This window comes from Geodermatophilus sp. URMC 61, from assembly GCF_052931555.1.
The window spans coordinates 3,881,984-3,937,594 of record NZ_JBRFHZ010000002.1 but is presented as its reverse complement, the minus strand read 5'-3'; the positions used below and the strand labels follow the sequence as shown (position 1 = coordinate 3,937,594).

The 55,611-nt window shown below is 73.5% G+C and carries 58 protein-coding genes and 1 pseudogene (1 of these 59 running past the window's edge); 28 read left to right on the top strand and 31 right to left on the bottom strand.

The features are described 5' to 3' along the window. On the bottom strand, positions 1-496 hold the 5' portion of the coding sequence (locus ACU610_RS18415; protein ID WP_446769143.1) for a hypothetical protein. 38 nt of this gene lie to the left of the window's left edge; the window shows 496 of its 534 coding nt (coding positions 1-496); the start codon lies at positions 494-496; the stop codon falls past the left edge of the window. A gap of 83 nt (positions 497-579) precedes the next feature. Here ACU610_RS18415 and ACU610_RS18410 point away from each other — a divergent pair, with 83 nt between their 5' ends. Both ACU610_RS18410 and ACU610_RS18405 read left to right on the top strand, forming a co-directional pair. Next, positions 580-915 (top strand): DUF3817 domain-containing protein, encoded by a 336-nt coding sequence (locus ACU610_RS18410; RefSeq protein ID WP_446769142.1) that lies wholly within the window; start codon positions 580-582, stop codon positions 913-915. 26 nt (positions 916-941) lie between these two features. Then, positions 942-2,267: a serine hydrolase domain-containing protein gene (locus ACU610_RS18405; RefSeq protein WP_446769141.1), complete on the top strand. Its 1,326-nt coding sequence runs from the start codon at positions 942-944 to the stop codon at positions 2,265-2,267. Between the two features lie 99 nt (positions 2,268-2,366). On the opposite strand, the gene ACU610_RS18400 is transcribed toward ACU610_RS18405, so the two are convergent. From ACU610_RS18400 to ACU610_RS18390, 3 genes are read right to left on the bottom strand one after another with little or no spacing between them, the layout of a single operon-like run. Continuing rightward, positions 2,367-2,885 carry a hypothetical protein gene (locus ACU610_RS18400; RefSeq protein WP_446769140.1) on the bottom strand — a complete coding sequence of 173 codons (519 nt, stop codon included), beginning with the start codon at positions 2,883-2,885 and terminating at the stop codon, positions 2,367-2,369. A 41-nt stretch (positions 2,886-2,926) separates the two neighbouring features. After that, positions 2,927-3,997 (bottom strand): M42 family metallopeptidase, encoded by a 1,071-nt coding sequence (locus ACU610_RS18395; protein WP_446769139.1) that lies wholly within the window; start codon positions 3,995-3,997, stop codon positions 2,927-2,929. A gap of 32 nt (positions 3,998-4,029) precedes the next feature. Beyond that, complete coding sequence (locus ACU610_RS18390) at positions 4,030-4,572, bottom strand: hypothetical protein (RefSeq protein ID WP_446769138.1); 543 nt, start codon at positions 4,570-4,572, stop codon at positions 4,030-4,032. Between the two features lie 189 nt (positions 4,573-4,761). On the opposite strand from ACU610_RS18390, the gene ACU610_RS18385 reads away from it, so the two are divergent. Then, complete coding sequence (locus ACU610_RS18385; RefSeq protein ID WP_446769137.1) at positions 4,762-5,058, top strand: DUF3253 domain-containing protein; 297 nt, start codon at positions 4,762-4,764, stop codon at positions 5,056-5,058. Here the strand turns inward: ACU610_RS18385 and ACU610_RS18380 are convergent. Further along, complete coding sequence (locus ACU610_RS18380; RefSeq protein ID WP_446769136.1) at positions 5,049-5,522, bottom strand: Lrp/AsnC family transcriptional regulator; 474 nt, start codon at positions 5,520-5,522, stop codon at positions 5,049-5,051. The two genes, ACU610_RS18385 and ACU610_RS18380, sit on opposite strands and share 10 nt — an antisense overlap. Before the next feature lie 218 nt (positions 5,523-5,740). On the opposite strand from ACU610_RS18380, the gene pdhA reads away from it, so the two are divergent. The 3 genes from pdhA to ACU610_RS18365 are packed head-to-tail and all read left to right on the top strand — an operon-like array spanning position 5,741 to position 9,323. Beyond that, positions 5,741-6,877: a pyruvate dehydrogenase (acetyl-transferring) E1 component subunit alpha gene (gene pdhA / locus ACU610_RS18375; RefSeq protein WP_446769135.1), complete on the top strand. Its 1,137-nt coding sequence runs from the start codon at positions 5,741-5,743 to the stop codon at positions 6,875-6,877. Next, on the top strand, positions 6,877-7,854 hold the full coding sequence (locus ACU610_RS18370) for an alpha-ketoacid dehydrogenase subunit beta (RefSeq protein ID WP_446769134.1): 978 nt from the start codon (positions 6,877-6,879) through the stop codon (positions 7,852-7,854). Before pdhA ends, ACU610_RS18370 begins: the two co-directional genes overlap by 1 nt. A 2-nt stretch (positions 7,855-7,856) precedes the next feature. Continuing rightward, positions 7,857-9,323, top strand: a complete 1,467-nt coding sequence (locus ACU610_RS18365) for a dihydrolipoamide acetyltransferase family protein (RefSeq protein WP_446769133.1) — start codon at positions 7,857-7,859, stop codon at positions 9,321-9,323. A 53-nt stretch (positions 9,324-9,376) separates the two neighbouring features. On the opposite strand, the gene ACU610_RS18360 is transcribed toward ACU610_RS18365, so the two are convergent. Further along, positions 9,377-9,925, bottom strand: coding sequence for a hypothetical protein (locus ACU610_RS18360; RefSeq protein ID WP_446769132.1), 549 nt, complete (start codon positions 9,923-9,925; stop codon positions 9,377-9,379). 716 nt (positions 9,926-10,641) lie between these two features. Between ACU610_RS18360 and ACU610_RS18355 the strand changes: the two genes are divergently transcribed. The 4 genes from ACU610_RS18355 (at position 10,642) to ACU610_RS18340 (ending at position 13,631) form a co-directional block, all read left to right on the top strand. Then, positions 10,642-11,346: a sensor histidine kinase gene (locus ACU610_RS18355; RefSeq protein ID WP_446769131.1), complete on the top strand. Its 705-nt coding sequence runs from the start codon at positions 10,642-10,644 to the stop codon at positions 11,344-11,346. Continuing rightward, positions 11,343-12,014, top strand: coding sequence for a response regulator (locus tag ACU610_RS18350; RefSeq protein WP_446769130.1), 672 nt, complete (start codon positions 11,343-11,345; stop codon positions 12,012-12,014). Before ACU610_RS18355 ends, ACU610_RS18350 begins: the two co-directional genes overlap by 4 nt. Positions 12,015-12,162: 148 nt before the next feature. After that, positions 12,163-12,999, top strand: a complete 837-nt coding sequence (locus tag ACU610_RS18345) for an alpha/beta hydrolase (RefSeq protein ID WP_446769129.1) — start codon at positions 12,163-12,165, stop codon at positions 12,997-12,999. Positions 13,000-13,163: 164 nt separating this feature from the next. Next, positions 13,164-13,631, top strand: a complete 468-nt coding sequence (locus tag ACU610_RS18340) for an SRPBCC family protein (RefSeq protein ID WP_446769128.1) — start codon at positions 13,164-13,166, stop codon at positions 13,629-13,631. Between the two features lie 226 nt (positions 13,632-13,857). Here the strand turns inward: ACU610_RS18340 and ACU610_RS18335 are convergent, their stop codons facing one another. Genes ACU610_RS18335 through ACU610_RS18320 form a run of 4 tightly spaced genes read right to left on the bottom strand, consistent with a single transcriptional unit; the run spans position 13,858 to position 18,121 of the window. After that, on the bottom strand, positions 13,858-14,118 hold the full coding sequence (locus tag ACU610_RS18335) for an HPr family phosphocarrier protein (RefSeq protein WP_446769127.1): 261 nt from the start codon (positions 14,116-14,118) through the stop codon (positions 13,858-13,860). Between the two features lie 50 nt (positions 14,119-14,168). Beyond that, the gene (locus tag ACU610_RS18330) at positions 14,169-16,304 is read right to left on the bottom strand and encodes a PTS fructose transporter subunit IIABC (protein ID WP_446769126.1); all 2,136 of its coding nucleotides are present in this window, start codon (positions 16,302-16,304) and stop codon (positions 14,169-14,171) included. A 21-nt stretch (positions 16,305-16,325) separates the two neighbouring features. After that, complete coding sequence (locus ACU610_RS18325) at positions 16,326-17,357, bottom strand: 1-phosphofructokinase family hexose kinase (RefSeq protein ID WP_446769125.1); 1,032 nt, start codon at positions 17,355-17,357, stop codon at positions 16,326-16,328. After that, positions 17,354-18,121 carry a DeoR/GlpR family DNA-binding transcription regulator gene (locus ACU610_RS18320; protein WP_446769124.1) on the bottom strand — a complete coding sequence of 256 codons (768 nt, stop codon included), beginning with the start codon at positions 18,119-18,121 and terminating at the stop codon, positions 17,354-17,356. Before ACU610_RS18320 ends, ACU610_RS18325 begins: the two co-directional genes overlap by 4 nt. Positions 18,122-18,283: 162 nt before the next feature. Here ACU610_RS18320 and ACU610_RS18315 point away from each other — a divergent pair, with 162 nt between their 5' ends. The 3 genes from ACU610_RS18315 (at position 18,284) to ACU610_RS18305 (ending at position 22,778) form a co-directional block, all read left to right on the top strand. Then, a complete protein-coding gene (locus ACU610_RS18315; protein ID WP_446769123.1) occupies positions 18,284-19,993 on the top strand; it encodes a phosphoenolpyruvate--protein phosphotransferase in 1,710 nt (569 codons plus the stop codon). 230 nt (positions 19,994-20,223) lie between these two features. Further along, positions 20,224-20,373, top strand: coding sequence for a hypothetical protein (locus ACU610_RS18310; RefSeq protein WP_446769122.1), 150 nt, complete (start codon positions 20,224-20,226; stop codon positions 20,371-20,373). A gap of 341 nt (positions 20,374-20,714) precedes the next feature. Continuing rightward, entirely contained in the window at positions 20,715-22,778 is a 2,064-nt protein-coding gene (locus ACU610_RS18305) for a diguanylate cyclase domain-containing protein (RefSeq protein ID WP_446769121.1), read from the top strand. A 151-nt stretch (positions 22,779-22,929) separates the two neighbouring features. Here ACU610_RS18305 and ACU610_RS18300 read toward each other — a convergent pair whose 3' ends face one another. After that, the gene (locus ACU610_RS18300) at positions 22,930-23,787 is read right to left on the bottom strand and encodes a tyrosine-protein phosphatase (RefSeq protein ID WP_446769120.1); all 858 of its coding nucleotides are present in this window, start codon (positions 23,785-23,787) and stop codon (positions 22,930-22,932) included. Positions 23,788-24,000: 213 nt separating this feature from the next. Between ACU610_RS18300 and ACU610_RS18295 the strand changes: the two genes are divergently transcribed. From ACU610_RS18295 to ACU610_RS18275, 5 genes are read left to right on the top strand one after another with little or no spacing between them, the layout of a single operon-like run. After that, positions 24,001-25,227, top strand: a complete 1,227-nt coding sequence (locus tag ACU610_RS18295) for a substrate-binding domain-containing protein (RefSeq protein ID WP_446769119.1) — start codon at positions 24,001-24,003, stop codon at positions 25,225-25,227. Positions 25,228-25,252: 25 nt separating this feature from the next. Beyond that, complete coding sequence (locus ACU610_RS18290) at positions 25,253-26,050, top strand: ABC transporter ATP-binding protein (protein WP_446769118.1); 798 nt, start codon at positions 25,253-25,255, stop codon at positions 26,048-26,050. Further along, positions 26,047-26,865, top strand: coding sequence for an ABC transporter ATP-binding protein (locus ACU610_RS18285; protein ID WP_446769117.1), 819 nt, complete (start codon positions 26,047-26,049; stop codon positions 26,863-26,865). Before ACU610_RS18290 ends, ACU610_RS18285 begins: the two co-directional genes overlap by 4 nt. Then, positions 26,862-27,746: a branched-chain amino acid ABC transporter permease gene (locus ACU610_RS18280; protein ID WP_446769116.1), complete on the top strand. Its 885-nt coding sequence runs from the start codon at positions 26,862-26,864 to the stop codon at positions 27,744-27,746. Before ACU610_RS18285 ends, ACU610_RS18280 begins: the two co-directional genes overlap by 4 nt. Positions 27,747-27,756: 10 nt before the next feature. Beyond that, a complete protein-coding gene (locus ACU610_RS18275) occupies positions 27,757-28,908 on the top strand; it encodes a branched-chain amino acid ABC transporter permease (RefSeq protein ID WP_446769115.1) in 1,152 nt (383 codons plus the stop codon). On the opposite strand, the gene ACU610_RS18270 is transcribed toward ACU610_RS18275, so the two are convergent. Further along, complete coding sequence (locus tag ACU610_RS18270; RefSeq protein ID WP_446769114.1) at positions 28,887-29,255, bottom strand: hypothetical protein; 369 nt, start codon at positions 29,253-29,255, stop codon at positions 28,887-28,889. The two genes, ACU610_RS18275 and ACU610_RS18270, sit on opposite strands and share 22 nt — an antisense overlap. 86 nt (positions 29,256-29,341) lie before the next feature. Between ACU610_RS18270 and ACU610_RS18265 the strand changes: the two genes are divergently transcribed. The 3 genes from ACU610_RS18265 to ACU610_RS18255 all read left to right on the top strand — a co-directional run bounded on the left by ACU610_RS18265 (position 29,342) and on the right by ACU610_RS18255 (position 32,871). After that, a complete protein-coding gene (locus ACU610_RS18265; protein WP_446769113.1) occupies positions 29,342-30,766 on the top strand; it encodes a recombinase family protein in 1,425 nt (474 codons plus the stop codon). 1,190 nt (positions 30,767-31,956) lie between these two features. Next, complete coding sequence (locus tag ACU610_RS18260) at positions 31,957-32,484, top strand: hypothetical protein (RefSeq protein WP_446769112.1); 528 nt, start codon at positions 31,957-31,959, stop codon at positions 32,482-32,484. Between the two features lie 192 nt (positions 32,485-32,676). Further along, complete coding sequence (locus ACU610_RS18255; RefSeq protein ID WP_446769111.1) at positions 32,677-32,871, top strand: hypothetical protein; 195 nt, start codon at positions 32,677-32,679, stop codon at positions 32,869-32,871. 1,296 nt (positions 32,872-34,167) lie between these two features. Here the strand turns inward: ACU610_RS18255 and ACU610_RS18250 are convergent. The 5 genes from ACU610_RS18250 to ACU610_RS18230 form a co-directional block, all read right to left on the bottom strand. Beyond that, entirely contained in the window at positions 34,168-36,081 is a 1,914-nt protein-coding gene (locus tag ACU610_RS18250; RefSeq protein WP_446769110.1) for a hypothetical protein, read from the bottom strand. Positions 36,082-36,212: 131 nt separating this feature from the next. After that, positions 36,213-37,079: a 3-methyladenine DNA glycosylase gene (locus ACU610_RS18245; protein WP_446769109.1), complete on the bottom strand. Its 867-nt coding sequence runs from the start codon at positions 37,077-37,079 to the stop codon at positions 36,213-36,215. After that, the gene (locus ACU610_RS18240) at positions 37,076-37,723 is read right to left on the bottom strand and encodes a 3-methyladenine DNA glycosylase (protein ID WP_446769108.1); all 648 of its coding nucleotides are present in this window, start codon (positions 37,721-37,723) and stop codon (positions 37,076-37,078) included. The genes ACU610_RS18245 and ACU610_RS18240 overlap by 4 nt, the downstream gene beginning before the upstream one ends. A gap of 201 nt (positions 37,724-37,924) precedes the next feature. Further along, entirely contained in the window at positions 37,925-39,862 is a 1,938-nt protein-coding gene (locus ACU610_RS18235) for a helix-turn-helix domain-containing protein (protein ID WP_446769107.1), read from the bottom strand. A 185-nt stretch (positions 39,863-40,047) separates the two neighbouring features. Then, a complete protein-coding gene (locus tag ACU610_RS18230; protein WP_446769106.1) occupies positions 40,048-40,803 on the bottom strand; it encodes a 3-hydroxybutyrate dehydrogenase in 756 nt (251 codons plus the stop codon). Between the two features lie 263 nt (positions 40,804-41,066). On the opposite strand from ACU610_RS18230, the gene ACU610_RS18225 reads away from it, so the two are divergent. Next, on the top strand, positions 41,067-42,431 hold the full coding sequence (locus tag ACU610_RS18225; RefSeq protein WP_446769105.1) for an MFS transporter: 1,365 nt from the start codon (positions 41,067-41,069) through the stop codon (positions 42,429-42,431). A gap of 143 nt (positions 42,432-42,574) precedes the next feature. Continuing rightward, the gene (locus tag ACU610_RS18220; RefSeq protein WP_446769104.1) at positions 42,575-43,093 is read left to right on the top strand and encodes an ATP-binding cassette domain-containing protein; all 519 of its coding nucleotides are present in this window, start codon (positions 42,575-42,577) and stop codon (positions 43,091-43,093) included. Here the strand turns inward: ACU610_RS18220 and ACU610_RS18215 are convergent. The 10 genes and pseudogenes from ACU610_RS18215 to ACU610_RS18170 form a co-directional block, all read right to left on the bottom strand. Next, positions 43,029-43,223: a hypothetical protein gene (locus ACU610_RS18215; protein ID WP_446769103.1), complete on the bottom strand. Its 195-nt coding sequence runs from the start codon at positions 43,221-43,223 to the stop codon at positions 43,029-43,031. The genes ACU610_RS18220 and ACU610_RS18215 overlap by 65 nt on opposite strands. Continuing rightward, entirely contained in the window at positions 43,223-43,474 is a 252-nt protein-coding gene (locus tag ACU610_RS18210; protein WP_446769102.1) for a hypothetical protein, read from the bottom strand. The genes ACU610_RS18215 and ACU610_RS18210 overlap by 1 nt, the downstream gene beginning before the upstream one ends. Before the next feature lie 409 nt (positions 43,475-43,883). Then, positions 43,884-43,937, bottom strand: a pseudogene (locus ACU610_RS18205) (hypothetical protein); the annotation flags it as partial. Positions 43,938-44,013: 76 nt separating this feature from the next. Continuing rightward, positions 44,014-44,373 (bottom strand): LapA family protein, encoded by a 360-nt coding sequence (locus ACU610_RS18200; RefSeq protein WP_446769101.1) that lies wholly within the window; start codon positions 44,371-44,373, stop codon positions 44,014-44,016. Positions 44,374-44,410: 37 nt separating this feature from the next. Then, on the bottom strand, positions 44,411-44,575 hold the full coding sequence (locus tag ACU610_RS18195; protein WP_446769100.1) for a hypothetical protein: 165 nt from the start codon (positions 44,573-44,575) through the stop codon (positions 44,411-44,413). A 316-nt stretch (positions 44,576-44,891) separates the two neighbouring features. After that, positions 44,892-45,317 carry a hypothetical protein gene (locus ACU610_RS18190; RefSeq protein WP_446769099.1) on the bottom strand — a complete coding sequence of 142 codons (426 nt, stop codon included), beginning with the start codon at positions 45,315-45,317 and terminating at the stop codon, positions 44,892-44,894. Between the two features lie 37 nt (positions 45,318-45,354). Beyond that, positions 45,355-45,984 carry a TetR/AcrR family transcriptional regulator gene (locus tag ACU610_RS18185; RefSeq protein WP_446769098.1) on the bottom strand — a complete coding sequence of 210 codons (630 nt, stop codon included), beginning with the start codon at positions 45,982-45,984 and terminating at the stop codon, positions 45,355-45,357. Positions 45,985-46,241: 257 nt separating this feature from the next. Continuing rightward, positions 46,242-46,382: a hypothetical protein gene (locus ACU610_RS18180; protein WP_446769097.1), complete on the bottom strand. Its 141-nt coding sequence runs from the start codon at positions 46,380-46,382 to the stop codon at positions 46,242-46,244. 139 nt (positions 46,383-46,521) lie between these two features. Then, complete coding sequence (locus ACU610_RS18175) at positions 46,522-47,655, bottom strand: ribokinase (RefSeq protein ID WP_446769096.1); 1,134 nt, start codon at positions 47,653-47,655, stop codon at positions 46,522-46,524. Between the two features lie 22 nt (positions 47,656-47,677). Beyond that, the gene (locus ACU610_RS18170; protein WP_446769095.1) at positions 47,678-48,175 is read right to left on the bottom strand and encodes a DUF6328 family protein; all 498 of its coding nucleotides are present in this window, start codon (positions 48,173-48,175) and stop codon (positions 47,678-47,680) included. Positions 48,176-48,245: 70 nt separating this feature from the next. Here ACU610_RS18170 and ACU610_RS18165 point away from each other — a divergent pair, with 70 nt between their 5' ends. The 4 genes from ACU610_RS18165 to ACU610_RS18150 all read left to right on the top strand — a co-directional run bounded on the left by ACU610_RS18165 (position 48,246) and on the right by ACU610_RS18150 (position 51,144). After that, positions 48,246-48,599: a DUF3140 domain-containing protein gene (locus ACU610_RS18165; protein ID WP_446769094.1), complete on the top strand. Its 354-nt coding sequence runs from the start codon at positions 48,246-48,248 to the stop codon at positions 48,597-48,599. A gap of 3 nt (positions 48,600-48,602) precedes the next feature. Continuing rightward, entirely contained in the window at positions 48,603-49,358 is a 756-nt protein-coding gene (locus ACU610_RS18160; protein ID WP_446769093.1) for a methyltransferase domain-containing protein, read from the top strand. Positions 49,359-49,377: 19 nt separating this feature from the next. Continuing rightward, positions 49,378-50,412 carry a type III polyketide synthase gene (locus ACU610_RS18155; RefSeq protein WP_446769092.1) on the top strand — a complete coding sequence of 345 codons (1,035 nt, stop codon included), beginning with the start codon at positions 49,378-49,380 and terminating at the stop codon, positions 50,410-50,412. A gap of 75 nt (positions 50,413-50,487) precedes the next feature. After that, a complete protein-coding gene (locus ACU610_RS18150) occupies positions 50,488-51,144 on the top strand; it encodes a response regulator (protein WP_446769091.1) in 657 nt (218 codons plus the stop codon). Between the two features lie 128 nt (positions 51,145-51,272). Here the strand turns inward: ACU610_RS18150 and ACU610_RS18145 are convergent, their stop codons facing one another. From ACU610_RS18145 to ACU610_RS18135, 3 genes are all read right to left on the bottom strand, one after another. Then, on the bottom strand, positions 51,273-52,925 hold the full coding sequence (locus ACU610_RS18145; protein WP_446769090.1) for a GAF domain-containing protein: 1,653 nt from the start codon (positions 52,923-52,925) through the stop codon (positions 51,273-51,275). Positions 52,926-52,984: 59 nt separating this feature from the next. After that, positions 52,985-53,515 (bottom strand): universal stress protein, encoded by a 531-nt coding sequence (locus ACU610_RS18140; RefSeq protein ID WP_446769089.1) that lies wholly within the window; start codon positions 53,513-53,515, stop codon positions 52,985-52,987. A gap of 74 nt (positions 53,516-53,589) precedes the next feature. After that, entirely contained in the window at positions 53,590-54,459 is an 870-nt protein-coding gene (locus tag ACU610_RS18135) for a putative protein N(5)-glutamine methyltransferase (RefSeq protein ID WP_446769088.1), read from the bottom strand. Between the two features lie 133 nt (positions 54,460-54,592). Here ACU610_RS18135 and ACU610_RS18130 point away from each other — a divergent pair, with 133 nt between their 5' ends. After that, a complete protein-coding gene (locus tag ACU610_RS18130) occupies positions 54,593-54,829 on the top strand; it encodes a hypothetical protein (RefSeq protein ID WP_446769087.1) in 237 nt (78 codons plus the stop codon). Between the two features lie 69 nt (positions 54,830-54,898). Here ACU610_RS18130 and ACU610_RS18125 read toward each other — a convergent pair whose 3' ends face one another. Beyond that, on the bottom strand, positions 54,899-55,552 hold the full coding sequence (locus ACU610_RS18125; protein ID WP_446769086.1) for a hypothetical protein: 654 nt from the start codon (positions 55,550-55,552) through the stop codon (positions 54,899-54,901). Positions 55,553-55,611 lie beyond the last annotated feature (59 nt).

Here is a 55,611-nt window from a genome sequence, read left to right as displayed (position 1 = left end):
GGGCGCGGACGCCGCCGGGCAGGTGCACCTCCCAGCGCGTGACCACGCCGGGGTCGACGCTCGTCGCGCCCCGCAGGCCGACCACGTCGTCCAGCGTGTGCTCCCACACCCGCAGCCGGGCCGGGGTGGCCCGCGGCACGGGCGGTCCCGGGCCCCGCACCAGGTGCTCCTGCAGCACGCTGCCGCCCGGACCGGTGAGCACCTCCCAGTACAGGTGCGGCCACAGCGGCAGGGGCCAGCGGCGCACCTCCAGGTCGAGGTCGCCGAAGCGGCGGTCCTCGGTCTCCTCGGGCGGGCCGAGGACGGCCGAGCGCAGCGCCAGCCCGCGCTGCGCCCGCGGCGAGTGCTGCAGCGCCTGCCAGCGGGTGTGCGCCGCGTGCGCCTCCGCGCGGGTGGCACCCAGCCGGGGCAACGCCTCGGCGACCAGGTCCGGCCGCAGGTCGGCCATCCGGCGCAGCAGCACCAGGCAGAACTCCCGCCGCGCCAGACCCCGCACGGCCGCCGACCCTGCCACGGGGGGACGACGGTGGCGCGGGTCACCGCGACCGGCGCGCCCGGGGCACCGCGGCGTCGGGGACCATGGGCGGCGTGACCCCGCGCGCCGTCGCCCTCGCCTTCCGTGCCGTCGCTCTCGCCGAGGCGTGCTCCTGGGTGGGCCTGCTGTTCGGGATGTTCGTCAAGTACGTGCTGGCGACCTCCGAGCGCGGTGTGCAGATCTTCGGCCCGATCCACGGCGGCATCTTCGTCGCCTACGTCGTCGTCGCGGTCGTGGCCGCCCGGGTGCTGCGCTGGAACGCGGGCACCACGCTGCTCGCCCTCGCCGCGTCGGTGCCTCCGCTGGTCACCCTCTGGTTCGACCGCTGGGCCACCCGCACCGGCCGACTGCCCGTGCCCGAGGCGGCGCCCACCTCCTGACCCACGGCTCGCTAGCGTCAGGACCCGTGTCCGACGCCGTCCTGCCGTCCACCGCCCGCCTGCTGCTCGCCCGCACCGCCCGCGTGCAGCGCGACGGACGGGCGCCCAGCCTCGTCGCGGGCGTCGTCCGGGACGGCGGGCTGGCCTGGTCGACCGGGCGCGGCGACGTCCCCGAGCCGCACACCGACGTCCAGTACCGGCTGGGGTCGATCAGCAAGACCGTCACCGCGGTCGCCGTCCTGCGGCTGCGCGACGAGGGCCGGGTGCACCTCGACGACCCGCTCGACCGGCACGTTCCCGGCACCCCGCTCGGGGACCGCACCGTCGGCCAGCTGCTCGCGCACGTCGCCGGTGCCGCCGCGGAGAGCCCGGGCGCGTGGTGGGAGCGTGCCCCCGGCGGCTCGCTGGCGGACCTGCAGCTGGCCCCCGAGCACGTCGTCCTCGGGGCCGCGCGCCGCTTCCACTACTCCAACCTCGGCTTCGGCCTGCTCGGCGAGCTGGTGGCGCGGCTGCGCGGCCGGTCCTGGGAGGACGTCGTCCGCACGGAGGTGCTCGAGCCGCTGGGCATGACGCGCACGACGCCGCGGCCGGTCGCCCCCGCCGCGGAGGGGCGCGCGGTGCACCCGTGGGCCGACGTCGTCCTGCCCGAGCCCGAGCACGACGCCGGCGTGATGGCCGCCGCCGGGCAGCTGTGGGCGACGCTGGCCGACCTGGGACGCTTCGCCGCCTTCCTGCTCGGCGACACGGGCGACGTCCTCGACGCCGCGACGCTGGAGGAGATGACCGTGCCGGCGGGCGTGGACTCCTCCGCGCCGGGCTGGTCGGCGTACGGGCTGGGCGTGCAGGTGCTGCGGGTCGACGGGTGCACGCTGGTCGGCCACGGCGGCTCGATGCCCGGCTTCCTCGCCGGTGTCTTCGTCGACCGCGACGAGCAGACCGGCGCCGTCTCGCTGGCCAACACCACCGCCGGCCTGGACCCGCTCCTCCCCGGCCTGCTCGCCGACCTGCGCGCCGCCGAGCCGCGGGTCGTCGAGGCGTGGGTGCCCTCGCGGCCGCCGGTCCCCCTGGAGTGCCTCGGCATCTGGTACTGGGGCCCCGGGCCCTACGCGCTGCGGGCGCTGCCCGGTGGCCTGCTGCACCTCGGTCCGCTGCCGGGCCGCGCCGGGCGGGCCAGCCGCTTCGCCCGCCGGGACGACGGCACGTGGGTGGGCCTGGACGGCTACTACGCCGGCGAGCCGCTGCGGATCGCCGAGGACCACCTGGACCTGGGCACCTTCGTCTTCACCCGGCAGCCCTACGACCCCGACGCCCCGGTGCCCGGTGGGGTGGACGAGGGCGGCTGGCGGGCCTGACGCGGGGGTCGGCCCCGCCCGCCGGCCCGTCCCGCGAGATCTGCACAGTGGTGGCGATCCCGTGGCTGACGACCACCACTGTGCAGATCTCGCGGGAGGTCAGGGCCGGTCGAAGGCGTCCATCGTCGTCTTCACGACCGCGCCGTAGGCCAGGTGCGGGACGATGTCGCTGGCCCAGTCGGTCGCGGACCAGGTGCGGGGGTCGGTGATGCCGAGCACGGTCATCGGCCCGTTGGCGACGACCAGCACCCCCAGCGTGGTCAGCAGCGTGCCGACGAGCGGCCGGGACCGGTAGCCGGCCGCACGCACCAACCCGACGACGACGCCGACGCCGACGCCGGCCACCAGCCCGGTGATCGGGCCCAGCCCCTGGATGCGGTTCTGCCGCTTGTCGCCGTCGCCCGGGATCGGCACGTGCGCCTTCGCGGCCAGCTCCTCGACGGTCCGCTCGGGGGTGGAGCTCGTCGGGCGGCCGCGGACGGTCATGTCGAGGTACGTGACGGCGTTGAGCGCGGTGCTGCCCGCCGCCCCGGCCGCCGCTCCGCGCAGGGCCCAGCCCGCCACGCTGATGCCGCGTCGTCCCTTGCCGATGGTCCCCAGCGGGGTGCGCTTCGCCATCCGCCCGGTCTACCCCCGTCCGACGGCGGGGTACACCCAGGTCAGCGCGGCACCGGGCGGCACAGGAACTCGGCCACGAGCCGCGCGCAGCGCTCGACGGTCTCCCGGTGCTGCACCTCGTAGCCGTGGGTGGACAGCGTCGGCAACGACAGCAGGGCCGCTCGCGCGGCCTGCCCGCTGCTCGTGGACTGGCTGGCGTCGGAGTCGTAGGCCTCCCAGACCGCCGCCCGCGGGTCCAGGCCCAGCTCGCGGCCGAGGGCCAACAAGTGGTCGGCGACCGGCTTGTCGTAGACGACGGCGTCGTCGGCGTAGGCGACGACGGGCCCGGAGTCGGCCGGCACCTGGTACTCGGCCTCGGCCGGGCCGACGTCGAGGGCGAGGGTGAGGTCGCCGGGCAGCGTCCGACTGGCGTACGCCGCCCCGATCCCGCCCATCTCCTCCCCGGTGGTGCAGACCAGGTAGGCGTCGGCCGACGGGCGGTGACCGCCCTCACGCAGCCGGCGCGCTGCCGAGACCAGCGCGGTGAGCGCGGCACGGTCGTCGAGGAAGTAGCTGCCGACGAAGTCGCCGAACTCGACCAGCGACCGGCGGCTCCGGTGCACGCAGACCCGCGTGCCCGGGTGCACCCCGGCGGCGTCGAGCTCCTCGGCGGTGCGGCCGGTGAAGGCGTACGCGTCGCCCCACTGCATGGCCCGGTCACCGGCGTCGGGCTTGGTCTGCCAGACCTGCGCGGTCTCCTGGGTCGTGTGCTCGGAACCGAGCAGCAGGACGGCGGTGAGCTGCTCGGCGTCCCCCAGGACGGTCAGCGGGCCGAGGCCGAAGTTGCCCGGGTACATCGTGCCCAGCTGGGACAGCCGCAGTGTGCCGTCGGGCTGCACCCGCTTGACGATCATCGCCAGCTCGTCCATGTGGGCCGTCACCCGCACGACCGGCGCCGCCGCCTGCCCCGTGCCGCGCAGCAGCCCGACGACGTTGCCCGCCGGGTCGACCGTCAGCTCGTCGACCAGCGGCTCCAGCTCACGGCGGCAGATCGCCCGGACGTCGTCCTCCTGGCCTCGCGGGCCGTAGGCGGAGAGCAGTTGCTGCAACAGGTCGCGGTCATCGGGGCGCACGACCGGCCCCCCTACCCCGTGCGGTCCCCGGTCTACCCGGCCGCCCGGCGCCGCAGGAGCCGGCCGCCCACGAACGCCCCCACGAGCAGGACGGCGACGGCTCCCTGCACGGCTGCGTCGGGGAGGCCCGCGGACAGCTCGGTGCCGGCCTCCCCGGGCTCCGGGGGGCTCGCGCCGGTCAGCATCTGCACCTCCGCCGCGGCCGGAGCCGTCCACGGGCCCGTCCCGCCGCACAGGTCGGCCGTCAGCCGGTCGCCCTGCCGGGTGGCGAAGACCAGGAAGGGCCCGGCGCCGCTGAGCTCGAGGCCGCACGAGGCGCCGGACGCGGCCGAGACCACGCCCTGCCGGGCGGACACCTCGCCGACGTAGACGGTGTCGACCGCGAAGACGTGCAGGGCCGTGCCGTCGTCCTCCTCGCGGGAGACCAGCCGGCCGCTGAACACGGCGTCGGCGGAGGCGAGGGCGTCGACCGTCGTCCCGGCCGCGCAGCTGCAGGCCGACGCGGGCGAGGCCGGCACCCATCCGGCGAGCACGAGCAGCAGGGCGGCGAGCAGCCCGGTCGTCCAGCGGCGCACGCGCCCAGCATCCCGCGGCCGGCGGACCGTGGCGGGCTGCCGGCGTCCCCGCTGGGCTGACCCGCCGGGCACCACCGCCATCCACGGATGCTCTCCCCCTGCCCACCATGTGGGGCAGGGGGAGAGGTGCGGCCGGACGAGGTGGGCTCCGGGCCAGCAGCAGGTCCGAGGCCGTGGTCGTCTCTCCGCGTGCCGTGGCGCGGCGACGTCCCGCGCCGCACGCTGGGCGGCATGGAGGACGTCGGGGTACGGCTGGAGCAGGCGATCGACGCGCTGCTCGACGGTCGACGGGCCGGCGCGACGATCTGCCCCTCGGAGGCGGCCCGCGCGGTGGACCCGCACGGCTGGCGGGAGCTCATGCCCGCGGCCCGCGCGGCGGCCGGGCGGCTGGCCGCGGCCGGGCAGGTGGAGGTCACCCAGCGCGGCGAGGTCGTCGACGTCGCCACCGCCCGCGGCCCGGTGCGGGTGCGCCGGCCTCAGCCCTGACCGGCGGCCCGGGACAACAGCGGGCCCATGCGGTGGTCGACCAGCCGGCGCAGCGCGAGCGCGGTGTCGGTGCGCTGGACGCCGGGGATGGCCAGCACCCGATCGGTGATCCGCCAGAGGTCGTCGGCGTCGACCGCGACCACCCGCACCAGCAGGTCCGCGACGCCCGACAGCGCGGTCACCTCGAGCACCTCGGGGATGTCCGCGAGCGCGTCCCCGACGTCGGCCAGGCTGCGCTGCACCACCTGCACGGTCATGTACGCGCCCAGCCGGTAGCCCAGCGCCTCGGGGCGGACGCGGTGGTCGAAGGGCGCCAGGGCGCCGCCGGACTCCAGCCGGGCGAGCCGCACCTGCACGGTGTTGCGTGCCAGGCCGAGCCGCTGCGACAGCGCCATGACCGTCGCGCGCGGGTCCTCCGCCAGGGCCTGCAGCAGGCGGGCGTCGGTGGCGTCGAGATCGGGCACGTCGCTCAGTCTGACAGGCCGGAGGACCCCATGACCGGTCATCGTGCGCAATCCGTTCGGGGGACCTTGCGCAGATCGCTGGGCAGGTGTCTCCTCCATCACAGGCCGGGTCGTGCCACGATGTGTGAGTGGCGCCACACCCGGGTGCCACGAGACGTCCACACCGCCCGCGCGGCCCGGCGACCCCGGCCGCGGCGGACGACGGCGAGGAGGAGCACGTGAGCGTGTCCAGTGCCACCGAGGTGGTCGACCCGGTACCGGGTGCGGAGGCGCCGCACCTGCCCCGGCAACCCGACCTGGTCCAGCTGCTGACCCCCGAGGGCGAGCGGGTCGAGCACCCGGAGTACGCGATGGACCTCGACGACCAGCAGCTGCGCGACCTCTACCGCGACCTGGTGCTGGTCCGCCGGTGGGACGTCGAGGCCACCGCCCTGCAGCGCCAGGGCGAGCTGGGCATCTGGGCCTCGCTGCTGGGCCAGGAGGCGGCCCAGGTGGGCGCCGGCCGCGCTCTCCAGCCCGGGGACCACGCCTTCCCGACCTACCGCGAGCACGGCGTGGCCTGGACCCGCGGGGTCGACCCGCTGCACGTCATGAGCCTCTTCCGCGGCGTCGACAACGGCGGCTGGGACCCGGTCGCCACCCGCTTCAACCTCTACACCGTGGTCATCGGCGCGCAGTGCCTGCACGCCACCGGCTACGCCATGGGCGTCCAGCGGGACGGCGCCGAGAGCGCCGTGCTCGCCTTCCTCGGCGACGGCGCGACCAGCCAGGGCGAGGTCAACGAGGCGATGATCTGGGCGGCCAGCTTCTCCGCCCCGGTCGTCTTCTTCTGCCAGAACAACCAGTACGCCATCAGCGTCCCGCTGGAGCGCCAATCCCGGGTGCCGCTCTACCAGCGCGCCGCCGGCTTCGGCTTCCCAGGCGTCCGGGTCGACGGCAACGACGTCCTCGCCGTCCTGGCGGTGACCCGGGCGGCGCTCGCCGCCGCCCGGGAGGGCCAGGGCCCGACGTTCATCGAGGCGTTCACCTACCGGATGGGCGCGCACACCACCTCCGACGACCCCACCCGGTACCGGCTGGCCAGCGAGCTGGAGGAGTGGAAGCTGCGCGACCCGATCGCCCGCGTCAAGGCCTACCTGTCCCGCAGCGGCGTCGCCGACGCCGACTTCTTCGCCGCCGTCGAGGCCGAGGCCGACGAGCTCGCGGCGCGGATCCGCAGCGGCACCACCGAGATGCCCGACCCACCGGGGACGGCGATGTTCGACCAGGTCTACGCCGAGCAGACGCCGCACCTGGCCGCGCAGCAGGCCGAGTTCGAGGCGTACCAGGCGAGCTTCGAGGGAGGCGGGCACTGATGGCCGAGACGCTGACCATCGGCAAGGCGCTCAACCTCGGCCTGCGCCGGGCCATGGAGGACGACGCCAAGGTCGTGCTCATGGGGGAGGACATCGGCCGGCTCGGCGGGGTCTTCCGGATCACCGACGGCCTGCAGAAGGACTTCGGCGAGGACCGCGTCGTCGACACCCCGCTGGCCGAGGCAGGCATCCTGGGCACCGCCGTCGGTCTGGCCATGCGCGGCTACCGGCCGGTCTGCGAGATCCAGTTCGACGGGTTCGTCTTCCCGGCCTACAACCAGATCGTCACCCAGGTGGCCAAGATCCACGCCCGCTCCCGCGGGAAGCTGGCCATGCCGGTCGTCATCCGGATCCCCTTCGGCGGCGGCATCGGCGCGGTGGAGCACCACAGCGAGAGCCCCGAGGCCTACTTCGCGCACACGCCCGGCCTCAAGGTGGTCGCGGTCAGCAACCCGGTCGACGCCTACTGGGGCATCCAGCAGGCCATCGCGCACCCCGACCCGGTCGTCTTCCTCGAGCCCAAGCGCCGGTACTGGGACAAGGCCGAGGTGGACACCACCGCCACGCCGGACCCGCTGTTCGCCTCCCGCGTCGTCCGCGGCGGGGACGACGTCACCGTGCTGGCCTACGGCCCGATGGTGAAGACGGCGCTGCAGGCGGCCGAGGCGGCCGCGGAGGAAGGGCGCTCGCTGGAGGTCGTCGACCTGCGCACGCTGTCCCCGCTGGACCTCGACCCGGTGGTCGAGTCGGTGCGGCGCACCGGGCGCTGCGTCGTCGTCCACGAGGCGCCGGTGACCCTCGGCCTGGGCGCGGAGATCGCCGCGCGGGTGACCGAGGAGTGCTTCTTCTCCCTCGAGGCGCCCGTGCTGCGGGTGGGCGGCTACGACACGCCCTACCCGCCGTCGAAGCTCGAGGAGGAGTACCTCCCCGACCTCGACCGGGTGCTCGACGCCGTCGACCGCGCGATGGGCTTCTGACGATGGGCGTGCTCAAGCAGTTCAAGCTGCCCGACGTCGGCGAGGGGCTGACCGAGGGCGAGATCCTGCAGTGGCTGGTCGCCGTCGGCGACACGGTCACGGTCAACCAGCCGCTGTGCGAGGTCGAGACGGCGAAGGCCGCCGTCGAGCTGCCCTCGCCGTTCGCGGGCACGGTCACCGCGCTGCTGCACGAGGCCGGGGAGACCGTGGACGTCGGGACGCCGATCATCACCATCGACACCGGCGGGGTGGCGGCTCCCGAGCCCGCGGAGGACGGCACCGCCGGGGCGGGTGGTGGAGAGGTCGAGGCCGGGCTGATCGGCGGCGCGGCTCCCGGCGGGCGGACGGCGGTGCTCGTCGGATACGGGCCGCGGACGACGGAGGCCCGCCGCCGCCCGCGTCGCGCGCCCGCTCCCGTCCCCGCGGAGGCGGACTACGGCTCGGGCGGCCAGGAGCGCCCGCCGCTGCTGGCCACCGCGCCGGACATGACCACCAAGCCGGTGCGGCACGGCGGCCTGGAGGTGGGCCGCCAGGCCGAGGCGCACGCGGCGTCGGCCGACGCGGCGCCGTCGCGCGCCGTCGAGCACGGGCGGCGCCGGCCCCGGCCCCTGGCCAAGCCGCCGGTGCGCAAGCTGGCCAAGGGTCTCGGGGTCGACCTCACCGCGCTGACCGGCAGCGGCGCCGGCGGGGTGATCACCCGCGCAGACGTCGAGGCGGCCGCGGCCGGCCCGGCACCGGTGACCGAGCTGCGGCCGGTCGCCGCACCGACGGCGGGGGAGCAGCGGATCCCGGTCAAGGGCGTCCGCAAGCACACCGCGGCGGCGATGGTGGCCAGCGCCTTCACCGCGCCGCACGTCACCGAGTTCCTCACCGTCGACGTCACGCGGATGGTCAAGCTGCGGTCGCGGATCGCCGCGCGGCCGGAGTTCGCCGGGGTCAAGGTCAGCCCGCTGCTGTTCGTGGCCAAGGCGCTGCTGCTGGCCGCCGCGAGGCACCCGATGGTCAACAGCTCCTGGGACGAGGCGGCCCAGGAGATCGTCGTCCACGGGCAGGTCAACCTGGGCATCGCCGCGGCCACGCCGCGCGGGCTCGTCGTCCCCAACGTCAAGGACGCCGGGCGGCTGTCGCTGGCCGAGCTGGCCGGCGCGCTGGCCGAGCTCACCGAGACCGCCCGGGCCGGCCGCACCGCCCCGGAGGACATGACCGGCGGCACGATCACGATCACCAACGTCGGCGTCTTCGGCGTCGACACGGGGACCCCGATCCTCAACCCCGGTGAGTCGGCGATCCTCGCCTTCGGCGCGATCCGCGAGATGCCGTGGGTGCACAAGGGGAGGGTGCGCCCGCGACAGGTCACGCAGCTGGCGCTGTCGTTCGACCACCGCATCATCGACGGGGAGCTGGGCAGCCGGTTCCTCGCCGACGTCGGGGCACTGCTGTCGGACCCGGGGACCGCGCTGGCGTTCTGAGCGCGCACGACGGGCCCCGCCGGTCTGCGGCGGGGCCCGTCCGCGGCGGAGGGTCAGGCCCGCCGGTCGAGCCGGCCGCGCACCAGCAGCGACCCCACCGCCGCGAGGTACGCGCCGGCCAGGATCCCGCCGCCCAGCTGGGACAGGAAGATCGTCCCGAGCACCACCGCGGGCACCAGCAGGGCGACCGCCCGCGGCACCCGCCCGGCCCGCCACAGCGAGACCGACAGCCCGATCGAGCCGAGCAGCCACAGCGCGTTCGCCGCGATGGCGACCGGCGGGAAGAAGGCGAGGTCCTCGCCGTTGACCGCGCTGGAGAGGGTGCCGACGGTCAGCAGCACCGTGCCGGCCGAGGCGACGCGGGCTGCCCACTGCCCGGCGGCCGAGGCCCCGAGGCGGAGGTAGAGGACGGGCAGCGCCCACAGCAGCACGGTGGTGCCGACGAGGATCACGCGGGTCCGCGGGTCGATGGCGGCGAGCGTGTCCTGCGGGAACAGCAGCTGGGTGACCCCGACCGCGACCGAGATCGCCGCCCCGCCGAAGGCCGCGGCGGCGGCCCGCCGGTCGGTCGTCGACGCCGGGCGGTCGGCTGCGGTGGTCAAGGTGGACGGGGGCGGACGCGGTGGTCACAGGTGCTCCTCGGATCGTCGATCGGCCCCGAGCGGGCCGTCGCCGAGGAGCCTGGGGCCAACGGGACCGCCGTCGCGTCGGCCTGCGGTCCACAGTGCCGGGGGCGCAGGTCGCGCCCGTGGTGTCGACCCGGGTCGACACCGGACCTCGACCTCGGGATGACGCACGGGCGCTGGCGGGACCCGTAGGTTCTGCGTCCGTGACCACCGCAGTCGGCCCCGCCGGCCCGTCCGTCGCGGCCGCGCTGCGGGTGCCGGGCTGACGAGCGCGCTGGACCTCGCCCTCGCCGGTGGCCTGGCCGCGTGGGGGCTGGTCGAGGTGGTCCTCACCCCGCTGCCCCCGGTGGGCGGGACGGCGTTCGTCCTGTTGTCGACGCTGCCGCTGGCGCTGCGCCGCCGGTACCCCGGAACGGTCCTGGTGGTGCTGTCTCTGGTCCTCGTCGTCTCGTCGGCGCTGCTGAGCGGCACGGTGGGGACCACCTTCACGCCGTTCCCGAGCCTGTTGCTGGGCGCCTTCACCGTCGCCGCGCACGTCGCCGTGCTGCCGGCGGCCGCGGTGCTGGGCACGCTGCCGGTGCTCGCCATGGGGCGGCCGGGCAGTTCGGCTACTTCGGGCAGGACGGCGCGCAGCCGCGAGCCCTCGCCATCGCCCTGTTCTTCGTCGCCGGCGCCTGGACCGGTGGGCGGTCGTGCGGCACCGCGCGCTGGCCGCACTGCACGCCCAGCAGGGATCGGCCGCGGCGGCCGACCGGGCCGTGACGCTGGAGCGGGAGCGCATCGCCCGGGAGCTGCACGACGTCGTCGCCCACTCGGTCTCCGTGGTCGTGCTGCAGACCGGTGCCGCCGAGCAGTTCGTCGTCCGCGACCCCGACCGCGCGCTGGCGCACCTCGGCATGGCGCGGCGCACGGCCGCCGAGGCGATGCGCGAGATGCGGCACCTGCTCGACGTGCTGCGGGAGGGACACCCGGACTACGCACCGCAGCCCGGCATCTCCCGGCTCGAGGACATGGCGCGCGACGCCCGGGACGCCGGCCTGCGCGTCGACCTCGCCGTCGTCGGCGACGCCGCGGTGCCCGACGGCCCCTCGCTGGCCGTGTACCGGCTGGTGCAGGAGTCCCTGACCAACGTGCTCAAGCACGCCCCGGGGGCCACGGTCGGCGTCCGCGTCGAGGTGACGCCCGAGGAGGTCCGGCTCCACGTGCGCGACGACGGCAGGGGCCGGGATCCGGGCGTGCACGCGGCACCCGGCGGCGACCTGGCCGACGGCGGCGGCGGTCACGGGGTGCCGGGGATGCGCGAGCGCGTGCGGGTGTACGGCGGCTCCCTGGCGGTGGGGCCGGTCGACGGGGGCGGCTGGGAGGTCCGCGCGGTGCTCCCGCTGGTGGGGACGTGACGGGACCGGCTCCCCTGCGGGCGGTCGTGGCCGACGACCACGCCCTGGTCCGGTCGGGTGTCGTCGGGGTGCTCGAGGGCGGCGGGCTCGAGGTGGTCGGCGAGGCCTCCGACGGTCACGAGGCCGTCGAGCAGGCGCTGCAGCACCGTCCGGACGTGGTCGTCATGGACGTCCGGATGCCGCGGATGGACGGCATCGAGGGCACCCGGCGGCTGCGCCGGCTCGCCGAGCCGCCCCAGGTGCTGGTGCTGACCACCTTCGACCTCGACGAGTACGTCTTCCGGGCACTGGAGGCGGGGGCCGCCGGCTTCCTGCTCAAGGACGCCGCACCGGACCGGCTGGTCGACGCGGTGCGGGTCGTGGCGACGGGGGAGGCGCTCCTGGCGCCCGTGGTGACCCGGCGGCTGATCGAGCGCTACCTCCAGGCCCCTGCTCCGGTCGCGGGCCCCGACCCCGCCGCCGACCTGAGCCCGCGGGAACGCGAGGTGTGGCAACTGGTCGCCCAGGGGCTGTCCAACACCGAGATCGCCGCCGCACTCGTCGTCACCGAGGCGACCGTCAAGGCGCACGTCACCCGGCTGCTGGCCAAGCTCGGCGTCCGGGACCGGGTGCAGGCCGTCGTCCGCGCGTACGAGAGCGGCCTCGTGCGGCCCGGTAAAGCCGGATGACCGGCCGCCTCCACGCCGTGACCGACGCGCGGCAGCGGGGCCGCCGGCCCTGGGGGCGGCCGCCGCGGGGTCGTTAGCGTCCGCCGCGCCAGCGCGGGCCGGTCCGCGCACCGTGCCCGGCTCGCCCCGAACCGGCGAGAGGCGTGCCATGAGCGACGTACCCACCGCGGCGCCCGACACCGTCGTCCTGGTCCACGGACTGTGGATGACCCCGCGCAGCTGGGAGCACTGGGTGCCCCACATCGAGGCGCGCGGTCTGCGCGTGCTGACCCCCGCCTACCCCGGCTTCGAGATCGAGGTCGAGGCGCTGCGTGCGGATCCGCGGGTCATCGCCGAGGCCTCGGTCACCGACACCGTCGAGCACCTCGCCGCCGTGGTGACCGCCCTCGACCGGCCGCCGATCCTCATCGGCCACTCGTTCGGCGGCACGTTCACCCAGCTCCTCCTGGCCCGGGGCCTGGGTGCGGCCGGCGTGGCGATCGACTCGGCGCCGACCGAGGGCGTGCTGGTCACCCCGCCGGCGCAGCTGCGGTCGCTGTTCCCGTTCCTCCGCAACCCGGCGAACCGGCACCGCGCGGTCGGGTTCACGCCGGAGCAGTTCCACGCCTCGTTCGCCTCGACCCTGTCCCGCGAGGAGTCCGACCGGGCGTACGAGCGCTACCACGTGCCCGCCCCGGGCCGGTGGGTGTGGGACGGGGTGGTCGCCAACCTCAAGCCCGGCCACCAGGAGACCTGGGTGGACTACGACCGGGACGACCGGGCGCCGCTGCTGTTCGTCACCGGCGGCGAGGACCGCATCATGCCGCCGTCGGTGAACCACTCCAACGCCCGCCACTACCGGCACTCCGCGGCGCTGACCGAGGTCCGTGACCTGCCCGGCCGGTCGCACTGGACCTGCGCCGAGCCCGGCTGGGAGGCGGTGGCCGACCTCGCGCTGGACTGGGCGGTCGAGAACGCCGGCCGCAGACCGGCGCGGCGGGCCTGACCTCCCTCGCCGCCGACGCGCTGGGGACGCCGATCCGCGGGCCGCCCGGTGCGGGGGAGCGTGGCCGCCCACGCCCGGGGCCTCACCCGCGACGGAGGTGTCCTGCGCGGAGGAGGCGGGTAGAGCGACTACACACCCGAACCCGAGCAGAGGAGGGCCGAACCGTGGCCAGCGTGCAGGAAGCCATCGACGTCGACGTCCCCATCCGGGTCGCCTATGACCAGTGGACGCAGTTCGAGACCTTCCCGCAGTTCATGGGCGGGGTCGAGCGGATCACGCAGCTCGACGAGACGCGCACCCACTGGGTGACCAACATCGACGGCGTCAAGCGGGAGTTCGACGCCGAGATCACCGAGCAGCACCCCGAGGAGCGGGTGGCCTGGACCAGCACGAGCGGCGACGCCAAGCACGCCGGGGTGGTCACCTTCCACCGCCTCGACGACAACAAGACCCGCGTGATGATCCAGATCGACTGGGAACCGACCGGCATCGTCGAGAAGGCCGGCGCGGCACTGGGCTTCGACGACCGGCAGGTCAAGGCCGACGCCAAGCGGTTCAAGGAGTTCATCGAGAGCCGCGGCACCGAGACCGGGGCCTGGCGCGGCGACGTCCCCCGCCCAGACCAGACCTGACAAAGGACCCCCTCGCCCCCCGCCCTCGGCCCCGTCCCGAGGCTCGCCCCGAGCCTGCGAGGGGTGAGGAGGACGGGGTCCTTCAACTGCGAGGGGGCCGTTCCAGCACCTCACCAGGACAGCGCCCGCCCCCTTCTGCAGGGGACGGGCGCCGTCGTCTGTGGCGGCCGCTCCTCAGGGCACCGCCGACCCCGTCCAGAGGCTCGCCGCGGACGGGGTACTCCTGCTACTCGGCGTCGAGGTCCTGGGCGACCAGGCCCGCGATCTGGTCGAGGACGGCGGGGTCGTCGCTGCTCACGACGACCTCCGCCCCCTGCTTCGCACCGAGCGTCATGATCATCAGTGGCGACCCGGCGTCCACGGGGTTGCCTCCGGGCGTGGCCAGCGTGACCGGGACACCGGCCTTGCCGACGGCCTCGGCGATGAGGGCCGCCGGTCGGGCGTGCAGCCCGACCCGGGAGCCGACGGTGACGGTCTGACTGGGCATGGGGTCTCTCCCTCGTTTCGGAGACGGGTGGTCGGGTCCAGCCTGGCGCGTCAGGCGCGAGCCGGCTGGGTGACGGGGGCGGCGGCGTTGTGGGCGTGGGCCATGTCGACGGCGTCCTCGGGGACGGCGTCGGCCTTCGGGCGGCCGATGCTCTTCGCGATGGTGACCGCGACGGCGCCGACGACGGTGCCGATGATCAGGGCGATGACGAACATCAGCACGTTGCTCATCGCGAAGAACACGAAGATGCCGCCGTGTGGCGCGCGCAGCTCGACGCCGCTGGCCGCGACGATGGCACCGGTGGTGGCGCCGCCCAGCATCATCGAGGGGATGACCCGCAGCGGGTCGGCCGCGGCGAACGGGATCGCGCCCTCGGAGATGAAGGACAGGCCCAGCAGCCAGGCCGCCTTGCCGTTGTCCCGCTCGGCGGGCGTGTACAGCTTCGGGCGGATCGCCGTGCTCAGCGCCATCGCCAGCGGGGGCACCATGCCGGCCGCCATGACCGTGGCCATGATCACCAGCGGGGCGCCGGAGCCGGCCGCCAGACCGGTGGTCGCGAAGACGTAGGCCGCCTTGTTCACCGGGCCGCCGAGGTCGAAGCACATCATCAGGCCGAGGATGATCCCGAGCAGCACCGCCGAGGTGCCGGTCAGGCCGTTGAGCCAGTTGCCCAGGCCGGTGAGGGCGGCGGCCAGCGGGCGGCCGAGGAGGACGGCCATCAGGCCGCTGGAGATCAGCGTCGCGAGCAGCGGGATGATCACGACCGGCTGCAGGCCGCGGACCCCGGTCGGCAGTTTCCAGCCGCTGATCCAGCGGGCGGCGAAGCCGGCGATGATGCCGCCCACGAGGCCGCCGATGAAGCCGGCGCCCACGCTCACCGAGACGGCGCCGACGACGAAGCCGGGCACGATGCCCGGGCGGTCGGCGATCGCGTAGGCGATGTAGCCGGCCAGCGCCGGGACGAGGAACCCGAAGGCCGCCTGGCCCAGCACGGTGCAGACGGCGCCGAGGTAGCCCCAGAAGCCGTCGTTGAGGCCCTCGGTCGGCGCGGCGTCGGGAAGGTTGAAGAAGGTGTTGTTCAGGACCCAGTTCAGCGCGTAGCTGTTGCCGTCGGCCGACGTCGGGTCGGGGTTGACGATCTGGTAGCCGCCGAACAGGAAGCCCAGCGCGATGAGCAGACCGCCCGCGGCGACAAACGGGATCATGTAGCTGACGCCGGTGAGCAGCCAGCGGCGGACCTCCGTGGCGGTGCTCGGCCGCCCGCCCGCCGCGGCGGCGGGCTCGGCGGCGCCTCCGGTACCGCCGGGCACCCGGCGGGCGTTCGGGTCGTCGGCGGCCGCCAGCGCCTCGCGGACCATGACGTCCGGCTCGTTGATCGCCCGCTTGGTGCCGGACTGGACGAGCGGCTTGCCGGCGAAGCGGTCCCGGTCCCGGACGCCCACGTCGACGGCGAAGATGACCGCGTCGGCGGTCCGGATCACGGCGGGGTCCAGCGGGGTGGAGCCCGAGGAGCCCTGGGTCTCGACGTGCACGTCGACCCCGGCGGCCTCGCCGGCGGCGGTGAGCTTGTCGGCCGCCATGTAGGTGTGCGCGATGCCGGTCGGGCAGGCGCTGACGACCACGATGCTGCGGCGGGCACCGGCGGTGCCCGCGTCGGCGGCCGGCGCGGCGGGGGTGGCGGCGGTCGCGGCGCTCGAGGAGCCGGACGCCGCGGGGGCGCCGGCGGGCGCCGGCTCGGGGGAGACGACCTCCTGCACCAGCCGCACGACCTCGTCGGCGGAGCCGGCCGCGCGCAGCGAGGCCACGAACTCCGGCCGCACCAGCGCGCGGGCCAGGGCGGTCAGCAGCGTGAGGTGGTCGGCGTCGCCGTGCGCCGGCGCGGCGATGAGGAAGACCAGGTCCGCCGGGCCGTCGGGGGCGCCGAAGTCGACCTTCGGGTCCAGCCGGGCGAAGGCCAGCGAGGCCTCGGTGACCGCGGCCGAGCGGCAGTGCGGGATCGCGATGCCGCCGGGCAGGCCGGTGGCCGCCTGCGCCTCCCGGGCGAGGGCGTCGTCGGCGAGGCCGTCGGCCCCGGTGGCCCGCCCGGCGCCGGCGACGAGGCCGGCGAGACGGCGCACCACCGTGGTCTTGTCGGATCCCAGGTCGGCGTCGAGTGCCACCAGGTCAGGGGTGATCAGGTCGGGCATGGCTCACCTACTCGTCAGGCGTCAGACGTCGCGGCCGGCGGCCGGGACGGTGGTGCTCCAGGTGACTGGCGGTGCGGTGGTGGTGCTGGGCAGGCCCACGGTCCGGACGGTGACGACCTCCACGTCGAGGGCGGTCACCTGCTCGGGCGTGGGGACGGCGGAACCGGGCAGCGAGGCGCTGGCCGCGCCGTACGCGACCGCGGAGCGCAGCCGCTCGGCCGGCGCGGCGCCGGCCAGGTCGGCCAGCACGTGGCCGGCCAGGCTGCAGTCGCCGGCGCCGACGGTGCTGCGGACGGCGATCCGCGGCGGCGTGGCCGACCAGACGCCCTCGGCGCAGGACAGCAACGCGCCGTCGGCCCCGAGGGTCAGCAGCACCTCGGCCACGCCGCGCGCGTGCAGCGTGTCGAGGGCGGCCAGCGCGGTGGCGCGGTTGGCGGTGAGGTGGGCCTCGGGGACGCCGGAGAGCTGGGCGAGCTCCTCGGAGTTGGGCTTGAGCAGGTCCGGCGCGGCGTCCGGGCCGGCAGCCAGCAGGGCCAGCAGCGGCGCCTCGGAGGTGTCGACGGCGATCTTGACACCGGTGTCGCGCAGCGAGCGGACCAGGTCGGCGTACCAGTCCAGCGGGGTGCCCGGCGGCAGCGAGCCGGAGAGGACCACCCAGCGGGCGCCCTCAGCGTGCTGGTGCAGCGCGATCGTCAGCGCTCCGCGGGCCTCGTCGTCCAGCGGTGCGCCCGGCTCGTTGAGCTTGGTCGTGGTGCCGTCGGGCTCGGCCAGCGTGTAGTTGGTGCGCACCGGCGTGGCGATGGGGACCGTGGCCATCGGCAGGTCCAGCCCGCGCAGCGCGCGCACGATCGGGTCGTCGTCGGCCGCGGGCAGCACGGTGACGACGTCCCCGCCGGCGGCGGCGATCGCGCGGGCGACGTTCACGCCCTTGCCGCCGGGCTCGGTGGAGCTCGGCGCCAGGCGGGCCACGCCGCCGCGCACGAGCGGGCCGGGCAGCGAGAGCGTCCGGTCCAGGCTGGGGTTGGCGGTGAGGGTGACGACGCGCCCACTCATGCGACCACGACCTCGATTCCGGCGTCCTCGAGACGGGCGAGGTCGGCCGGTGCGGCCTCGGCGTCGGTGACCAGGATGTCGACGTCGGCCGGCGTCGCGAATCGGACCAGGTGCTCGCGGCCGAGCTTGCTGCTGTCGGCCAGGACGACGACCTTCTGCCCGGCGCGGATCATCGCGCGCTTCACCGATGCCTCCGCCTCGTCGGGCGTGGTGAACCCGTGCTCGGCGGTGACGCCGTTGCTGCCGAGGAACGCGACGTCGACCCGCAGGTCGGCGAGGGTCGCGACGGTCCGCTCGCCGACGGCGCACTGGGTGATCCCCCGGACCCGGCCGCCGAGCACGTGCAGGTCCACGCCGGGAGCGGCGGCCAGCCGGGCGGCGATGGGCACCGAGTGCGTGGCGACCAGCAGCCGCCGGTCGCCGGGGAGGACCTCGGCGAGGGCGGCGGTGGAGCTGCCGCCGTCGAGCAGCAGGCTGCCGTCGGACCCGGGCAGCAGGTCCAGCGCCGCGGTGGCGATCTTGCGCTTCTGCTCGCTGCGCGTGCCGTGCCGCTCGCCGAGCGCGGTCTCCACGTAGGTGAGCGCGCCGGCCGGGACGGCGCCGCCGTGCACACGGCGCAACGTCCCCGCGCGTTCGAGGACGGCCAGGTCCCGGCGCACGGTCTCGGTCGTGACCCCGAACTCCTCGGCGAGCGCGGTGACCGAGACCCTGCCGCGGTCGGCGACCAACCCGGCGATCGTCTGTTGACGCTCCTCGGCGTACACGTCCCACCTCCCTGCCCTCTAGCACACACCGGTTGCCCGTTTGTGTTGGCTTGGCGTTGTGTTGGTGTTGTTCTACGTGTGATCCGTTGACAAGTCAACACCCATTCGTGACTCTGGTCATAGCCCGAACCGCGTCCCGCAACCGACCCGTGCGAGGTAGCCATGACCACCCACGCCCCCGGAACCGCCATCCCGTCGACCACTGCCCCGGTGGTGCTGCCCGGCACGCCCGTCGTCCCCGGGGTGGCCTGGGGCCCGGTCGTGCGCCCCTCGGGTGCGGTCCTGCTGCCGTCCGACGACGGCGTCGTGGTCCCCGAGGAGGAGCGCGCGGGGGAGAAGGAGCGCTTCGCCGCGGCTGCCGGCGTGGTGGCCGACCGGCTCACCGAGCGCGCGAGCGCGGCGACCGGGGTGAGCGCGGAGGTGCTGGCCACCACCGCCGGCCTGGCCCGCGACCGCGGCCTGCTCTCGGCGGTCGAGCAGCGGATCGACGCCGGCACGCCCGCCGCCGTCGCCACCGTGCAGGCCGCGCAGCAGTTCGTCGACCTGTTCACCAGCCTGGGCGGACTCATGGCCGAGCGGGTGACCGACGTCCGGGACGTCCGGGACCGGATCGTCGCCCAGCTGACCGGCCAGGGGGAGCCCGGCGTCCCGAGCCCGGAGCAGCCCTCGGTGTTGCTGGCCGAGGACCTCGCGCCGGCCGACACCGCGGGACTGGACCCCACCCGCATCACCGGCCTGGCCACCCGGCTGGGCGGCACCACCAGCCACACCGCGATCATCGCCCGCCAGCTCGGGCTGCCCTGCGTGGTCGCCGTCGGTGGTCTGGACGACGTCCCGGAGGGCGCCACCGTGCTGCTCGACGGTGAGCGCGGCACGGTCACCGTCGACCCGGACCCCGAGGAGGCCCGCGCCCGCGTGGCGGCGGCGGAGACCGCCGCCGCGGCGCTGGCCGGGTACCGCGGCCCGGGCCGCACCCGCGACGGCCTCGAGGTCAAGGTGCTGGCCAACGTCCAGGACGGCGCCGGGGCGCGGGTCGCGGCGGCCAAGCACGCCGAGGGCGTCGGGCTGCTGCGCACCGAGCTGGCCTTCCTCAGCCGGGCCGAGGAGCCCTCGGTGGAGGAGCAGGCGGCGGGCTACGCCGAGGTGTTCGAGGCCTTCGGCGACCGGCGGGTCGTCGTCCGCACGCTGGACGCGGGGTCGGACAAGCCACTGGCCTTCGCCACCATGCCCGACGAGGAGAACCCGGCGCTCGGCGTCCGCGGGCTGCGCGTCGCGCGCCGTGACCCCGGCCTGCTGGAGCGACAGCTGGACGCGATCGCGGAGGGTGCCCGCCGGGCCGGCGCCTCGCCGTGGGTGATGGCGCCGATGGTGGCGACCGTCGGCGAGGCCGCGGACTTCGCCGCGCGCGTGCGCGCCCGTGGGCTCACCCCCGGCGTGATGATCGAGGTGCCGTCGGCGGCACTGATGGCCGAGCGGCTGCTGCAGCACGTCGACTTCCTGTCGATCGGCACCAACGACCTCTCGCAGTACACGCTGGCCGCCGACCGGCTGTCCGCCGACCTGGCCGACCTCACCGACCCGTGGCAGCCGGCGCTGCTGACCCTGGTGCAGCTCACCGCCGAGGCCGGCCGCCGGACCGGGAAGCCGGTCGGCGTCTGCGGGGAGGCCGCTGCCGACCCGCTGCTGGCCTGCGTCCTCGTCGGCCTGGGCGTCACCTCGCTGTCGTGCGCGGCGTCGTCGATCGCCGGGGTCGGCGCGCGGCTGGCCGTCGTCGACACCGACGCCTGCCGGCGCGCGGCGGAGGCGGCGCTGCTGACCGACGACCCGCAGGCCGCCCGGGCGGCGGCCCGCCGCGAACTCGGCGTCGACTGAGGAAGGGCCCCTCTGTCCCGCTCGCCGCCGGCCCGTCCGGAGGCGAGCCCGCGAGCGGTGAGGGGGACGAGGTCCTTCCGCCTGCCGAGGGGTCGATGCCGAGATCACCCTCCGGAGTGACGGATCATCGCCGTGTCGCGCGGTCTACCTGCCTTTCTTCGGAATAATGCGGACTGCACCTGCATTGCTCAGGGTGCAGACCTTACGAGACCGGAAGAAGGCAACGAGTCATGAACAGCGTGACCTCCAGCTGGCGGCGGCGTCGGCAGGCGGCGCGGACGCGTCGGGCGCTCGACCGCGCCCTCGCTCGCACCAGCAGCCCGGCGATGCGCGACGAGCTGCTGACGATGGCTAACAGCGGCGGGTTCACCCTTCGCTGACAGCGGGCCCCGCGACGGGGCTGATGCGCGACCCCGGCCTCCTGCGCGGAGACCGGGGTCGCTTGCTGCCGGCCCGTCCCGAGCCCGACAGGCCGGGACCGGTCCCGGCCGGAGGCTCGCTGCGGGGTGTCGCGCGCGGAGCTGCCCTCGCGCCGGGCACTGCAGGTGGCACCCGCCTCCTCGGGTCGGCCGTCGAGGGGGCGGTCTCGGCGGCGTACGAGGTACCCTCCCGGGGTACCTCGTACCGACCTGGTGCGCCGTCCCCCCTTGGGGTGAGGCCTCTTCAACCTCGGGTCCCTCACTGCCGATGGGACGGGCGTGAGCAGAACGGGTGGCCCCAGGTGAGCGGCCCTGCGGTGTCCGAGGCCCGGGAGACGTCCGGCGCCACCACGGGGTTGCTGCTCAGCCACGTCCGCCGGCAGGGTGGGGACGACGCCGTCACGGAGGTGCTGCGCCGTGCCGGCGTGCCCTTCACCGCCGCCGAGCTCGAGCTGCCGTCGCACTGGACCAGCTACGACACCCGGATCAAGCTGTTCACCGCCGCCACCGAGGTGCTCGGCGACCCGCAGACCATGTTCCGCGTCGGCCGCGAGGCCCTCGGGCTCGGCCTGACCCCAGCTCTCGTGCTGCTCGTCCGCGCGATGGGTTCACCCCGCCAGGTGTACCGCCAGCTGCCGCGCGCCGTGGCCAAGTTCTCGACGACCTCGACGATGCGGGTCCTCGAGGCCGGCGCCACCCACGCGACGCTCACCTACCGGCTGCACGACGGCTACCGGCACTCCCGGCTGGACTGCGAGTACGCCCAGGGCCTCATCGGCATGGTGCCGACCGTCTTCGGGCTGCCGCCGGCGGAGCTGGTGCACACCGAGTGCGAGTCCGACGGCCACCCCGTCTGCGTCTACCACCTGACGTGGGAGCGTCGCCGGAGGCTGAGCGGGCGCCGCCGGGGCGACGACGACGTCCCCGAGCTGCTCGCCCTGCGCGAGCAGCTGCGCATCCTGCAGTCGGCGGCCGCCGACCTGGTCGCGAGCGAGGACGTCGAGACCGTCCTGCGCCGCATCATCGAGAAGGCCGCCGAGGCGGTGCTCGCCCCGGGCTGGGTGCTCGCCGTGTCCGACCCCGCGGGCGGTCCCGCGCTGGTGCACGGCGCCGGCCTGCCGCAGCACCAGGTCGACGCCCTCGCGGCCACGCTGCTGGCCGGCGCCGACCCGGGCCCCAACGTCGTCGCGGTCGACGTCGCCTCCGCCCGCCGGGTGCACGGCCGGCTGGCCACGGTGTACCGCCCCGGCGACGGCGGACTGCGGCACGAGCGCCAGATGCTCGCCGCCTACGCCGGCTACGCCGCGGCCGCCCTCGACCTGCTCATGGCGCTGGAGAGCTCCCGGCAGGAGGCCGACCGCGCGGGCACGCTGCTCACCCTGGCCCACGAGCTCGCCGGCGCCACCGACGCCGTGGACGTGTGCACCGTGGTGGCCGAGGCGCTGCCCCGGGTCGTCGGGTGCGACAGCGCCGCGGTGCTGCTGTGGGACCCCGCTGAGGGGTGCCTGCGCACGGCCGCCCACGTGGACCCCGTGGAGGAGCACCAGCGGCTGCTGTACGGGACGCCTCTGCACGCCGAGGACGTCCCGGAGCTGGTCGGGATGCTGACGGACCGGGAGCCGCGCTTCCTGCGGCCCGAGTCGAGCAGTCCCGTGCTGCAGCAGCTGCTCACGGCCCTGCAGCTCACCGACGTCGTCGCCGTCCCGGTCCTGGCCGGGCGCACGTTCCTCGGTGTCGCCACGGCGAGCTGGCCGGCCGGGCGTGCTCCCGCCGTCCTCGCCGGCGACGTCCTGCACCGCCTGCGCGGTGTCGGCGACCAGGCCGCGACCGCCCTCCAGCGGGCCCGCCTGCTCGAGACCGTGCGGCACCAGGCCGCCCACGACGCGCTCACCGGGCTGCCCAACCGGGTGCTCTTCCTCGACCGGCTCGGGGAGGCGCTGGCCACCACGCCTGCGGAGCGCCACGTCGGCGTGCTCTTCTGCGACCTCGACCGGTTCAAGTCGGTCAACGACTCCCTCGGCCACGCCGCCGGTGACGAGCTGCTGCGCCAGGTGGCCGCCCGGCTGCGGGCCGCGATCCGCCCCGGCGACATGGTCGGCCGGCTCAGCGGTGACGAGTTCGCCGTGCTCCTGCCCGTGCTCGCCCGGCCGGAGGACGCCGATCGTGTCGTCGCCCGGGTGCTGGGGTGCTTCGACGAGCCCTTCCGCCTCGAGGGCACCGACGTCACGGTCGGCACCAGCGTGGGTGTCGCCGTCCACGGCGGCGGCGGATCGGGCAGCGCCGACGCGCTGCTGCGCGCCTCCGACGCCGACATGTACCAGCACAAGGGCGCCAGCCGCGACGGACACGGCCCCGCCAGATCCTGATGGCCCCGTCCCGGGTCCCACCGGCTCCTGCAGGGTCCGTCCCGGGTCGCCTCGTCCCGAGGCTCGCCGCGGCCCCGTCCAGGGCACCGCCCTGAGCTCTGACGGCCCCCGTGGCGGGGCGAGGGGGTCCGTCAAGGGGAGGACGGGGTCCTCACCCGCGGAGGTGGGCGCGCAGCGCGGCCTGCTCCTCGGGGCCGAAGCCGTGCTCGGTGAGCCAGCCCTGAGGGCCGCCGTGCCGCTCGTCGAGCAGTTCGAGCACCCGGCGCATGGTCTCCGCCCGCGGCGTGTGGCTGGCGACGTCGCGGCGCCCCATGTCCTCGGCGTACGTCGGTGACGCGGCGAGCTTCGCGACCAGGTCGTCGATGACCTCGGCGGTCAGTGCGTAGTCGGCGACGATCTCCTCGTGCGGGACGCCGGCCACGGCGAGCGCGAAGGCCACCACCACCCCGGTGCGGTCCTTGCCCGCGGCGCAGTGCACCACCGTGGCGCCGTCCGTGGGCGCGGCCAGGGCGCGCAGCGCGGCCACCACGTTGTCCGGCCGGTGCGCCAGGTAGCCCAGGTAGGAGCGCACCGCCGGCGGCTCGCCCTGGTCGCTCTCGGCCACCTGCCGCGGCAGGATGGACTCGGCCCAGTCGGCCGGGAGCTCCGGCGCGTCGGCCTCCTCGACGGCGAACACGTCGGTGTGGTGGCCCCGCTCCGGCAGCAGGGTGAAGTGCCGGTGCGTCACCTCGGACACCGCGCGCAGCGGGCCGGGGCCCTCCAGGAACACCTCGGCGGTGGTGCGCAGGTCGACCACCTGGCGCAGCCGCACGTCGCCCACCAGCCGGCGGACGTCGTCCTCACTGAGCGTCTGCAGGTTGTCGCTGCGCAGCACCCGCCCGGGGACCGTCGTCCCGCCGTCGACGGTGGGCAGCCCACCCAGGTCGCGGGTGTTCGTCGTCCCGTCGAGGCGCAGCCAGCGGTCGGTGTCGCGGCGCCCGGCGACGCCGTCGGTCGGTGCGGAGGTCACTCCCCGACGGTACGGCCTCCCGGCGGCGCCGCCCTGACGGCGGCCAGGCCGCCGGGAGGGCGGAAGTGTCTCGAGCACCCATCGGACGATGATCAACTGTGGCGGCCGGACACATGGGTATGGCTCCGGTCACTACCTACGGTGTGGTGCGGCCCACCTCCTGTGAGGCGGGGCGCCCGACGTGCACCGCCGCACCCCCAGAGGAGTCCCCTCATGTCGCGTTCCCGTTCCCGCACCGCCGCGCTCGCCGTGACCGCGGCCGGGCTCCTCGCGGCCACCGCCGCGTGCGGCAGCCCGACGGCCGCCAGCGGCGGCGGTGGTGGCGGCGGGGGTGACGAGGAGGGCGGCGCCCCGGTGCGGATCGGTCTGGTCACCTCGATCTCCGGCCCGCTGGCCGCCTACGGCGAGCAGTACCTGCAGGGCTTCGAGGCCTGCCTGGACCACGTCACCGACGGCACCGACGAGGTCGCCGGGAGGCCGATCGAGGTCGTCCAGCGGGACGACGCGGGCGACCCGGCGAAGGCCGTCGCCGAGGCCACCGACCTCATCGGCCAGGGCGTGCAGATCATCGCCGGCTCGGCGTCCTCCGGTGTCGCGACCCAGGTCGCCCCGCTCGCCGAGCAGAACGACGTGCTGTTCATCTCCGGCCCGGCCGCCACCGACGCGGTCACCGGCGTCAACGACAACACCTTCCGCTCCGGCCGGCAGACCTACCAGGACGTGCTGACCGCGCAGTCGTTCATCGGCGACCCGGCCGGCCAGGACGTGCTGGTCTTCGCCCAGGACAGCGCCTTCGGTCAGGCCAACGTCGCCGCGGTCACCGCCGTCCTCGGCGAGGCCGGCGAGGCGAACGTCACCCCGCTGCTGGTCCCGACCAGCGCCACCGACCTCACCCCGTTCGCCGCGCAGGCGCGCGACGCCGGTGCCGACCTGACCTTCGTGGCGTGGGCCGGTGAGACCGCCCCCGCCATGTGGCAGGCGATGGGCCAGCAGGGCGTGTTCGACGCGACCAACGTGGTCACCGGTCTGGACCTGCGGGCGTCCTACCCGACCTACGGCGACCAGGTGGCCGGCCAGCTGAACTTCCTGTCGCACTTCTTCGCCGAGGCGGTCGACAACGAGGTCAGCCAGGCCCTGGCCGAGCGGGTCGAGGCGGCCGGCGGCACGGTGGACATCTTCACGCCCGACGGCTGCACCGCCGCGCAGATGGTCGTGCGGGCCGTCGAGGAGGGCGGGGACGACGTCGCGGCCATGATCAGCGCCCTGGAGGGCTGGACCTTCGAGGGGGTCAAGGGCGAGCTGACCATCCGCGCGGAGGACCACGCGCTGCTGCAGCCGATGTTCCAGGCCCGCCTGGAGCAGCAGGGCGGCGAGCTCGTCCCGGTGCTGGTCGAGACCCTCGACGCCGAGGCCACCGCCCCGCCGGTCGCCACCTCCTGACCCCCGGATCGACGAGGGAGCTCGGGTGCCCAGCACGTCCGCCGCCGCGGCGCCGGCCGCCCGCCCCGCAGGCGCGCCGGTGCTGCAGGTGGCCGGCCTGACCTGTGCCGTCGGCGGTGCGGTGATCGTCTCCGACGTCACCTTCGACGTCGCGCCGGGCGAGTTCATCGCCGTCATCGGCCCCAACGGGGCGGGCAAGACCTCGCTGTTCAACCTGCTGTCCGGGCTGCTGCCGGTCACCTCCGGCTCGGTCGCGCTCGCCGGCACGGACATCACCGACGCCAGCCCCGCCGACCGCGCCCGCCAGGGTCTCGGGCGCACCTTCCAGGCCAGCTCGGTCTTCGCCGGGCTGAGCGTCCAGGAGAACGTGCGCCTGGCCGCGCAGGCCCGCCTCGGCGGCAGCATGCGGGCCTGGCAGCTGGTCCGCCCGTCCGACCGGGCGCACGAGGTGGCCGGCCGGGCGCTGGACCGGGTCCGCCTGGGCAACCGCGCCCAGGTGCTGGCCGGGTCCCTCTCCCACGGCGACAAGCGCAAGCTCGAGCTGGCCATCCTGCTGGCGACCGACCCGGCGCTGGTGCTGCTCGACGAGCCCATGGCCGGCGTCAGCACCGAGGAGGTCGCCGGCCTGACCGAGCTGATCGCCTCCGTGCACCGCGAGGAGGGCAGGACCGTGCTCATGGTCGAGCACCACATGGACGTGCTGCTCGGCCTGGCCGACCGGGTGGCCGTGATGCACCACGGCTCGCTGCTGGCCCTGGACACCCCGGCGCGGGTGACCAGCGACCCCGCCGTGCAGGAGGCCTACCTGGGGGACGCCCTGTGAGCGCCTCGTCGCCGCTGCTGCGGCTGGCCGACGTGCACGTACGGCTCTCGGGCAGCCACATCCTCCAAGGCGTCGACCTGACCGTCCGCCGCGGCGGGGTCACCGCGCTGCTGGGCCGCAACGGCGCCGGCAAGACGACGACCGTCAAGTCAGTGCTGGGCCTGGTGCCCTCCACCGGCACGATCGAGTTCACCGGCGACGACGGCCGCACGCACCGGCTGCAGGGACGGCGCACGCACGAGGTCGTCCGGCTGGGCATCGGCTACGCCCCCGAGGACCGCGAGGTCTTCGGCGGGCTGACCGTCGCCGAGAACCTCACCCTCGCCGAGCGGCGCGACTCCGCGCACCACCACGACCGGGTCTACGACCTGTTCCCGGAACTGAAGCAGCGCAGCCGGCAGCTGGCGGGGACGCTCTCGGGCGGCCAGCAGCAGATGGTGGCCATCGCGCGGCTGCTGCTCAACGACAACCAGCTGCTGCTCGTCGACGAGCCCACCAAGGGCCTGGCCCCGCTGCTGGTCGCGGAGGTCGCCGACGTGCTGGCCCGCGCGGCCGAGGAGGTGACGATCCTGCTCGTCGAGCAGAACCTGACCGTCGTCCGCCGGATGGCGACAGACGCCGTCGTCGTCGACCAGGGCCGGGTGGCCTGGGCCGGGTCCGCGCCGGAGCTGCTGGCCGACCCCGAGCTCACCCGCGAGCTGCTCGGTGTCGCCCCGAGCGGGGGTGCGCACACAGGGAGCGAGCGCGCGAGCTCACCAGCGACGGAGCAGCACGTGCGCATGCGACGGCCCATCGCCGGCGAGGCCGGCGCATGAGCACGGTCGTGCTGCTGACGATCACGGGGCTGGGCCTGGCGGCGCTGTACTTCCTCGTCGCCAGCGGGCTGTCGCTGATCTTCGGGCTGATGGGCGTGCTGAACTTCGCCCACGGCGCCTTCCTCACCATCGGCGCCTACGGCACCTGGTGGGCCGCGGAGAACCTGCCCGGCGCCGGCGCCACCGGTTGGGGCTTCCTCTACGCGGTCGCCTTCGGCGTCGCCGTCGGCACGCTGGTCGCCGCGGTCATCGAGCTGACGCTGATCCGACCGCTGTACCAGCGGCACATCGAGCAGGTGCTCGTCACCGTGGGCCTGAGCCTGGCCCTGGTGGCCCTCGTGCGGGCCGTCTGGGGCGCCGACCCGCGGCCGTTCCCGCGCCCCGAGGTCGCCCAGGGGACGACGTCCCTGCTGGGCGCCAACGTGCCCAACGACCGCTTCCTGCTGATCGCCACCGCCGTCGTCGTGCTCGTGGCGGTGCTGGCCTTCCTCCGGTTCACCCGCTTCGGCCTGGTCATCCGCGCCGGGGTGGAGAACCGCACGATGGTGACCGCGCTGGGCATCGACGTCCGCAGGGCGTTCACCCTCGTCTTCGCCCTCGGCGGCGCGTTCGCCGCGCTGGCCGGCGCGCTGGGCGGTGTGTACCTCGGCTCGATCTCCCCGGGGCAGGGCACCTCGCTGCTGATCTTCGCCTTCATCGTCGTGGTCATCGGCGGGATGAGCTCGATCACCGGCACCGCCGTGGCCGCCGTCCTGGTCGGCCTGGTGCAGCAGTTCGCGAACTACTACGCGGCCAGCGGGGTCGGCGACCTGTCGGTCGTGCTCCTGCTCGCCGTCGTCCTGTTGACGCGCCCCGGTGGGCTGACGGCGAGAGTGGCTTGAGAGGGGCGTCATGAGCCGGAACCTGACGCGGCTGGCGCCGCTGGTCGTCCTCGTCGTCCTGGCGCTGCTGCCGTACTCGACGCTGCCGCTGCCGGGACTGTTCGACGGCGCCCTCAACAGCCCGGGCACCCTGCAGCTGCTCGCACTGTGCCTGGTGTTCGGCGGGGTGGCGCTCTCCTACGACCTGCTGTTCGGCTTCACCGGGCTGCTGTCGTTCGGCCACGCGCTCTACTTCGCGGCGGGAACCTACGTCGCCAACCTCGCGCTCACCGAGTTCGGCCTGGGCCTCGGCGCCGCCCTGGCGCTCACGACCGTGGTCGGCGTCGTGCTGCCGCTGCTGGTCGGCGGCGTGGCGCTGCGGGTCTCCGGCATCGCCTTCTCGATGGTGACGCTGGCGACGGCGCAGGTCGGCTCGATCATCGTGCTGCAGGACCCGGGCGGCCTCACCGGCGGCGAGGAGGGCCTCGCGGTCGCCCGCGAGCCGATCCCCGACGTGTTCATCGGGGTCTTCAACACGGTGAACAAGTACTGGCTGGCGCTGGCCTACCTCGCGCTGGTCTACCTCGTCGTCACCCTGCTGACCCGCTCGCGCGCCGGCCGGGTGTGGGAGGCGATCCGGGAGAACGAGCGCCGCGTCGAGGTCCTCGGGCTCAAGCCCTACCCGTTCAAGCTGCTGTTGTTCGTGCTCGCCGGCCTGCTGGCCACCCTCGGCGGCGTCGTCCACCTGCTGCTCCTCGGCGGCTCCACGCCGCGGGTCACGACGTCGGACTTCACGCTGGGCCTGCTGGTCATGGTGGTGCTCGGCGGCGCGGGCAGCCGATGGGGCGCCGTCCTCGGCGGGGTCCTCTACACCTACCTGGACAGCCGGCTGACCGACCTGGCCCAGTCGCCGGCGGTGCAGGACCTGCCGTCGTGGCTGCGGGTGCCGCTGTCCGAGCCGCTGTTCATCCTGGGCGCGCTCTTCGTCGTGGTCGTCTTCTTCGTCCCCGGCGGGATCGCGGGGCTGGTGGCCCGGCTGCGGGAGCGGCGGGCCGGCCGGCGCCCGGGGACGACGCCGCCCGCCGACGGGACGACGGTGCCCGGACGCGCCGTCGAGCAGCTGCGGGAGGCGGCCGGCCGCGGCGTCGGCGTGGGCGCCGGTCAGCCCCGCGACGGGCTGTAGCGGGCGTCCCGGTGATCAGCTGAGCTGATCGTCGCCGGTCCGGGCGCACCACCAGTGGTGAGCCCGGAGCCACGGCCGTGAGCCAGGACGGCCCGACAGACGTCGAGCAGGCGGGACCGCAGCCCGGCGCCCCGGCGGGCGAACTCCCGCTGCGCGGCGACGTACTGCGCCTTGCCCTCCGGCGTCTCGATCGCGACCGGCTCGTAGCCGGCCGCGCGCAGGTCGTACGGCGAGGCACGCATGTCCAGCTCGCGGACGTCGGCCGCCAGCACGAAGCAGTCCAGCAGCAGCTCGCCGGGGACGGCGGGACCGAGTTTGTAGGCCCACTTGTAGAGGTCCCTCGTCATTGAGCTAGCATGCACCCATGCCCCCTCGCCGCAGCTACCGTCGGCCTGCCCGCAGCGGTCCCGTCCGCGCCTCCATCTACGTCCGCATGAGCCTGGACAAGACCGGTGCTGGCCTCGGCATCGAACGGCAGGAAAAGGAATGCCGGGAGCTGTGCGAACGCAACGGCTGGGAGGTCAGCGAGGACCGCATCTTCCGTGACAACGACATGAGCGCGACCACAGGTAAGCGCCGCCCCGGCTTCGAGGCGCTACTGGCCTCGTCGCCCGAGGCCATCGTGGTCTGGCACCTGGACCGGCTGCTCCGCAAGAACCGTGACCTAGAACGGGTCATCGAGCTGGAGGTCAACGTCCACACGGTCACGTCTGCCGGGCCGCTTGATCTGAGCAGTGCCACGGGGCGCATGAACGCCCGCATCGGGACCGTGATCGCCACCTACGAGGGTGAGCACAAGGCCGAGCGTCAGTGGCTGGCGGCTCAACAGCGGGCGGAGCAGGGGAAACCGTGGTGGTCGTCCCGGCCGTTCGGCTTTGAGATGGACGGCACCCACCGTGCCGACGAGGCTGCTGCGCTGGTCAGGACCTATGAGGACCTATTGACCGGCGCATCCCTGCCCGTCCTGGCCCGGCAGCTCAACGACGCAGGGCACACCACCTGCCGTGGTGGACAGTGGACGGCGACCACGCTGCGCCCGGTGCTGCTCAACGCCCGGAACGCGGCCATCCGCGTCTATGACGGGCAGGAAGTCGGCCCGGCCACGTGGGACCCCATCGTCCCCGAGGACACCTGGCGGGCTGCTGTGCGTCTCCTGACAAACCCCGCCCGGCGCACAGGGGGTGGAGGCGCTGCGCCCCGTCACCTGTTAACCGGCATCGCCACCTGTGGTGTCTGCGGTAGCCCGGTGAAAATCGGATGGCGCGGGGGGCGCAAGGGCGCCCCCGGTGCGTACTCCGTCTACACCTGCCGGGGTTCCTCGTGTGTCTCCACGCCGTCCGTTGAGGCTGACGGCTTTGTGGTCCTGTTCGCGCTCCCCAGGGAGTTGAGGAAGTCCGAGTCCCGCGAGAAGTGGGGGACCCTGCGCCAGCAGAGCAGCGAGGCCACGAAGTCACTACGGGCTGAGCGGACAACGATTCAGCATGCCCTCGATGAGGTCGCAGAGGACTACTACAGCCCTGAACCCGTGATCGACCGGCCCACGTTCCTCACACGGACTAAGGCTCTGCAAGCCCGGCTTGCCGAGGTAGAGGCCCGACTGGCCGAGGTTGAGGAGGCCGGCGACCTGGCCCACATGATCACGGATCAGGACCTACTGGCGTCATTCATTGCCATGAGCCCTGACGTCCCCGACCCGGAGACGGCACCCATGCAGGTGGATGAGTTGCGAAGCCTCATCGCGGCCGTCTTCGAGCGCGTGGAACTCCTGCCCCGAGGACGGGGGGCGAGCACGGTGCGATCGGAGCACTTCCGCGTGACCCCTCGTGAGGCTGCGCCCCTGACGATCGTGAACCCCTGACCTCCCCGTAGATGACTGAGGGGCTCGCTGGACGAACCGCACAGCTCTTGTCGTCGGGCATGCGGCCATTCGCTGCAATTTACACACCTGTTCCCAGCTAGCGTAGAAACTACTGCACGGCGCAGCATGATCACAATGTGTCCTTTGAGGCATAGCGATCATGATGTGCGGCGACTGAGACTCTTCTTCGTGACCGGCGACTTGCGCAGCGGCTTCGCAATGCATCAGCAAATGCCGTGGCAGGAGCAGGCGCGAAACCCTACCGTCGCACTATGGCTACGGGTCGCCTTCCTAGCGTTCGGTGCCCATAGGAGAAACGGCCACGCACCGTTCTACAACTGGAAGGAGATTGCCGAGCAGACCACGCCATACGGGCGAGCGGAAGCCAGCGACCGGCAGATACGCCGTGCCATATCGGAGGCCATCTCCCGCGGCTTCCTAAGTGCGCGGTCCAATCACAGGTGCCTCGTCGTCCAGCCTCACTGGATCAGCGGGGGGACGTTTGGACGTGAGCATGCCACATGTAACCGACACAGCCACGGACAGTAGGCGTCCGCATGAAGCCCGTGACTCCGGGGAAACGGGGGACGGGAAGCGTCCGCATTCCGGACGAGTACTGTCCGCCACTGCCGCGCCAGCACTGGCCGAGAGGCATCTTCCTATTGATTATTCTCACCGGCGGTCGGGAAAGTAGGGGCAGGGCCATCCCTAGCCTTTCAGCCAGACAGGTAAGGTCTATCCCTGGGGGCGCTTCGCGCCCACCGTTCCTAGCCTTTCACCCAGACAGGTAAGGTCTATCCCTGGGGGCGCTTCGCGCCCACCGTTCCTAGGCATTTGGTCCAAAGACCTAGAGCAAGCCGAGCCATGCCCGCGAATGCGGGCACAGGAATCGACAACTGAAGATGGCCAGCAAGGACAACAGCAGTAGTCCCCTCGCCGCATACGAGGCCAAGCGTGCTGAGCGTCAGGCAGCCGAGAAGGCCCACGCCGATGGCTTGGCAGCCATTGAGCAAGCCAGGAAGGCTCACGGCGTCGTCGTTTAGCGCATCGCCCAGGGAGACGCCAGTTGCTAGCCCCCTGAGACCCGATCTGAGGTCGCCCTGAGTCGCGCCAGGTCTCCCGCCTACCCCGGAACCTGTGGAGGTCGTTCTAAGGCGACTCAGCGGGTTAGGTGAGGGACACTGGGCCGCATGGAGCACTACGAACCTTCGACAGGCAATGGGCATCGAGTTCTTCCCATCACGGACCCTGCGGAACGCGCTCTCGCTGAACACATCGGTGCCGTAGTGATGAAGGCGGGAGAACTTGATGCGACTGCCTCAGCTTTCGTTGAGCTGAGACTAATGCGCAACGACCAAATCGACCTGAGCGCACTAGGGAAGTCCGGCGAGGAGCTGACCAAGAAACTAAAGGCTGTTGAGCAAGACACCCCAGAGGCGAGGGGCTTCGGTGACCGCTATGGCCGGCTGTATGAGGTGCGCAACCATGTTATTCATTCGTTTCGCCCAGTCGACGACCTCAATACGGCCCAGCGTCTCATCAGGAGAACGAAGGCGGAAGCTGGCGGACGCATAGAAGACCGCGTGATTGGGATCCCTGAGCTAGTAGACCTGTGGTACGACCTGCGCGATTTTCGTCATGACATATTTCTCTTGTTCATCGAGTATGCAACTCGATGGAAGCCGACACCTCAGGATTCTTCGCCAGAGGCGCGCTGATCGCCCCCAGAACCGTGGCAGGGCCTTGGCTGCTAAGACCCGGCGATGGCGCCGTATCTGCTTTAGGGGTCATACCCCCTAGGCCGATGGTCCGGGCGCCCACTGGTCCGGTCCCATTCCGCCACTCTCTTCAAGCACCCGGCGAGTCGAGACCATAGTGTAGTGATCGCCATTGGATAGGCGGCCCCAGCCGTGATCCATTCGACCGGCATTATGTGCCGAGATCAGGTCCGACACGTCAACTGCAAGGTGCCGGTGATCACAGCGGGCCAGATAGTCAACGAAGACTTCTGGCTGGCCGGAGCTTGGCATTACGAGAACGGCACATGCCAGCCCGCGGTCATCAATCTCGGTTGGTCGATCCGCCCATGGAAGAAGGGCGGCTGAGACGTCGCCCAGCAAAGGCCGCTGTGAGCCAGACCTCCTCGCGGAAGCGTTGTATTCCGTTGACCGCCGCGTTCCGTCAGCACCTCGATCGACGACCCAGCCATAGGGCTCCGGTTCCGCTTGGAGACCGGGGATAGCCCATGGTGCCAAATCATCCGACGGCGCCTCGATCTGATCAAAGAAGCTTAGGTCAAAGGGCATCACGGTAGACACTAAGAGAACATGACCGCCATTTGCACGGTCGAGGACGCCAATGGAGTTTTCCCGAAGTTCGTCAGGGATTTTGACCCGACGATCACTGGCCAACATAACGACTACGCGTGCCGCTCCTGGCGCAGATGCCGGAACTCGGGTTGGCCCGGAATCAGGGAGGGGGAGGCCAACAAGCTCGCTTTCAGGGAACTGAAGACAATACAGCGGGCGCCAGTCCGGAAACATCTCCCTCTTACTAAGTTCCCAACGCAACAACGCGTGCCGATCACCGGGGCGCGCTGCTTCTCTCACCGCCTTTGACAGGCCATACTGTGCCCACCCGTCCGAATGCAGACTGATTTTGAAGTCCACAACTTGCGTCCTCGGGGCGAGGTAAACCTCGTCGGTCGGCTTCTTGCCCTCCTGGCCGGTCCATACCCTCCAGTCGCTAGAGCGCCGTCCATCAGGCGACGCAACGACGAAGCGGCAGACCGTTTGAGCGGGTGCCTGCATAGCCACAGCATATACAGAAAGTCGGGCGCCCATCGGGCAGCGCCTAGTTTGGATCGATGACCAATTCGGCGCACGAAGGGCCATGCTCCCTGCTGACGAGGGGTGCTACCCCACGCCTGCGACCGGCTCAGCGTCCCTGGAACGACCGGCGAAGCCTCAGGTCACGGGAGCCCAGCCGCAAGAGCTCGGAACCGCATCTAGGGGCCGCTCCCGGCACGCGCGAGCCAGCGCAGTCATACGGGCCAAACCAACCGCGCCAGTCGATCCGGACGACGGTCAGGCTCAACACCAGGACGAGGATCAGGACCAAAGCAGGGCCGGGCAGGGCAGGGCAGGGCAGGGCAGGGCAGGGCAGGGCAGGGCCACTGTTCCCGGCTCAGGGCCATGCGATGCACGGCACATGTGCCTTCCTTCACCGCGCCCGCGTCGCCTCATAGGTCGTCATCGCCTCGTCTAGTCGAAGGCAGGGTCGAAGAACCCCCACGTTGTATGCGGTACCCCATCCCTGCCCTCTGCATGCTGGCTCAATGTGCCGGCCCTCGGATATTGCAAGGGCATTTGTCAGGGAATTTAAATACGACAATCCCACTTCTACACTCTTAGGGAGTCGCGTAAGTCGCTTCCTAGCGCTGCTAGTAGCTTCTTAGTCCATCGACTTGTAGGCCGGGTCTTGTCAGTCGACTCGGTTCTAGGAGATGCAGAAAGCTTCTCCTGCTCTTTCCACTCGCGATCGATTCGTACATGAAGCGGCGCTCGCCGCCACTCAAAACCTGGCTGCCGCGCTGACCAGCGGCTCAACGGGCGTCTCAGCAGGGTTCGGCTGGGCCAAAAGACTACGCCAAAAACAACCACTATCGTCACGAGGGCAATAAGGAAGACCCAGATTGCTAGGCTCGCGATCTCAGTCTCAGACGCCCCCGTAAGCGCATCGACTGCGCCGGCCTTTTTCACTTGGTCAAGGCCCTGGGCAATCGAGGGAATGCCGAATATGATAGCGAATAGGACCGCGAGCCAGGACAACAACGAGGCTCGGCGAGCGCTTCTCTTGGCGAAGACTGACGCGGAGTACTGAGCCAACAACTCGATCCGCCGATCAACCCGGTTGTATATCCTGTCTAGTCGAAGCTCGCGTTGTAGTTCGTCGCCTACACGCTGCGAGTCTCGGTTATTGAAGAATGCTCGCTCATACTCTTGTAGTCCTGCCGAAAGTTCACGATGAACTGCCGACAATCGGCTTTCACGTGCCAGGGCCGTATCGGACCGCGCGTCCAGAGTTACTAGCTGCCAATATTGAAGTAGGACCATCTCTAGAGGAGTGACGAGGTGGAGTTCGTCGGGGATGCTCCGATCTGCGGGCGTCGTCGTCCAATTAAGTTCTAGGGCACTACCCGGAGAAACGAACAGCGCGCGGTTCCTCGTATCGCTGAGGTCGGAACTGACGGGAGTTTTGTCGCGGAGAGCTATGGCATACGAGGAGGAACGCAGTGTTAATGCCGCCAGTTCGAGAGAGTGATTATGAATCCATAGTTCCTTACCTGTACAGCATTCCGCTGGGGTGGCGAACGTTGTGGTGTAGCACAGCCAGTGCCCTTCGGACGAGACGCCGGCGAGGCTGACAATAGTCTCCCGATAAAGATCGAACACATGCTCGACTTCGATCGGCTCGTCAAAATGGGTGGTCAGCCAGTGCGTCCCCTCCTCCAGCTCCGACCATTGACCGCGAGGGGTTCCTTCGGTCTGTGCAACCGTCAGTGCTTCTGAGGGCACACGGGTGTCGGTAATGAATGCAGCCTGGGAGCGCGACACTAGTAGCAGTTCGTCCGCGTCTAAGGGATGCTCGATGGGAAGCTCCATCGTCAACTGGCACGTGCCGGATTCGTGAATCAACAAGTAAACATGACAGCGGACCAGCTCGCCATCGCCCGGAGTGATCGACAGTCGTGCGTAGAATGGGCGGAGTAGCAGTCGCATGGCGGGAGCTGTGCGCCAATAGCGCGGAGATAGCAAGTCCACGTCGATCGCGGATCGCAGCCCCCCAAGCAACTGCAACTCTTCCATACTGTCGTCGATATGCGTTGACACCTCATGCAGCAGCTCGCTTACCGGCTGTTCCCTGTCGTTCGCGTCGGTTGTGGGCCGTGCCTTAGCGACGAGTGCGCGAGTAACCGTACGAGTCAGCAACCAGCGTTGACGCCAAGTGAGGGGAACTTCGGACTTCTGGCTCGATTCAATCCACTTGTTGATAACTAGGAGGTCGGAGGCCGCATCGCGGGTGCGGGCAAGTTCGCGGAACCTTCTGCTTACGCGTACGCGTTCATCTGGTCTATTTGCTGTTTCCGCAAGACCCGCACTCAGGAGTCGACTGGCTAGTTGGTCGAGGTTGACCCGCTCGTCGAACGAGAAGGAGAACGTAAAGTACTCCGTGCCGCGCACGAAGCCGGTGGGATGAGCGCTTGTCTCGCTCGGCTTGGAGTGCTTTCGGCGCCAATAGCGCCCGACATTCACGCCGGCTACCTCCTCCTAAGTTGGGCTTGCATGAAATGTATTGCGTATCCCCTAGGCGACAGGGGTCTAGTTCACTGGCTAGGCGATCACTGGCTAGGCGGTTGCTAGCACCTGGCCTGACCGGACGTGACTCAATCCAGCAGGCGTCCGCAGACCTCGATGAGCTCCGCGCGCAGTTCGGCGGCTCGGGCTGCAAGGTCACGTTGTCGTGCCACGTACGCGGCCTTGCCCTCTGTCGTTTCGATTGTGACGGATTCCAAGCCGTAGGAAGACAGGTCATACGGCGACGCTCGCATGTCCAGCAGGCGCACGTCGCGAGCAAGCTCGAAGCAGTCCAAAGCCAGGGTGCCGGGGACGGCCGGACCCAGCTTCATGGCCCATTTGTGGCAGTCCATCGAGGCATGCAAGCAGCCGGGTTGCTCCATGTCTGGCTGGCTACGCCGAGTGGGCTGCACGCGGTTACGACCGGCGGCGGCAGAAGTGAAGAACCTGAAGGCGTCGAAGTGTGTGCAGCGGACCTGATGCGTCTCAACGACGGTGTCCGTGCCTTCTTGGCCTAGGCGGAGAGGAAGTGAGTGACGGTGCTGGTCCTGCTTGTAGACCATCGCCCACTCGTGGAGGCCGAAGCAGCCCAAGAATGCGGCCCGGGATGCCGTAGCGGTCAGGAGGCGATGTATGAAGCGGACCGTGTCTCCGCGATCTGCCATGAATGCGGACACGTCTAGGAGCACCGTGCCGTCGGGGTTGGTCCGGTACCAGCGCCACGAAGCGTGTTGGGCCGCACCGATGGGGGACGGTTCAAGCTGCACTCCGTGGCCGGGATGCCAGCGTCGCAGCAGAGACGGTCGGGTGTTGTAGTACTCGAAAAGAAAGTCCTCAATTGCATGGCGCTGACCATGGGAGCGGCGAACCCGGTGCCCGGCGGTCAGTTCGTCAGCCCGATGGGCATGCTCGGCTGCCAGCTTCGACCACTCGCCGTGACGCAGCGTGATGGTCACTGGTTGCCTGCTAACTGGATGAGCAGGTCCATGGTCGCGTGCAGGCAGCCCGGCTGCTCCATCTCGACCTGGCCGGCGCGGGTGGGCCGCAGCCGGTTGCGGCCGACGGCGGCGGGCGTGAAGAACCGGAACGCGTCGTAGTGCGAGCAGCGCACCGGGTGGGACTCGACGACGGCGTCGGTGCCGGCCTGGCCCAGCCGCAGCGGCATCGGGTGCCGGTGCTCGTCGGCCCGGTAGACCATCGCCCACTCGTGCAGCCCGAAGCAGCCGGTGTGCGCCGGCCGGGACGCGGTCGCGGCCAGCAGCCGGGAGACGAAGGCGACGGTGTCCCCGCGGTCGGCCAGGAAGGCGTCGAGGTCGAGGCCCACCGCGCCGCCCTCGTCGGTGGTGTACCAGCGCCAGGCGGCGTGCGGCGCCGGGCCGTCGGGGCCCGGCTCGAGGACCACCCGGGGGCCCGGGTGCCAGCGGCGCAGCTGCGCCGGGCGGGCGCTGTAGTACTCGTAGAGGAAGTCCTCGACCGGGTGGCGGGCGCCGCTCGCCCGGCGGGCCCGGTGCCCCGCGGTCAGCGCGTCGGCCCGCTCCGCGTGGCCCCGTGACAGCGCCGTCCACCCTGCCGCGGGCAGACGGGTCGGGGCGGCGTGCACCGGTCCAGGGTAGGAGGAGGACCCCGTCCTCCTCACGCCTCGTGGAAGGACCCGCCCTCCCCACCCCTCGTAGAAGGACCCCCTGCCCCCACCGCTCGCAGGCTCGCGGCGGGACCCTGCAGAGGGCCGGCGGTGCCCGGGACGGGGCCGGAGCCTCGGGACGGGGCCACGAGAGGGCCGCCGGAACCGGGGCGCGGTCTCTCAGGATCCAGCAGAGGTGAGCCGGTGCAGCCGCAGCGCCAGGTGCACCTCCAGGGCCCGCTCCGGCGCCGACCACTCGCGACCGAGCAGCCGGCCCACCCGTTCCAGGCGCTGGGTGACGGTGTTGACGTGCACCTGCAGGGTCTCGGCCGCCCGCGCCGGCGACCCGCCGGCGTCGAACCAGGCCCGCAGCGTCCCGACCAGGTCGGTGCCGCGCCGCTCGTCGTAGTCCAGCACCGGGCCCAGGGTGGCGGTCACGAAGCCGTGCACGTCCCGCCCCTCACCGACCAGCAGGCCGACGAAGCCGAGCTCGTCGGCGCTCGCCGCCTGCCCGGCCCGACCGAGGGCGACCAGCGTCGAGGCGCACCGCTGGGCCTCGACGTGCGCGGGGCCGACCGCGGCCGCCCCCTGCGCCGGCCCGGCGCCGCCGACCGTCACCGGCCGGCCCGCGGCCGTGGTGAGCTCCCGGCACACCTGCGCCGCCGCGGCGCCGGGCTCCTGCCCGGGCAGGCAGAGCACGACCCGGCCGTCGTGCAGCCCGGCGAGCCCGCCGCGGACGGCGGCCAGGTGGGTCGCCTGCGCCAGCGCGCGGCCGCGGCCGCGCTCCTCGACCAGTGCGACGACGACGGCGTGCGGCCGGTCGAGGTCCGCACCCAGCCGGCGGGCGCGCTCCCGCAGCCCGTCGGGGTCGCGCAGCGTCGGCCCCAGCAGCTCCTCCAGCAGCTCGCCGCGCACCCGGCCCTCCGCCTCGCTCGCGGTGCGGCGGATGAGCAGCAGCAGCGCCGTCACCAGCGCGGCGCGCTCGAGGATGCGCTGGTCGGCGTCGGACAGCTCCTCGTCCCGGTGCAGCACCAGGCCGCCGAGCAGGTCGGCGCCCACCGTGACGGCGGCGGTCCACCAGCTGCCGTCGCGGACGGTCCGGCCGGTCGAGCGGGCGAGGGTGAGGGCCGCCGCGGGGTCGGGCGGCAGGTCGCCGTCCGACCCGGGGGGCGGCGTGCCACGGCCGTGCTCGTCGAGGACCGTGATCCGCCCGCCGAGCACCTCGGTGACGGCGGCCGCGACGTCCTCCACGCCGCCGCCGCGCAGCACGATGTCGATGAACCGGTCGTGCGCCCCCGCGGCCCGCTCCACCGAGGCCGAGTGGGCGCGCAGCTCCCGGGTGGCCGTCGACAGCTCCTCCAGCGCCGACCGGGTCTCCTCCAGCAGGCGGGCGTTGTCCAGTGCGATCGCCGCGTGCGCGGCCAGCGAGCCCAGCAGCGAGACCTCGGAGCGGTCGAAGAGCCGCTCGTTGCGGTCGGCGGCGAAGAGCACCCCGATCACCCGCGACCCCCGGACCAGCGGGACGCCGAGGATCGCGACCAGGCCCTCCTCGGCGACGCCACCGTTGATGTCGTCGGTGTGCTGGAAGCGCGGGTCGGCGAAGTAGCGGGCGGTGGCGTACGGCGCGGCGGTCTGCGCGACCAGCCCGCCCAGGCCGGCGCCCATCGGCAGCCGCAGCGCCTGGAACCGGGCCGAGACGGAGCCGTCCGTCACACGCATGTAGGTGTCGCCGCGGGCGTCGTCGTGCAGGGTCAGGTAGGAGACGTCGGTGCCCAGCAGCTGCCGCGCCCGCCGGACGATCGCGGTCAGGACGTCGTCGACGCTGCGCAGCGAGGCGAGGTCGCCGGCGGTGTCGAACAGCGCGGCGAGCTCGGACTCCCGGCGACGCCGCGCGGCGAACGCGTCGCGCACCTGCAGGGCCAGCAGCTTGACCCGTTCCAGCCCGGCCAGCGCCGCGCCGTCGGCGCCGGCCGCACGGGCCCGCACCACCGGCCCCTCGAACTCGATCGCCGCCGCCTCCTCGAGCAGCAGCGCGAAGTACTCCGCGGCGCCGTCGAGCTGGCCGGACGCCGGTGCCGGTTCGGCGGACGGCGGGGTCGTGCGGGTCACGACCGGCATTCTGGCCGGTGCCGGCCCCCTGCAGGGTCCCGCCACGAGAATCGACTGGCGCCCCTGCGCGATCCCGCCGCGGGCGTCGACTGGCCTCCCTGCAGGGTCCCGCCGCGAGTGTGCGAGCGCCGGGGGGCAGGGGGGTCCTTCACGGGGTGCGACGGGGACCTTCGCGGGGGGCAAGGGGTCCTCCATCAGTGGGCGCTCCACCCGCCGTCCATGACCAGGGAGCTGCCGGTGATCGACGCGGCGGCCGGGGAGCAGAGGTAGGCGACCGCCTCGGCGACCTCCTCGGGCTCGATCAGCCGCTTGACGGCCGCGGGGGCGAGCATGACCTGCTCGACGACCTCGTCCTCGGACAGGCCGTGCGCCCTCGCCTGGTCGGCGATCTGGTTCTCCACCAGCGGGGTGCGCACGTAGGCGGGGTTGACGCAGTTGGAGGTGACGCCGTGCGGGGCGCCCTCCAGAGCGATCACCTTCGACAGCCCCTCGAGACCGTGCTTGGCGGTGACGTAGGCGCTCTTGTACGCCGAGGCCCGCAGCCCGTGGACGGAGCTGACGTTGACGATCCGCCCCCAGCCGCGGTCGTACATGTGCGGCAGCGCGGCGCGGACCAGCCGGAACGGCGTCTCCAGCATCAGTCGCAGGATCAGCGAGAAGCGGTCGACCGGGAACTCGTGCAGCGGCGCCACGTGCTGCAGCCCGGCGTTGTTGACCAGCACGTCCACGTCGAGGTCGAGGGTGTCGACCGCGTCGAGGTCGGAGAGGTCGACGGCGACCGCCGTCCCCCCGACCGCCGACGCCACCGCCTTCGCCGCGTCGGCGTCGCGGTCGACGACGACCACGTCCGCTCCGGCCCGGGCGAGCCGGACGGCGCACGCCCGGCCGATGCCCGAGGCGCCGCCGGTGACGAGGGCCCGCCGCCCGGTGAGGGTTCCTGAGTCCGCCATGTCGCCGAACGCTAGGGGGTCCCGTCGTCCGCACACACGGCGTGGGCCCACACACTCCATCGAACGGGGATGGTGGTGGCCCACATCACTCCGTCGACCCTCGCCCGGCATCCGCCCACACCGGCACCGCGGGCGATGCGGTCGATCATGGCGACGGCACACATGATCGCGGTCACGAGTGCGGGACGGGAACACATGGGCCGCCGGGGTTGCGGTCCCTACGGTCGGGCGGCACTCCGCACGACCCTCGACGAGGAGACCCCATGTCCGCACCCGCACACTCCGGCACGCGCTTCGGTCGTGTCGTCGGCGCGAGCATCGTCGGCACCACCGTCGAGTGGTACGACTTCTTCCTCTACGGCTCGGCCGCCGCGCTCGTCTTCGGCCCGCTGTTCTTCCCGGAGCAGGACGACTTCGTGGGCGTGCTGGCCTCGTTCGCCACCTACGCCATCGGGTTCGCCGCCCGCCCCATCGGCGGCCTGGTCTTCGGGCACTACGGCGACCGGATCGGCCGAAAGAAGCTGCTGGTCATCTCGCTGCTCATGATGGGCGGCGCCACCTTCACCATCGGCCTGCTGCCGACCTACGCCAGCGTCGGTGTGCTGGCGCCGGTGCTGCTCATCCTCCTGCGGCTGGTGCAGGGCTTCGCCCTGGGCGGTGAGTGGGGCGGTGCCGTCCTCATCGTCTCCGAGCACGGGAAGCCGGAGCACCGCGGGTTCTGGGCGTCCTGGCCCCAGGCCGGGGCGCCGGCCGGTCAGCTGATCTCGACCGGTGTGCTCGCGCTGCTGGCCGCCTTCCAGTCCGACGAGGCCTTCGCCTCCTGGGGCTGGCGCATCCCGTTCCTGCTGTCGGCGGTGCTCATCCTCGTCGGGCTGTGGGTCCGGCTGGCCGTCTCGGAGTCCCCCGTGTTCCTCGAGGCGCAGCGTCTCGCGGAGGAGAAGGCCCGGGAGACCGGCGTGGCCGAGAAGGCGCCGATCATGACGGTGATCTCGCGCTACAAGCGGGAGGTGCTGGTGGCGATGGGCGCCCGCATCGCCGAGAACGTCTCCTACTACGTGATCACGGCCTTCAGCCTGACCTACCTGACGAACGTGCTGGGCCTCGACCGCTCCTTCGCGCTCAACGCGGTGCTGATCGGGGCCGCGTTCCACCTGGTGACCATCCCGCTGTGGGGAGCGCTCTCCGACCGGATCGGCCGCCGGCCGGTGTACCTCTTCGGTGCGGTCGGTGTCGGGGTGTGGGGCTTCGCCTTCTTCGCCCTCCTGGACAGCGGGAGCTTCGTCCTCGCCGTCGTGGCGGTCATCGTGGGGCTGCTGTTCCACGGCGCGATGTACGGTCCGCAGGCCGCGTTCCTCTCCGAGCTCTTCGGCACCAAGGCCCGGTACTCGGGCGTCTCGGTCGGGTACCAGCTCGCCTCGGTGGTCGCCGGCGCCCCCGCGCCGCTGATCGCGGTGGCGCTGCTGGGCAGCTTCACCGACCCCAACCCGACGGCGGTGGCGCTGTACCTCGCCGTCTGCGCGGCCATCACGCTGATCGCCGTCCTCTCCTACGGGGAGACGCGCACCCGTGACCTGGCCGCGGACCAGGCGGTCGTCGTCCGGGGGGACCCGTCGCGCACCTCGGTGTGAAGGAGGACCCCGTCCTCACCGCTCGCGGCGAGCACGGGACGGGGCCGGCGGGGTCCTGCAGGTAGGCGGCTCACGGGCCCTCCATGACACACGTCATGGAGGGCCCGTGGCGTTGACGGGAGAAGTCGTGAGGGAGGGCACCTGTGCCGGCGCGGGGGCGGCGGCGGCGTCAGGGTGCGCCCGGGAGGAGCGGCCGGACCCCGGCCGGCGGGCGCACCGAGGAGGTCGCCGTGCACCCGTCCGTCGCGCCCGCCCCGCCGTCCCCGGCGGAGTCGCCCGCACCCACCCCACCGGTGTCCGCCCCACCCGCCGTCGAGGTCGTCGACCTGCAGCGCCGCTACGGCGACTTCGAGGCGGTCCGGGGCGTCTCCTTCGAGGTGCGGCCCGGTGAGGTCTTCGCGCTGCTCGGCGTGAACGGCGCCGGCAAGACCTCCGCCCTCGACGTGCTCGAGGGCCTGGCGCCGGCGTCGGCCGGGTCGGTGCGGGTCCTCGGTGCCGACCCGCGGCGCGAGCGGGCTTCCCATCCTCCGCGAGCTCAGGGTGGGACCCGGGACGGGGCCACGGCGGGAGCCCGCAGGGGGTCGGCGGGCGTGGACGCTAGTCCGGGACGTTGCCGGGGCGGATGGTGCCGTCGTCGCGCTGGGCCTCGTCGTCGGTGGTGAGGGTGACCTCGTCGCGCTCGCCGCCGTCCGACCGGTCCTCGCCGGGGACGCCGTCGACCAGGTTGCTGCCGCTGGGACCGTCGGTCGTGTCCGGGGACTCGCGGTACCCGGTGTCGTCGGACTCGCTCATCAGATGTCCCTTCCTCCGGATCGGGAGCTCGGTCCCGCCACCTCACCGGACGGTCCGTCCGTCCGAGCCCGGGCCACGTCGGAATCGGCGCGGGCGGGGAGGTCGTCGCCTGCGGCGGCGTCGCGCTCGAGAGCCTCGTCCCGGGTGAGAGGGACGTCCTCGAACGCCGAGCCGGTGTCGCTGTTGTCGCCGCTGCCCGACGCAGTGGGGACGTCCTGCTGGATCCGGTCGCTTCCCTGGGGGTCGCTCACGGGAGCCTCCTGTCCGACGGCTGTCGCAGGGGCCATGCCCGCCGTGGTCCCCCTGAAACGACCGGCGGCGGTGGGACCGCCGCCCCCACCTCCCGTCCGCGGACCTCACCGTGCAGCGCGAGGACGGCGACCGCAGGACGAGGTCGGTCGCTCCCGCCCCCGCGAGACGACCGGCGGCCCCGTCCAGGGCACCACCGCGGCCCGTCCAGGGCACCGCCGCGGTCCTTCCACGGTGGAGAGGACGGGGTCCTCTCTCAGAAGGCCGCCTCGTCGACCTCCATGAGGGCGTTGTCGGTGCTCTCGACGATGAGCCGCTCCGACGACAGCCGTGGCAGCACCTGATGGTGGGGAACCGGGCGGCGGCGAGCTTGCCCTCGTAGGAGTGCCGGTCCCTCTCGCTCACCTCGCCGGCCAGGGCGCCGAGCGCCACCTCGGCCTGGCGCACGGGCAGCCAGGCCGTCACCAGGTCGCCGGTGGCCAGCAGCAGCCGGGTGGTGTTCCGGCCGACCTTGTAGAGCGCGGAGCTGCCGGGGAGTGGGTCAGCTGCTGCGGCGGCGGGCACGCAGTACCAGGCCGGCGAGGCCGACCAGCAGACCACCGAGCGCTGCGGCGATCACCAGAGCCAGCACCAGCGGGGCCTGCACGTTGGCGAAGACCAGGCTGATCTCGACGGTCTGGGTGTTGTAGACCACGAACAGCACCAGCACCACGGTGACGAACAGCAGCAGCGCCAGGGCGAGCGTGCGGCCGGCGGTGCGGCCGGCGTTGCGGGCGGGGTGACGCTGGGGCGTCGTCCCGCCGGTGGTGGCCGGGCGGCCGGTGGCCGGACCCGCGGTCGTCCCGGGGGTGCCGGTCGGGCTGGTCGGGGTGCGCAGGGGGTCGGAGCCGGGGGTGGTCACGGATGGAGTCTGCTGCCCACCGCCGTCCTGCGCACCGTCAGCGCTCCGCGTCGGGCTCGGTCTCTGCCGGTGGCCAGCTGGGGCCCGCGACGCCGTCGGCCGGGCCGGGGGTGCCGCCCTGGGACTCCGGGTCGCCGGGCGGGGCCACCTCGCTGCCGAAGGGCTGGGTGTCGCGCGGCTCGTCGGGCTCCGGCATGGTCATGGACCCAGTCTGCGGTGGCCGCTGCCCTGCGGCGACCGCACGTCTCCCGCGGTGCCGGGTCGAGGAGCGGGGGCCGGAGGCCCCCACCGTTGAAGGACCCCGTCCTCCCCTCGGAGGACCCCCTTGCCCCCCCGCCACTCGCAGGCTCGCGGCGGGACCCTGCACGGGGGCCGTCAGAGTTCAGGGTGGGACCCGGGACGGGGCCGCGGCGGGACCCTGCAGGGGGCCGGCGGCGCCCGGGACGGGGCCAGGGCTCAGCGCCGGTGGGGGACGGCACGAGGCCGCGGTGCGGTCCGGAGGACCGCGATGGCACGGCTCACCCGTCCAGGACGGGTCCGGCCTCGTGGTTGGGGTGGCCCGCGGTGCGCTCGCGCTGCTTCATCCGCGCCTCGTAGACGTGCCGGTCGCCGTCGGACAGCTCGTTGCGGGCGCGTTCGTCGAAGGCGCGGAAGACCGCCCAGTAGGTGGCGTCGTAGTCCTCGACGATCTGGAAGGTCCAGCGGTCGGCGATGACGTTGCGGCCGACGAGGTCGCGGTCGAGGTCGTCGGCGAGCTTGGTGTGACCGGCCTTGCGGAAGAGCTCGACGGCGTCCTGGAGCAGCAGGTCGGCCTTGCCGGAGTGCTGGTGGAAGCCGTACAGCTGGCCGCGCGCCTGCTCGATGGTCTCGAGGGCCTCGGAGAGCTTGCCCAGGCCCTCCACGGTGGTGTCGTCGAGGTCGGGCCGGCTGCGGTCGGTGCTCACCGCCCCATCCTGCGGGGCCCCGTCCGGCGCCGCAGGCTCAGCCGGCGACGGCGACGGCGATGTCGACGAGGCGCTCGGCCAGCTCGCGACCGTGCGCGGCGGGGCCGTCGGGACCCAGCAGCCCGCCGGAGAGGTACATCCCGTCGATGATGAGGTGCACCTGCGCGGCGAGGTCCTCGCCCGCACCCGGGGCGACCTGCTCGGCGAGGCGCTCGAGCCGGCCGTGCAGCTCGAACTTGTAGTCGGCGGCAGCGCTGCGCGCGGGGTGCTGCGGGTCGTCGTACTCGCTGCTGACGTTGGTGAACGGGCAGCCACGGAAGCCGGTCCGGGTGACGTCGGCCTCGACGGTGTCGACGACCGACAGCAGCGCCGCCCGGGGGTCGTCGGCGAGGCGCTCGAGCTCGGCGTCGATGCGGGCGAGCACGGTGGCCGCCTTGCGCGCGAGGTAGGCGCCGACCAGCTCGTCCTTGCTCTTGAACAGCCGGTAGACCGTCATCTTGCCCAGGCCCGTCTCGCGGACCAGCTCGTCCATCCCCACGCTGCGCGAGCTGCGGGTGGCGAAGAGCCGCTCGGCGGTGTCCAGGACGATGGCCTGCCGCTCCGCCCGGCTCCGGCGGACGGGTACCGAGGTGTCGTCGGCGGCGAGGGGGATGGCGGCTGCGGTCACGCGGCGATGCTGCCGCAGGGCGTGACGGAGCAGTTCGCGGCACGCCGGAACCGGCCGACAGGTGGTTGCTGTGAGTGACGAGGTACGTCCGGGCTGGCCGGGACGCAGGGGGCGGGTGGGACGGGTGTGACGGTCCGTGACCCCGAAGTAGCCCCGTTCCGGGCCCCGGTGGCCCCGTCCCGGGTCCCGCTCCGAGCCTGCGAGGAGTGGGGAGGACGGGGCCCTGCGACGAGGGGTGAGGAGGACGGGGTCCTCTCTCAGGCCCTGCGGATGCGGCGCGGGTTGGCCAGCAGGCGGGCCAGGGGTGCGGCCGAGGCCTGCCGGGCCTGCGACTCGTCGGCCGGGCGCTCCTCCGGCGTCTCGGTACCTACTCGGGGCTGGTGCTGGGTGTCCTCCATGCGACCAGGGTCCCCTGCGCGGTCGGCGACGAAACAGACCCGCCACGGTGAGTTGAGTCGGAGTCACGGAGAGATGCGTCACTCTCCGGCGTGGCGATCCGGCGCGGACGCGGGCCGGACCCGCGTCCGCGCCGGAGGGTCAGGGGGTGTCGGCGCTCTCTGCGGGCAGCTCCTCGCCCTCGGCGGGCTGGTCCGGGTGCGGTGTCTGACCGCCGGAACGCTCCCCCGGCGGGTCGCCGCCCTCGGCTGGTTCCGTGGTGTGCACGGGCTGGTCGGGTTCGCTCACGGGACTGCCTCCTCGGTCGTCGGCTGGCCGAGCCTGTTCCCGGCCGGCCGCCCGGTCAACCGCCTCGTCCACCGGGACGGCGGCCGGCAGCCCGGGCCGTGCGGCGGCCACCGCGGCGGCGTCGGGCAGCGCACCTCGGGCACCGGACGCGGTCGTCGACAGCGCCGCCGCCGTGACCGCCGTGGCCACCGCCTCCGCCGCGGTCGAGCCGGACGCCAGCGCGACGGCCAGCGCCCCGCAGAAGGCGTCGCCGGCGCCGGTGGTGTCCACGGGTCGCACCGGCAGTGGCGGCTGCAGCAGCGCCGGGCCGTCGTCCGGCACGAGCAGCGCCCCGCGCCCGCCGAGGGTGACCACCACCGTGCCGTCCGTCAGGGCGCGGGCCAGCCGCGCCAGCTCGCCCGGCGCCCGGTCGCCGGCCGGTGCGCCGGCCAGCTGCAGCAGCTCGTGCTCGTTGGGCACCAGGACGTCGACGCGTGCGAGCAGCTCGGGCGGCAGCCGCTGCGGCGGCGCCGGCGTGAGGACGACGGTGCCCGTGGCGACCGCGGCCGCGGCCTGCACGGTCTCCACCGGGACCTCGAGCTGGAGCAGCACCACCCGCGCCTCGCGCACCGCCGCGACGTCGACGTCCGCGGGCCGCAGCTCGGCGTTGGCCCCCGGGACGACGACGATCAGGTTCTCGCCGCTGCCGTCCTCGACCGGGATCGTCGCGCTGCCGGTGGGGACCTCCGGCGTCCGCACCACGGCCGTGACGTCGACCCCGGCGTCGGCGAGGGCGGCCACCTGCCGGTCGGCGGCCGGGTCGTCGCCGACGCGGCCCACCATGGCCACCCCGCCGCCGAGCCGGCCGGCCGCCGCGGCCTGGTTGGCGCCCTTGCCGCCCGGCGCCAGGACGGTCCCCCGCCCGACGACGGTCTCGCCGCGACCGGGCAGCCGGGGGACGCGGACGAGCACGTCCTCGTTGAGGCTGCCGACCACGGTGACGCTCACCCCCGCAGCATCTCCCAGGGCCTCAGCCGTCGCGCGGTCGCCGGTGGCGCAGCGGCACCACGTACCAGGCCGCCACCCCCAGCGCGACGACGAAGGCGCAGCAGGCGAGGGCCGGCCACCGGCCGAGGACGACGTCGAGCACGAGCAGCACCGCCGCCGCGATGCCCAGCAGGAGCAGCGCCAGGCCCACCAGCAGCGCGGCGTCGGCGAAGGCGACCAGCTCCTGCTTGCGCCGCTGCCGGAACAGCGTGCGGTGGAAGGAGACCGGCGCGATCAGCACCAGCGTCGCGGTCGCGGTGCTGAGCAGGGTGACCGCGTAGACCGTCGTCCCGAAGCCGCCGAGCTCGTCGAAGCGGGCGCTGAACGGCAGGGTGAGCAGGAAGGCGAAGAGGATCTGCACGCCGGTGATCGCCACCCGGATCTCCTGCAGCAGCTCGGCGAGGTTGCGGTCGAGCACCTCCTCGGGCGTCTCGCCGCGGGCGACGGCCGCCCCGGCCACGTCGGACCGTTTCCGCACCACCCGCCTGCGGTACCGCGACGAGCAGGACCCGACACGCGGCCCGACACGCGCAGACACCGCGGAGGCAGGGATGGCGCACGACGAGGACCCGGACACCGTCCGCCGGGAGTTCCAGGACGCGGTGAACATGTCCCCCGCCGAGCTGGAGCGCTGGCTGGAGACCGAGGAGTCGCAGTCGGTCGGGCAGAAGGAGGACGGGTCCGGAGAGTCCACCGGCCACGCCGAGGGGCGCCGGATCGTGGAGCTGCTGCGCACGAAGAAGGCGGACCTGACCGACGACGACCTCGCCCACATGCGCAAGGTGCACGGCTACGTCGCCCGCCACCTGGCCCAGCGGCCGGCGAAGGAGGACGTCGAGCACTCCAGGTGGCGCTACTCCCTGATGAACTGGGGCCACGATCCCCTGAAGAAGGACCAGAGCTAGCCCATGGGCCGACGGCGCCGGAACGACCCCGCCCAGTACGACGAGCTGGCCGACCGGTGGTGGGAGGGCTCCGGTGAGTTCGCCGCGCTGCACTGGCTGGCCGCGTCGCGGGCCGAGCACGTCCCGCCGGCGCCCGGCCCGGACGCGGTGCTGGTCGACCTGGCCTGCGGTGGCGGCCTCATGGCGCCGTACGTCGCCCGGCTCGGCTACCGGCACGTCGGCGTCGACCTCGGCACGCCGGGCCTCCGGGTGGCCCGTGAGCACGGCGTCCTGGTGGTGCGCGGGTCGGTGCTCGCCGTCCCGCTGGCCGACGGGTGCGCCGACGTCGTGGTGGCCGGGGAGATCCTCGAGCACGTCGAGGACGACGTGGGCGTGCTCGCCGAGTGTGCCCGCCTGCTGCGCCCCGGCGGCACGCTGGTCGTCGACGCACTGGCGGCCACCCGGATCGGTCGCTTCCTCATGGTCACCGTGGCCGAGCGGCTCCCCGGCGGTCCGCCGCCCGGCATCCACGACCCCGCGCTGTTCGTCGACCGCGCCCGCCTGCTGGCCGCCGCGGACGCGCTCGGCCTCGACCTCCGGCTGGTCGGGCTGCGGCCCTCCTTCCGCGACGCGCTGGCGTGGAAGCTGGGCCGGCGGGCCGCGGTGCGCATGAAGCCGGTCCGGTCCACCGCCGTCCTCTTCGCCGGCTACGGCAGGCGCCGGGAGGAGGAGCGAAGGAGCGGCGCAGCGGACCCGGCGCCCGTACGGTCGGGGCCATGAGCGCCCGTGAGCTGCGCCGATGAGCGCCGTCCTGACCGGTGCCGGTCGCGCCCTGCCCACGACGATCGACCAGGACGCGGCCTGGGACGGTTTCTTCGCCGACCACTACGCCGGTGTCCGCGCGGCGCGGCGGGTCTTCGCCGGCTCCGGCGTGCGCCGCCGGCACGCGGTGGCCAACCCGCTCGACGAGGACATCAGCGGGTGGAGCACCGGCGCGCGGATGCAGCGCTACGTGCAGGAGGCCCTGCCGCTGGGCAAGCAGGCGGTCGCCGCCGCCCTCGACGACGCCGGCCTGGCGCCGGGGGACGTCGGCCTGTTCGCCGTCGCCACCTGCACCGGCTACGCCACCCCCGGCCTGGACATCCGGCTGGCCAGCGACCTCGGCATGCCGCCGGGGCTGCAGCGGCTGCTGGTCGGGCACATGGGCTGCTACGCCGCCGTCCCGGGCCTGGCCGCCGTCGGCGACTACGTGACCGCCCGGTCCCGCCCGGCCGTCCTGCTGTGCTGCGAGCTGACCAGCCTGCACGTGCAGCCGCCGGTGCGCGAGCTCGACCAGGTCGTCGCGCACGCGCTGTTCTCCGACGCGGCCGCCGCCGTCGTCCTGCAGCCCGGGCGGGCGGGGCGGGGGCAGGGCCGGCGGCTGGCCGGGGTGGTGGCCCGCACCGACCCCTCGACCGCCGACCACATGACCTGGGACGTCACCGACCTGGGTTTCCGCATGGGGCTCTCGCCGCGGGTGCCCGACGTGCTCTCCCGGCACGTCGGCGATGTCGTCCAGGAGCTGCTCACCGGCGCGGGGCTGCGGATCGAGGACGTCGCCGGCTGGGCGGTGCACCCCGGTGGCCCGCGGATCCTCGACGTCGTCCGCGACCACCTGGGGCTGGCCGAGGAGCAGCTGGCCGCCTCCCGGCACGTGCTGGCCGAGCACGGCAACTGCTCCTCGGCGACGGTGCTGCTGGTGCTGGAGGAGCTCGCCGACGTCGACGGCCCGGTCGTGGCGATGGCGTTCGGCCCCGGGCTCACGCTCTACGCGGCTCTGTTGCTGCCCTCCTGAGTGCCGCGAGTCTGGTGACCACTGCTGGTAGTGGCTACGGTGTGTGAAGGAGGTCACTCTACGGAGGGGGAGCCCGTGGAGTCGGGCAACGGTGCCGTTCGCGTGTTCCTCGTCGACGACCACGAGGTCGTGCGGCGTGGAGTGGCAGAGGTCCTGGAGGAGGACCCGGTCATCAGCGTCGTCGGTGAGGCCGGCTCGGTCGCCGAGGCCCTCGCCCGGGTACCGGCCGTGCGGCCGGACGTCACCGTCGTGGACATGCGCCTGCCCGACGGGGACGGCGCGGAGGTCTGCCGCAAGCTGCGCGAGCGGGTGCCGGGCCTGCGCTGCCTGGTGCTGACCAGCTTCCCCGACGAGGACGCCGTGGCCGCCGCCGTCGCCGCCGGGGCCTCGGGCTACGTGCTCAAGCAGGTGCGCGGCTCGGCGCTGGTCACCGCCGTCCGGACCGTCGCCGACGGCGGCACGCTCTTCGACCGGGACATCGGGATCTCGGCCTCCGCCGTGCGCCGCCGTCCGGCCGAGCGGGACCGCCGGCTGGCCGTGCTCACCGAGCAGGAGCGCACGGTGCTGCGGCTGATCGGCGAGGGCCTGACCAACCGTCAGATCGGCGCGCGCATGGGCCTGGCCGAGAAGACGGTGAAGAACTACACCAGCCACCTGCTGGCCAAGCTGGGTCTCGAGCGGCGCACCCAGGCCGCGATCCTCGCCACCGAGCTGCGCGACCGCCCCGACTGAACGTCCTCCCCGGGAAGGACCCCGCTCTCCTCACCCCTCGCACGCTCGGGGCGAGCCTCCGAGCGGGGCCATCTGGGCTCACGGTGAGCCTCTGGAAGGGGCCGGCGGGACCGCGCAGGGAGGCCGGCTCACTCCCGGCGCGGCATCGGCACCGACCAGCGGATCTGCGTGCCCTTCGGTCCGGTCGTCGTGGTCAGCCGGCCGCCGTGCCGCTCGGCGCGGTCGGCCAGGTTGGTCAGTCCGCTGCGCACGGAGACCGCGGGCAGCCCGATCCCGTTGTCGGTGACCACGACGCGCACCTCGGCGTCGACGGTCACCGTGACCGTCACCCGGGTGGCCTGCGCGTGCCGCACGACGTTGGTCACCAGCTCGCGGACGACGGCGATGACGTCGGGCAGCAGCGCGGGCGGCAGGTCCTCGTCCCCGCGCAGCCGCACGTCCGGGCGCAGCCCCTGCCCGCCGGTGATCGAGCGGACGATGTCGACGATGCGGGTGCGGACGGCGTCGGGCGAGGCGTCGTCCGCCTCGTGCAGCTCGAAGATCGCCGAGCGGATGCGGGCGATGGTGCCGTCGAGCTCGTCGACCCGCTCGGCCAGCGCCGCCGCCGTCTCGGGCAGTTGCTCCTCCAGCGAGCGGCTCACCCGGTCCAGGGCCAGGCCGGTGGCGAAGATCCGCTGGACGACGTGGTCGTGCAGGTCCCGGGCGATCCGGTCACGGTCGGCCTGCACCTGCAGCCGCCGCTCGCGCTGCTGGCTGCGGGCCAGCTCGAGGGCCACCGACGCCTGTGCGGCGAAGGCGGAGGCCAACTCGAGGGTGTCGGGCGCGAAGGGCTCCCGCCCGCGCCGCCGCATCGCCACCACCGTGCCCAGGGCTGGCCGCCCACCCAGCGGGATCATCAGTGTGGGCCCGAAGCGCTGGGTCAGCTCGTCGATCACCTCGGCGCGCTGGCCCCCGGTCGCGGCGTTGTGGACGTCGGTGAGGAGCAGTGGCGTGCCGGTGCTGTGCGCCCTGCCCAGCTGGGTGTCGGTCAGGGGCAGGCGCACGCCCTCGGCGTACTCGTTGTCCGCGCCGACGGCGACGACGACGGTGAGGGCGTTCTCGTCGTCGGGGCTGGGGACCAGCACGCCGGCCGCGTCGGCCGAGGCCAGGTCCGCGACCTGCTCGCCGATGCTGCGCAGCACCGTGTCGGGGTCGGCGCCGGAGAGCAGCGCGGTCGCGATGTCGGTGCCGGCCTGGGCCCACGCGCGGCGGTGCTCCGCGCGCTCGACGAGCTCGGCGTTGCCGATCGCCAGGCCGGCGGCGGCGGCCAGCCCGACCGCCGCGGCCTCGTCGGCAGCGGTGAACGCGTCGACGTGCTCGACGGTGAGGAAGAGGTGACCGAACACCGCGTCCCGCACCCGGACGGGGACCCCGAGGAACGAGTGCATCGGCGGGTGACCGGGTGGGAAGCCGATCGCCTCCGGGTGCGTGGTGAGGTCCGCCAGCCGCAGCGGCTCCGGGCGCTGCAACAGCAGGCCGAGGACCCCGATCCCCGCGGGCAGCCGGCCGATCCGCTCCAGCGTGGCGGCGTCCATGCCCACGACGACGAAGCGCTCGAAACCGGTGCCGGTGTCGTCGAGGACGCCGAGCGCGCCGTACGTGGCACCGGTGGTCTCGACGGCCGCCTGCAGGATCCCGTGCAGCGTGCTGTCGACCTGAGCGCTGTGCACCGTGGGCGGGCTGCCCAGGACGGACACCTCGGCGGACGGCAGGCCGGGCCCCCCGGCACCGGGCGGGGTCACGGCCCGGTCGTCGGAGTGCTCCTGGGGGAGTGGTGGGGACGTGGTGATCCGGACCTCCGTCACGCGCCGCGGGCGAGGCGGCGGGTCGGCTGCCGGGGGACGGCGGGGCGCAGCAGGGTCTTGCCCCGGCCGCTGACCATCACCAGGTCGGCACCGCGGGTGGCGCTGCTGAGCGCATCGAAGACCGGCCGCTCGAGGACGGCGGTGCGGACGCGGCCGGTGACGCCGGTCTCGGCGATGGCCCGCAGCACCTGGGCCTCTAGCCGTTCCAGCGCGACGACGCTCGTGCGCCGGCCCGCGCGGGACACGCCGGGGATGGCGTCGTCGCCGTCCTCGTCGACCACCCAGACGGCGACCACGGTGGCCTCCCGGCGGGCGGCCTCCCGCAGCGCCCAGACGAGGGCGCCGTGCGCGGCCGGCGAGCCGTCGACGTCGACGAGCAACCAGGGGTTCTGCCGTCGCGGCAGCAGCGGGGTGAGTCGCATCGGCTCGACCCGGCGATCGCCGCGCGCGTCGTCCGCGGCGGGGTCCGCGGCGGTGCGCGGCCGATCCTGTTCCGGCTCGTCCCTGAACCGGTGCGCGTCGTCCATGTGGCGATCGTGTACCGGCCCGTTGCGGGGCGGCAGGGACCAAGGACCCGCGTCGGCCCAGGTCACGGCGTTACTCATCCGTTCCGGTCGGTGACTGAGTGTGTCACAGCGGACCGTGACGATCCGGATACGGAACTCCGGGGGTCCGTCCCGAGCACGACCGTCGCGTCGCGCTCCTCGTCGCGGACCACGGCCGCGCGCAACCCGCCGGCCCGTACCGCGGTGGCGGTGAGCGGCGCCTGGCGGGCGCTGGTCTCGACCAGCAGGGTGCCGCCGGGCGCCAGCCAGGACCGCGCGTCGGCGGCGACCCGGCGCTGCAGGTCGGTGCCGTCGGGACCGCCGTCGAGCGCGGCACGCGGCTCGGCGTCGCGCGCCTCGGGCGGCATCAGCGCCACCGCCGCGCTGGGTACGTAGGGGGCGTTGACCGCCAGCAGGTCGACCCGGCCGCGCAGCGCGGCCGGCAGCGCTGCGTAGAGGTCGCCCTGGTGCACCCGGCCGCCGGCCGGCTCGAGGTTGCGCCGGGCGCAGCGGACGGCGACCGGGTCGACGTCGGCCGCGTGCAGCTCGACCGGACCCAGCGCGGCGGCCACGGCGAGTCCGACCGCGCCGGAGCCGCAGCACAGGTCGACGACCACCGGGGTGCCGGGAGCGGAGCGCAGCAGCGCCACCGCCTGCTCGACCAGCAGCGCGGTCCGCTGCCGCGGCACGAAGACGCCGGGCCCGACCGCGACGCGCAGGCCGCAGAACCGGGCCCAGCCGAGGACCGTCTCCAGCGGTTCGCCGGTCACCCGGCGGTCCACCATCGCGGCGAGGTGCGCCGGGCCGCTGGCCGCGGCCACCAGCTCGGCGGCCTCCTCCTCGGCGAACACGCAGCCGGCCGCCCGCAGTCGCGCGACGAGGGGGGCCGGGTGCCGGGACAGGACGTCGTCCGGCGACGGTGGCACGGGCGCCCGCCCCCTCCCGACTCCGGCTGCCCGCGAGGGTACGGCCGGACGGGAACGTGCATGGGGGGCACGCCCGCGGGGCAGGGAGATCGTGCGCGAGCCACGCCGCGCGACCGGCGACAGGGAGCCGACCATGCCGACATCCGACCCACGACCTCCCGGCGAGGACCGTTCCGGCGGCGATCGACCCAGCGCCCGGGGACGCCGGGGGAGGGTCGTCGTCGTCGCCACCTTCATCGCCGGGCTGGCGATCGTGCTGGCGGTCCTGCTGGGGGTCCCGCGCTGCGGCCAGGAGGTGCAGGACAACGGGTCGACCGCCGACGCCCCGGCGGTCGTCGAGCAGGCCGTCGCGCAGGTGGACCGGGCGTAGCACCCCGACCGCGAGGGCGGCGGCGTACCCGTCAGCAGGGGTACGCCGAGGCTCTCGGTGCGGATGCGGTCAGAGGGTGAAGCCGGCGCGGTCGATCTTGCGGTGGTAGCGGGTGCCGAGCCCGCCGCCGAGCACCGCGCCGAGCAACGAGACCAGCGCGGCGGCGACGCCGGCGACGACACCGGCGGTGGTGGCGGTGCTGCCGCTGACCGGGATGCTCGGCAGGTTCAGCTGGGAGAGCACGTTGTACTGCGCGCCCAGCACCACGCCGAGGATGCCCAGCACGACGACGACCAGCAGGCCGATGAGCCACACGGCCAGACCCTGCCGGGCCCCGTCGAAGCGGGCCATCCGGCCGGCCACGTAGCCGCCGGCGAGGTAGGCCAGGAAGAGCACGACGAGCAGCGCGATGCCGCCGGTGAGGCCGATGGTGGTGGCCTGCGCCGTCGCCTGCTGCGCGGCCTCGTCCGCGGTGTCCACCTGGGTGAGGCCGAAGGCGACACCGCCCGCCGAGAGGACGGCGAGCAGCAGCACGGCCAGGCCGTTGGCCGACAGCCAACCGAAGAAGGCGGCGCCCCACTTGATGCCGCCGTAGCGGGCGTGCTGGGCGTCGACGGCGTCCCGGGCGGCCCCGCGGGTGGCGCGCGCGCCGTCCGGTGCGGCCGGGCGGGCCGCCGCGGTGGGGGCCCCGAGGTCGGTGCGGGTGCGGTCGGGCTCGGTCATCGCGTCTCCTCGTGGACGACACAGGGCCCGGCTCGGTTCCCGGTCGCCTGCGCGGCAAA

Bases quoted from the DNA above. Each gene is read 5' to 3' on its own strand.
- ACU610_RS18410 (WP_446769142.1), top strand. From the start codon at position 580: ATGGGCGGCGTGACCCCGCGCGCCGTCGCCCTCGCCTTCCGTGCCGTC.
- ACU610_RS18400 (WP_446769140.1), bottom strand. From the start codon at position 2,885: ATGGCGAAGCGCACCCCGCTGGGGACCATCGGCAAGGGACGACGCGGC.
- ACU610_RS18370 (WP_446769134.1), top strand. From the start codon at position 6,877: ATGGCCGAGACGCTGACCATCGGCAAGGCGCTCAACCTCGGCCTGCGC.
- ACU610_RS18365 (WP_446769133.1), top strand. From the start codon at position 7,857: ATGGGCGTGCTCAAGCAGTTCAAGCTGCCCGACGTCGGCGAGGGGCTG.
- ACU610_RS18345 (WP_446769129.1), top strand. From the start codon at position 12,163: ATGAGCGACGTACCCACCGCGGCGCCCGACACCGTCGTCCTGGTCCAC.
- ACU610_RS18335 (WP_446769127.1), bottom strand. From the start codon at position 14,118: ATGCCCAGTCAGACCGTCACCGTCGGCTCCCGGGTCGGGCTGCACGCC.
- ACU610_RS18330 (WP_446769126.1), bottom strand. From the start codon at position 16,304: ATGCCCGACCTGATCACCCCTGACCTGGTGGCACTCGACGCCGACCTG.
- ACU610_RS18325 (WP_446769125.1), bottom strand. From the start codon at position 17,357: ATGAGTGGGCGCGTCGTCACCCTCACCGCCAACCCCAGCCTGGACCGG.
- ACU610_RS18315 (WP_446769123.1), top strand. From the start codon at position 18,284: ATGACCACCCACGCCCCCGGAACCGCCATCCCGTCGACCACTGCCCCG.
- ACU610_RS18310 (WP_446769122.1), top strand. From the start codon at position 20,224: ATGAACAGCGTGACCTCCAGCTGGCGGCGGCGTCGGCAGGCGGCGCGG.
- ACU610_RS18295 (WP_446769119.1), top strand. From the start codon at position 24,001: ATGTCGCGTTCCCGTTCCCGCACCGCCGCGCTCGCCGTGACCGCGGCC.
- ACU610_RS18280 (WP_446769116.1), top strand. From the start codon at position 26,862: ATGAGCACGGTCGTGCTGCTGACGATCACGGGGCTGGGCCTGGCGGCG.
- ACU610_RS18275 (WP_446769115.1), top strand. From the start codon at position 27,757: ATGAGCCGGAACCTGACGCGGCTGGCGCCGCTGGTCGTCCTCGTCGTC.
- ACU610_RS18270 (WP_446769114.1), bottom strand. From the start codon at position 29,255: ATGACGAGGGACCTCTACAAGTGGGCCTACAAACTCGGTCCCGCCGTC.
- ACU610_RS18265 (WP_446769113.1), top strand. From the start codon at position 29,342: ATGAGCCTGGACAAGACCGGTGCTGGCCTCGGCATCGAACGGCAGGAA.
- ACU610_RS18260 (WP_446769112.1), top strand. From the start codon at position 31,957: ATGGAGCACTACGAACCTTCGACAGGCAATGGGCATCGAGTTCTTCCC.
- ACU610_RS18235 (WP_446769107.1), bottom strand. From the start codon at position 39,862: ATGCCGGTCGTGACCCGCACGACCCCGCCGTCCGCCGAACCGGCACCG.
- ACU610_RS18230 (WP_446769106.1), bottom strand. From the start codon at position 40,803: ATGGCGGACTCAGGAACCCTCACCGGGCGGCGGGCCCTCGTCACCGGC.
- ACU610_RS18225 (WP_446769105.1), top strand. From the start codon at position 41,067: ATGTCCGCACCCGCACACTCCGGCACGCGCTTCGGTCGTGTCGTCGGC.
- ACU610_RS18215 (WP_446769103.1), bottom strand. From the start codon at position 43,223: ATGAGCGAGTCCGACGACACCGGGTACCGCGAGTCCCCGGACACGACC.
- ACU610_RS18195 (WP_446769100.1), bottom strand. From the start codon at position 44,575: ATGACCATGCCGGAGCCCGACGAGCCGCGCGACACCCAGCCCTTCGGC.
- ACU610_RS18180 (WP_446769097.1), bottom strand. From the start codon at position 46,382: ATGGAGGACACCCAGCACCAGCCCCGAGTAGGTACCGAGACGCCGGAG.
- ACU610_RS18165 (WP_446769094.1), top strand. From the start codon at position 48,246: ATGGCGCACGACGAGGACCCGGACACCGTCCGCCGGGAGTTCCAGGAC.
- ACU610_RS18160 (WP_446769093.1), top strand. From the start codon at position 48,603: ATGGGCCGACGGCGCCGGAACGACCCCGCCCAGTACGACGAGCTGGCC.
- ACU610_RS18155 (WP_446769092.1), top strand. From the start codon at position 49,378: ATGAGCGCCGTCCTGACCGGTGCCGGTCGCGCCCTGCCCACGACGATC.
- ACU610_RS18140 (WP_446769089.1), bottom strand. From the start codon at position 53,515: ATGGACGACGCGCACCGGTTCAGGGACGAGCCGGAACAGGATCGGCCG.
- ACU610_RS18130 (WP_446769087.1), top strand. From the start codon at position 54,593: ATGCCGACATCCGACCCACGACCTCCCGGCGAGGACCGTTCCGGCGGC.
- ACU610_RS18125 (WP_446769086.1), bottom strand. From the start codon at position 55,552: ATGACCGAGCCCGACCGCACCCGCACCGACCTCGGGGCCCCCACCGCG.